Source organism: Mesorhizobium sp. WSM4823 (assembly GCF_055811195.1).
Genome location: NZ_JBVVQL010000004.1, coordinates 252,982 through 307,724, shown reverse-complemented (window position 1 = coordinate 307,724; position 54,743 = coordinate 252,982). Strand labels below are relative to the sequence as shown.

Below are 54,743 nucleotides of genomic sequence, written 5' to 3'. Positions count from 1 at the left end.
CGCCGTGCTTGCGGTCAGCCTCGAGCCGGCCGGCGGTTCGCCGACCGGTCAGCCGACCGGCCCCGTGGTCGCTGCGGGCGATTTGAAGAGCATCTGATCGCCCCTGTCGTCTGGCCTTCTCGAGAATGGTTTAAATCAAACTCCGTGGTGGTATTAGATTGGGAAGCATGAGCCCAAGAAGCCCATGCTCTGAGTCATCGTCATGAAAGTTAAAATTTTTCGATGATCGGGGAAACTCACGCACTGATCCCGCCGTATCTCCTTGCGCCCCCAAAGAGGGGAAAAATAAACTGAGGAGATTGAAATTATGCGTAAACTCGCCACCCTTTTGCTTGCCGGAACGATCGCCGTCTCAGCGCTCGGCACCGCCGCCTTTGCCGAAAATCCAATGGTCGGCGGCGCCGCCATGTATGCCACCAAGAATATCGTCGAGAACGCCGTCAACTCGAAGGATCACACGACACTGGTCACGGCCGTCAAGGCCGGTGGTCTCGTCGACACGCTGCAGAGTGACGGCCCCTTCACCGTGTTCGCGCCGACCAACGAGGCCTTTGCAGCACTTCCAGCCGGCACCGTCGACACGCTGCTCAAGCCGGAAAACAAGGACAAGCTGGTCAAGGTCCTGACCTGCCATGTCATCGGCGCCAAGGCGCTGGCTGCCGACGTCACCAAGATGGTCATTGACGATGGTGGCGCGCACAAGGCCAAGACAGCAGGTGGTTGCGAGCTGACGCTCAAGGCCGATGGCGGCAAGGTCACGGTGACCGACGAGAACGGCAATGTCGCCAACGTGACGATCGCCGATGTCGAGCAGTCGAACGGCGTCATCCACGTCATCGACAAGGTTCTCCTGCCGAAGATGTAACGAACGGCCTGCTGCCAGCGAAGATATGGCTGCGGCTCCATGCCGATGGCGCGGGTTTCCGCTCGCGTGACCCGCGCGATCGACAAGCGTATACTCCGCGCCGTCCGCCCCAGCTTGGGGCAGGTGCGGAGTGCCCGTTGTCAGGAGCTGGCCGTCACTGGCTTTTGATTTCCGTGTGACGGTCGAATTTGGCAAACGGACAACAGGAGGAATGGTGATGATCCGGCGCGACTTTCTTTGGAGCGGTGCCGCCGTGGCATTGCTGGCAGGCACGGCAGCGCTGTTGCGCATGGGCCGGCCGCAAGATGCACGCGCGGCCGAAACCTTCGAGGTCACCAAGACCGAGGCCGAGTGGCGCGCTATCCTGTCCGACGCGTCCTTCAATGTGCTGCGCAAGGAAGGCACCGAATATCCCGGCACCAGCCCGTTGCTCAACGAACATCGCAAGGGCATTTTTGCCTGCGCCGGCTGCGACCTGCCGCTCTATTCCTCCGAAACCAAGTTCGATTCCGGTACCGGCTGGCCGAGCTTCTGGCAGGAGATTCCCAACGCCGTCGGCGAGACGGTGGACAGGTCTCTGGGCATGACCCGAACCGAGGTCCACTGCCGCCGCTGCGGCGGTCATCTCGGCCATGTCTTCGACGACGGTCCGCCGCCGACCGGCTTGCGTCATTGCATCAACGGCGTGGCCTTGACCTTCAAGCCGGCCACGGCCTGAGATGGAAACAAAGAGATAGAGGGGCGGAGGGTCCGCCGCTCCCAGACATCCTAACAGTTGATTTGCGCATGACCCCGAAAATCGCCTTTCGGGGTCATGCGCGAGGGCGCCAGGCGGGGGATCCGGCGCTCCTCAGTGTCCGCCACCGCCGCCGCCCTGTGCGGCTGGCTTGCGGATCACCAGGGTGAAGAGCCCAAGCGTCGCGAACAGCACCGTTAGCATGACAAACACATCCATGAAGGACAGCAGCGACGCCTGTTGCTGGACCATGCCCGACAGTTTGGAGATCGCCGCCTTGGAGGCGTCGAGGCCTGCGGTCTGCTCGAAGTTGAGCGTCATGTTCTGCAGCTTCTCCTGCGCGGCGGCACTGCCCCATTGCACATGTTCGGAGAGCCTGGCGTAGTGGAAGGCATTGCGGTCGATCAGCACCGTGTTGATGACGGCGAGGCCGACCGCGCCGCCGAGATTGCGGGTCAGGTTGAACAGGCCCGACGCATTCTTCAACCGCTCGGGCGGCAACGTGCCCAGCGCGATGTTGTTGACCGGCACCATGCACAGCATCATCGAACAGCCGCGCAGGATCTGCGGGATCAGCAATTCATAGAAATCCCAGTCGGCGGTCAGATGCGTCATCCACCAGGTCCCCGTGGCGAAGCCGAAGAAGCCGATCATCATCATCAGACGCGGGTCCATCTTGTTCGACAGGATGCCGGAAATCGGGGCGGTGAAGAACATGGCCAGGCCGCTGACGAACAGCGCCTCGCCGATCATCAGGGAATCGTAGCCGCGGATGCGCCCGAGGAACACCGGATAAAGATAGGTCAGGCCGTAGAGGCCGATGCCGACGACGAAGGAGAACAGCGAGCCGAAGGCGAAGTTGACGTTGGTGAAGGCCTTCAGGTCGACAATCGGCTCCTCGGCTGTGAAAGCGCGCCAGAAGAACAGCACCGCGCCGACGGTCATGATGGTGGCGCAGATGAACACCGCCTGATCCTGCAGCCAGTCGTTGTTAGGACCTTCCTCCAGCACATATTCCATGCAGCCCAGGAAGGCCGCCATGCCGGCAAGGCCCCACCAGTCGAACTTGCTGAACAGCTTGAGATTGGGCTTGTCGAAGTCGATCAGCGACCATGCCGCAGCGGTGACCAGGATGCCGGGCACGACATTGATCAGGAACAGCCAGTGCCAGGACATGGCATGGCTGATATAGCCGCCGACGGTCGGGCCAATGGTCGGCGCCAGCGTCGCCACCAGACCGATCATCGGCGATACCATGGCGCGGCGCGACGGCGGGAAGATGGTGAAGGCGGCAGCGAAGACGCTCGGAATCATGCCGCCGCCGATGAAGCCCTGGATGGCCCGGTAGACGATCATCTGGTCGATATTGGTGGCGGTCGCCGCCAGCGCACTCGCGGCGGTGAAGCCAGCCGCGGAGACGGTGAACAGCACGCGCGTCGACAGCATCCGGCTGAGAAAACCCGACAGCGGGATCATGATGACTTCGGCGATCAGATAGGCGGTCTGCACCCACGGGATCTCGTCGGAACTGGCGCTCAAGCCCGCCTGGATCTCGGCCAGCGAGGCCGAGACGATCTGGATGTCGAGGATTGCCATGAACATCCCGAACACCATGGCCAGGAAAGCTATGACACGCCGCGTGGAAATGGTGTCAGGCGTAGCCGGCCTTGCCGACGGCGATCCTGCTGTCAAGGTCGCGGTTGCCATGGCATTGCTCCCAAGCGGCCGCTCAGTTCGACGCGGCCGGCGCCGTGCGGCTGTCGACGGCGACGACGACGCTTAAGCCCGCGCGCAGCTTGCCTGTCTTCAGCACATCCGCCGGCACGTCGATGCGAACCGGCACGCGCTGCACGACCTTGGTGAAGTTGCCGGTGGCGTTTTCCGGCGGCAGCAGCGAGAACACCGCGCCGGATGCCGGCGCCAGCGACGAGACGGTGCCCTCGAAATCCTCACCGTCGATCGCGTCGACCGAAATCCTGACCTTTTCGCCAGGCACCAGCCGCGCGAGCTGGGTCTCCTTGAAGTTGGCGACGATATAGAGCTTGTCCATCGGCACGATGACGGCGAGCTTCTGTCCCGGGCTGATCAGGTCGCCCTGCTCGACGGAGCGGTTGCCGACGACGCCGTCATAGGGCGCGCGCAGCACGGTGAAGGACAGGTCCCGCGCGGCCTTGTCACGGGCAAGCTGCAGCGACGCCAGCGTGCTTGCCGTCTCCGCACGCTGCGCCTGCAGCACACCGATATTGGCCTGCGCCGCCGCGATCTGGGCATCGGCGCCTACAAGGGCGGCATTGGCCTGCTCGACCGCGGTCTGGGCATCATCCAACTGGGCCTGGGTCCCGACATGTGTCTTGAGCAATTGGGCGGCGCGCGCTTGAACTCGCGCCGCATTGTCGGCAGCGGCCTGGTCGGCGGTCTTCTGCGCCTGCGCTTGCTCGAGCGACGCCCGCGCCGCCTCGGTCTGGGCGTCGATACGGTCGAGCGTCTTGGTCAAGGTGGCGATCTGCGCCTCGGCCTGGGCGACCGCTATTTTGTAGTCGCCATTGTCGACGACCAGCAGCGGATCGCCGGCCTTGACCTGCTGGTTCTCGGTCACCTTGACCTGATCGACATAGCCGGAAATTTTCGGCGAGATGAACGCCATGTCGGCCTGGACATAGGCGTCGTCGGTTGAGATCATGAAGCGCCCGTCGGTCCAGTAGTCATAGCCATACCAGGCGCTTGCGCCCAACAAGCCAAGTGCGATGATCGGCAACAGAAAGGAGCGCGCCGAACGTTTCTTTTTGGCCGGCGTGTCGGCCGGAGGACTTATGGCGGGCTCGGTCGGGGCATTCGGCGCCTCGATTGCTGGCGCGACCTTGGCGTTGGGGAATGGGCGGACGTCGGCGGTGGGGGTTGCGTTCGAGGACATGGAATCTCTCTTGGCATTTCTCTGGAAACGGGGCATCTCTCTGGAAAATCAGTCAGACTGAACCGTTCGGTTCGATGCAAACGTTGACTTAGCGCAGAGAGCGGCCCATATCAAGGTGATCGAACCGATCGGTTCGAATATTTTTCGAGGTGTGACGTTATGACCGAACCCGACAAGGACCAGTGCGATCTGCTGGATGGCCTGCGTCGCGGCCGCCCCGCGGCGGGACAGGACCCGGTCAAGCGCAGCCAGATCATCGACGGCGCCCGTCGTGTCTTCATCGACAAGGGCTTTGAGGCGGCGTCGATGAACGACATCACGCGCGAGGCCGGTGTTTCCAAGGGCACGATCTATGTCTATTTCGCCAACAAGGAAGAGCTGTTCGAAGCGCTGATCGAAGAAGAGCGCGGCACGATCTTCAAGAACATGTACGATCTGCTCGATCGCGCCGACGACCTTCGCGAGACGTTAGTGAAGTTCGGCAAGGTGCTGTCCCTCAAGATAACCTCGGCCAAGGTCGTCCAGGCGCAGCGCACGGTAATCGGCGCATCCGACAGGATTCCCGAACTTGGCGCGCGTTTTTATGAACGCGGCCCGAAACGCGGCCACGACAAGGTCGTTGCTTTTCTCAATGCCGCCATCGAGCGCGGCCTGCTGCGGATCGACGATGTCGATCTTGCCGCCTATCAGTTCACCGAGCTGTGCCTTGCAGGTCTTTTCCGTCAGTGCATATTCGCCTACCGCACCAAAGCCCCGAGCCAGGAAGAAATCGACCACATTGTCAGGTCGGGCGTCAGCATGTTCCTGAAGGCTTACGGCACCGAAAGGCTTGCCACGGAAGAACGCACCCAGACAATTGCGCTAGAGGCAAAGTCCTAGCCGCCATTGGCCGCCAGCACGATCGCCGCGCGCAAGTCCTCTAGGCCCTCGTTTTTTTCCGACGACGTGGCGAGAACGAACGGAAACGCGGCCGGCCGCTTCTTGATCTTCTGCAGTGTTTCTTCGATCAATCGCGGCACGCCGGCCGCTTTGATCTTGTCGGTCTTGGTCAGCACGACCTGGTAGGACACCGCCGCTTTGTCGAGCAGCGACAGCACCTCGTCGTCCTTGGCCTTGATGCCATGGCGGGCGTCGATCAGCACGTAGACGCGCTTCAGCGTGACGCGACCCTTGAGATAGTCGAAGACGAGTTTCGTCCAGTCGTCGACCTTTTCCTTGGGCGCGGTGGCATAGCCGTAGCCAGGCATGTCGACCAGCGCCATCGGCGGCAGGTCGGCGCCTTCGCCGGAAAATCCTCCCGGAACGAAATAGTTGAGTTCCTGCGTCCGCCCCGGCGTGTTGGACGTGCGCGCCAGCCCCTTCTGATTGACCAGCGCGTTGATCAGCGACGATTTGCCGACGTTCGAGCGGCCGGCAAAGGCAATCTCCGGCGGTCCTTCCGGCGGCAGGAATTTCATTGCCGGCACGCCGCGGATAAATATCCACGACCGCGTGAACAGCTCGGTGCCGATCACGGTCTTGTTCAACGCGTTCAAACCGCTGCCTCCAGAAGAGAAATATCGGCGCCTCTGATGGCATTGAGGTTGCGGCTGATCTTTTCCACCGGCCAATCCCACCACGCCGTTGCCAAAAGCCGCCGGATGGTCCTGTCGTCGAAGCGCATCTTCACCACCTTGGCCGCATTGCCGGCGACGATCGCATAGGGTGGCACGTCATGCGTCACCACCGATTTTGCCGCAACAATGGCGCCATGGCCGACCGTCACGCCGGGCAGGATTACTGCCTCCATGCCGATCCATACATCATTGCCGACCACTGTGTCGCCTCGATATTCCTTCGACCAGGTGGCTGGGTCGAAACCCTCTTCCCAGCCATGACCGAAGATGTTGAACGGATAGGTCGAAAAGCCGGACATGGCATGGTTGGCGCCGTTCATGATAAAGCGGGCACCCTCGGCGATGGCGCAGAACTTGCCGATGATCAGCCGGTCGCCGATGAATGGATAATGATGCAGCACGCATCGCTCGGCGAATTTGTCGGGCCCGTCCGGATCGTCATAATAGGTGAAGTCGCCGATCTCGATGTTCGGCGCAGTGACCAATCCCTTCAGGAAACCGACGCGCGTATGCATCGGGATCGGGTGCTTGATGTTGGGGTTGGGTCCGATCATGGTCTGGCTCCATCGGCGAAAAAACAGACAGGGTCAAAAATAGCGCGATCCGCCCGGCAACCAACCGCGTGCGCGCAGGATCATCCTTACCTGTTCATCGACGGAACGCTCCTGAAACGAGAGCGAGCTTATAGGGATGTGCCGCGGCGGCGTCTACCGCCGGGCCGATCGGTTCGCGTCCAGCGGCGGCTCGGCTTGTGCGAAAAAAGCCCCGGTCTGTGAACTGACCGGGGCTTTTCTGAATCCGCAAAAGGGGACGCCGGCTATTCCGCCGGCGACGGTTTCTTCCGGAAAAGCGCGACCAGATTGTCCCACAACTCGATCTTGGCGCCCTGCCGCTTCATGATCACGCCTTGCTGGATGATCGAAAGCAGATTGTTCCAGGCCCAATAGATGACGAGGCCGGCCGGAAAACCCGCCATCATGAACGTGAAGACCACCGGCATCCAGGTGAAGATCATGGCCTGCGTCGGGTCCGGCGGCGTCGGGTTCATGCGCATCTGCAGGAACATGGTCACACCCATGATCAGCGGCCAAACGCCGATCATCAACATATGCGGCAGGGTGATCGGGATGAGGCCGAACAGGTTGAAGATCGAGGTCGGATCGGGCGCTGCCAGATCCTGGATCCAGCCGAAGAACGGTGCGTGCCGCATCTCGATGGTGATGTAGAGCACCTTGTAGAGCGCGAAGAAGACCGGGATCTGCAGCGCCACCGGCCAGCAGCCGGCGAGCGGATTGATCTTCTCGGTCTTGTAGAGCTCCATCATCGCCTGCTGCTGTTTCATCTTGTCGTCCGCGTATTTCTCGCGGATTTCGAGCATCTTCGGCTGCACCTTCTTCATGTTCGCCATCGACGCGTAGGATTTGTTGGCAAGCGGGTAGAAAACGGCTTTGACCACGACGGTTGTGGCCAGGATGGCCAGACCGAAATTGCCGAAGAATTTGTACATCGTGTCGATCAGGTAGAACATCGGCTTGGTGATCCAGATGAACCACCCCCAGTCGATCAAACGGTCGAACAACCTGATATGGCGATCTTGCGCATAGGCGTTGACCTTGGCGACTTCCTTGGCGCCGGCGAAGATTTCGGTCTCTACCGTCGCCGATTGGCCGGCATCAATATTGATCGGGTCGGTGAGGAAGTCGGCCTGGTAGCGGGGGCGGCCGTCCTCGAAATAGGCGTAGCGCGGCTGGAACGGCTGCTTCTCTGTCGGCACCAGCGTCACCGCCCAGTATTTGTCGGTGATGCCCAGCCAGCCATCGGTCGACTTGCCCGGCGTGAACTGCTTGTCCTCCTCGACGGAAGCGTATTTGTGTTCCTGGAGGCCTTCCGTGCCGGTGACGCCGATCAGCCCTTCATGCAGCACATAGATGCTGGCGACGGCAGGCTTGTCGAAGCGGGTGACACGGCCGTAATTCGACAGGGTAACTGCGGTCGAACCGGAATTCTGCACCGTGTCCGAGACCGTGAACATATAGTCGCTGTCGACGGAGAAGGTGCGCTTGAAAGTCAGGCCCTTGTCGTTGGTGAAGGTCAGCGCAACCGGCGTCGCCGGGGTCAGCGTCGCATTGCCGTCGACGGTCCACACCGTTTCCGGCCCCGGCACCGCGCCGGTCTTGTCGCTGCCGACGAAGCCGATCTCGGCATAGTAGCCGGTAGGCAGCGCCGCCGGGTTGAGCAGCTCGATCTCGGGCGAGTTCTTGTCGACCGTCGTCGTGTAGTGCTTGAGCCTGAGATCGTCGAGACGGGCGCCGGTGAGATTGATCGAGCCCTCCAGGCTCGGCGTGTCGATCTTGACGCGCTGGGTCGACGCCAGCGCCTGCTCGCGGCCGGCCGGCGTCGTGCCGTCGGTTCCCGGTGCGTTCGGGCCCGCTGCATTGGGAATGGCTCCTTGCTGCGGCACCGGCGTTTCGCTACCGCCCGGACTGGTGCTTTGGGCCGCCTTCTTCTGCTCCGCTACCCGCTGTTCTTCGACGCGGGCCTTCTCGCGCTGTGCCTCGCTCTGCGGCAGCACGTAAAAATACTGCCAAAGCGACAGGATCAGCACCGACAGTGCGATGGTGATGAAGAAGTTCCGGTTGTTTTCCATCGAAAGCCTTGGCCTATCGTGTTACGCGCAATCGGCGGGAGAGTTCGGCCTTCAATTGGCCGAACGGAGTGGTAAGCACGTCTTCGCGCCCGACGATGACATAGTCATTGCCAGGCGCCATGTCACCCGCGGCATGGGTGCGCACGGCTTCTCTCAGCCGCCGCCGGATGCGGTTGCGCACGACTGCATTGCCGACCTTCTTGGTGACCGTGTAGCCGACGCGAGGCGCCTCTGTGTCGCTGCGGTCCAGAACCTCGACGAGAAAAAGCCGCCCGCGGCGCTTTTCGCCACGCCGGACGGCCAGGAAGTCCGCGCGCTTCAGAAGCCGCTTGGGATGGGCTCCCGCTGGCTTGCCGGTTGCGGACAACGATCTCGTCTTCCGGTCAGGCGCTGAGCCGCTTGCGACCGCGGTTACGGCGGGCTGCGACGACGCCACGACCACCCTTGGTGGCCATGCGGGCACGGAAACCGTGCCGGCGTTTGCGGACGAGTTTGGACGGTTGGTATGTACGCTTCATTTGTTTTAATACCGCGGGGTGCGGCCCTTCTTGATTCTGTCACTCTGTAACAGGAGCTTTGCCGGGTCGGTTTGGCGCGATCGAAACCGCGCCGGGACGAATGGCCCGAGCGTGAGCGGGCTTATAGAAAGAAGGGTTTTGGAAGTCAATCCGGCGCCGACATCAGGCGCCGTCAGGCTGATGGCCGAAGTGATCGTCGAACCTGGGCAGTCTCATCCCGTACTGGGACGAAGGACGAAATTGGCAAAAAAGCCGCAATGGCCTAATCTTGGCCGATCAAGCGATCGTGAAGAAAAGCAGCATGAGTGAAATCCCATCCGCGGATGACAGGACCGATCGGGCGACGACCGCCGCCCGTACCGTGCCCTTGTCGCGTGGATTGTCGACAAAGCTCCTGCTGCTCACCATCGTCTTCGTGCTCCTGGCCGAGGTCCTTATCTTTCTGCCCTGGATCGCCAGCTACCGGCTGAGTTGGCTGAAGGAGAGGCTGAACACCGCCGCCGCCGTTTCGATCGTGCTGGTGCAGGGAGAGCCCGCCTCGCTGTCCCGCTCCGCCCAGAACGACGTGCTCACGGCGATCGGCGCCAAGGCCATCGCCGTGCGCGACGGCGGCGTCTCGCGCCTTTTGGTGGTGGCTGAAATGCCGCCGCAGGTCGACGAGCATATCGACATCGCCAATGTCGGCCTGGTCGAGGGCATGACCAGTGCTTTGGACACGCTGTTTTTCGGCGGCGAGCGGATGCTGCGCGTGTTCGGGCCTGTCGGCGACAGCGACAAGGAATTCGAGCTGATCATGCCCGACTACAGCTTGCGCAATGCCATGCTCATCTATTCGCGCAACGTCGCCTTCGTCTCGCTGCTGATCTCGCTGTTCACCGCCATGCTGGTTTATGCCGCCATAGACCTGATCATGATCGGGCCGATCCGGACAATGACGCGTTCGATGCTGGCCTTCTCCGAGGCGCCGGACGACCCTGGGCGGATCATCCACCCAGCCGCCCGCGCCGACGAGATCGGCGTTGCAGAGCGCGAGCTCTCGCAGATGCAGGAGCGGCTGCAAAAGATGCTTGCCGAGCAGAAGCACCTCGCCGACCTTGGCCTCGCCGTGTCGAAGATCAACCACGACATGCGCAACATCCTGGCGTCGGCACAGCTGATGTCGGACCGTCTGCGCCAGGTCAAGGACCCGACCGTGCAGGCCTTTGCGCCGAAACTGCTGCGCGCGCTCGATCGCGCCGTATCCTATTCGGAAGGCGTGCTCGCCTATGGCCGCACCCAGGAGCCGCCGCCGTCGCGCCGCAGGCTCAGGCTGCGCCAACTGGTCGACGACGTCCACGGCCTGCTCGACACCGAAGGCGGTATCGAGTTCGTCAACGCCGTCGACCTGGCTTTCGAGGTGGATGCCGATTCCGATCAGCTCTTTCGCGTGCTCACCAATCTTTGCCGCAACGCCGTGCAGGCAATGGCGGCGGACGCGGAAAGCGCGGTGGTGCGCCGGTTGGCGGTGTCGGCAGAGCGCGTCGGCAGCGTCAGCCGCATCACCGTCACCGACACCGGCCCCGGCCTGCCGCCGAAGGCACGAGAGAACCTGTTCGCGGCGTTCCGCGGCTCGGCCCGCAGCGGCGGCACCGGCCTTGGCCTGGCGATCGCCTATGAATTGATCCGCGCCCATGGCGGCGCGGTGGAGCTTGTCGAAAGCAGGGGCGGCCGCACCACATTCGCGGTCACCATTCCCGACGAGCCGGTCCGGCTCGACCAGGCCCGCAACGGCCTGCGCCGCCCAGCCTGATCCGGGGCAATTCCAGGAAAACTGTGTAACGGTTTCCCGTCCGGAATTGCGCAGAACCCGGGGCAATTCCAGGAAAAGTGCGTAACGGTTTCCCGTCCGGAATTGCGCAGAACCCGGGGCAATTCCAGGAAAAGTGCGTAACGGTTTTCCGTCCGGAATTGCTCAAAACAACGAGCCGGCCAGCGCGAACAACAAAACTTTTGCCGGATCGGCTTGCTTTTCGGAAATTCAGTCGCTAGGGAACACGTCACATCGCGGCCGGTCGCCAGGATCGGATCGCGGGCCACGCAAAGCATGGCCTGTTGCGCGCCCGTAGCTCAGCTGGATAGAGCACCAGACTACGAATCTGGGGGTCAGGAGTTCGAATCTCTTCGGGCGCGCCAATCGGAATGCACATCCCTACTAGTTAATGGCACAGACCAAATTGCGATGAAGGGCGAAGCACAGCGCTGAACTGGTTTGTTGGCCCTGCCGGGCTATCATCGCCCGCTGGGCTTGGATACCAGAGATGATAGCCTAGAAAGGGCGGCACCAGCCCTCCAGCCCCGGCTGAAGCCGTCATTCAGCAAGGACGGGGTGCGGCGCGTGGTCGGGCAGGCAGGCAAGGGCCAGGCTGTTCAATACGGCGTCGCCCTCCGCCAGTGCGGCGACGGACGGCTCCGGACGAAGCAGATCACGGCTGACGAAGGTCAGAACGGTGTAGGCCACAATCGTCACGCATTTGTGAGCTGTGTATAAGTCTTTCCGGGATTATGGGTCTAATCTTGGGCCGTGCGTCGCCTTAAGTATCAGTAACAATAGTCCGTGCATGGCCCGCCGCTCAGGAATAATGCTGATGGAACGCAAGCTCGCGGCAATCATGGCCGCAGATATCGTCGGCTACAGCCTGCTGATGGCTGAAAACGAGGCTTCCACCTACGCGAAGCTGCGCGCTGTTTTCGATGAGCTCATTGATCCGACCATTGCCAGCCATGGCGGGCGCATCGTCAAGACAGCGGGAGACGGCTTTCTCGCTATGTTTCCCAGCGTCAACGAAGCGGTTGATGCGGCGCTGGCCATCCAGGAAGGCTTCGACAAGGGCCCGTTCGAGTTGCGCATCGGCATCAATCTTGGCGATGTCATTGAAGATGACGGCGACGTATACGGCGATGGCGTCAATGTGGCCGCCCGTCTTGAGGCCATGTGCGATCCGGGGCAGATATTCGTCAGCGGCGCCGTGGTGATGGCGGCCGACCGCAACAGCGCGGACAGGTACGTCCGCATCGGCCGCAGGCGGGCCAAGAACATTCCCGAGCTTCTCAATGTCTACCGCGTAAGGCGCGCGGGCTCTGCGTGGTCGCCATGGCGGCAGGTGCCGCAGGTGCTACGCAGCACCGCTGCCCGCTGGTCTTATGGCGCGGCCGCCATAGCCCTTATCCTCATCGGCACCCAAATCCAGCCGCTCCCCCTGGCAGCCATGGTCAGCCGCATCCCGGCGGTCTTGTCGATGGATCAGAGCCGCGCCGACCCCCGGCCGTCAGTGGCGGTCATGCCTTTTGCCGCGATGAGCGGCAGCGGCGAGCAATCATATTTCGCCGACGGACTGACCGAAGATGTGACGACAGCCCTTGCCCGCAATTCAGAGCTGCAGGTAATCGCGCGCGATTCCACCTACGCCGTTCACGGGCAGGGTACGGACGTGCGCAAGCTCGGGGCGAAGCTCGGCGTTGATTATGTGGTTGAAGGCAGCGCCCGCCGTGAAGGCGACCAGCTTCGCGTGTCGGCGCAGTTGATCGATGTAGAGACAGGCGCGCACCTGTGGTCGCGCAGTTTCGACCGGCAGGTCGCCGACGTGTTCACCGTCCAGAGCGAACTGACCACTGAAATCGTCGCGCAGATCGCGCCCTATATCGGCAGGAGCGAGGCGGCGGCGGCAGCGGAGCGCCCGACCGACAATCTGCAGGCCTATGACCTCGTGCTGCAGGCCCGCAACCGTTACCGGCACGGCACCAATGACGCGCAGGACATTCTGGAAGCGCGGGGCCTCTACCAGCGCGCCCTTGAAATGGACCCGTCCTATGCGGCCGCCCGCGCAGGCCTCGCGCTGACCTATATCGCCAACGTGGCGCAGAGCGGTGACGGCCGGGCAAACGCCCCGGAGCTAGATCTTGGGCTTAGCGAAGCCCGGCAGGCCGTCCGTCTCGATCCCAATCTTGGCCTTGGCTATCAAGTCATCAGCTTCGGGCTTGCCCTTCAGGGCGACTATTCAGGCGGCTTGCAGGCCGCCCGGCGCGCTGTGGAGCTCAACCCGAACGATCCCGACAGCATGATGGCGCTTGCAAAGGCGCAGGTTCGCTTCGGGGAATATGATGATGCCGTCGCCAACGCAGAGCGGGCCCGCCGCCTTCATCCTATGGCGCCCGAGTACTATGCCTATGTGCACGGGCAGGCGCTCTACGCGGCTGACCGCCGCGATGAGGCTTCCGCGGTCATAGGGGAATGCCTGATCCGAGCGCCGCGCGATGCAAACTGCCTTCTGATTCAGGCCGCTTTGCAGGCCGGGGGCGGAGAGGTCGAGGCAGCCCAGCAGACGATGGCAAAGCTGATCGAGGCGCATCCGGCATTCTCGCTGGAAGCAGAGCGCGCTTACCGCCGGTTCGGTGACAGGCCGCTGATGGAAGAGTTCCTGCAGGACCTCGCAAAGGCTAAGGCCCCTGAATCCGCCTGAAAGTTTTTACAGAGCGACTTCAATCATATAGCGGTGTCCGGTTTCATCCTCTCCGGCGCGCCAATTTTTGCCATTTCCACGGCGCCAACAGCGAAAATTGCCGCCAATTGCCGCTGGAACTACGTCCGCCGCTTACGGTGGTAGGAGTCGGTCGGAGCCGGTATGTTGGCGGGTGGAGGAAGTTACGCGCAGCCTATGGCCGACGCAGCACGTCCTGCCATTCGACATGACGGTCGATCTGCGCTTTTGCGAACGGACAAAGCGGAATGATGGCGACCCCTTCGCGCCGGGCATCCTCGACCGCCTGGCGTACCAGTCGCTCGCCGACCTTGCGGCCACGCAACGCCGCTGGAACTTCGGTATGGTCGATGATGATCAAACCTTCGCCGGCCCGGCTATAGGACATCTCAGCTTCGACGCCGTCGACGAGCATCCGGTAGCGTCCCTTCTATGCGGTATCCTCCCGTTCGACCTTTTCGACGGTCAAGGGAGAGGCAGGGCCCGGCTGCTCGGCGTCATGCGGCCGCGCCTGACCCTGCCGCCCTGGCATGCAGTCCAGTAGGTCGCGGTCCCATCTTCCGAGATCGGCCGCAGCGTCGTAGGTCGAGACAAGAAACTCCGTCAGCGCCGCGTCGGGATTTGCGGCCGACTGAACGGCATCGTACGGCAGGATGAATTCCGATAGGCCCTCATGCCAGAACGCGCCCTCGGGCCGGACTGACGCGCTCCTGAAGCCACTCGGCGCCGGATAGGCGTAGGCATAGAACGCCGGGTAATCGATGCCGCCACCGCCGGGCCAGAAACCTGCTGAGGAGACCTCGCGGTCGTAGGCTTCCTGTGCCACATCGTTGGGCAATGAAGGAATGCCGCCGGGATGGAGAGGCGCGCGCCGCCCGGAAAAGCGGGTGACGGCCAGGTCAAAACTGCCCCAGAACAGGTGAACGGGACTGGACTTACCAAGAAACGAGGTCCGGAACCGATTGAATACCCTGTCGACCGCCACCGATGCGTGATGGAAGCGCTGAACGGCTTCCCGGTCATAGGGCCGGTCGCGATGATCTTCGGTGAACGGCACGGGGTTGGGCACCTCGTTCGGATTGCCGTTAAAGGTCGGCGTGCCTCCAAGTTCGGAAATCAACTGCACGAAATTGGCGTGGAACGCCGCGACTGTGGATGGCCCGAGCGCAAACGATGCCTCGCGACCATTGCCGCTTGTGCCAACAACCATATGGTCCCGAAGGTCGAAGAGGATCTCAATGCCTGGGCCGTCGGGGATCGGCGAGGAGGTCAGGCCGAGCGGCGTGACATAGAAGGTCGCGTTCCAGGAATGGTTGAGCCACGGGGTATGAGCAAGGCGATATTTCCCGGCGATCTGCAAATAGAGATGCAGGGCCGAAGACGTTTCGCGCCAGCCGAGGTAGTCCAGGTGGGGCCACTTGTTGCTCATTCTGCTTTCTCCATTCAGAACACACCCGGCACGCGACGCGTCATCTCGTCTGAACCGCCCGCGTCCCTGCCCAGGCGACACCCTTCTTGGCGCCGGCCAGTCTTAGCACCGGCCAGTCTTAGCACCGGCCAGTCTTAGCACCGGTCAGTCCGGTAGGGGAATGTGCTCATCTCGGTCATCGATCGGGAGATCGAAACGTCCCTTGCCCCAGTCCTCGGCGCGCCATTCGGCCTTCGCTTCTTCGATGCGGTCCTTCGAGGAGGCGACGAAGTTCCACCAGATATAGCGCGGTCCGCTGAGCGTTGCGCCGCCAAGAATCATCAAGCGCGCGCCTCTGTCGCCGGCAGCGACAGTGATCCTGTCGCCGGGACGGAAGACCATCATCCGACCTGCCTCGAAATCCTGGCCGGCGATCGAGATCGAACCTTCGACGATGTAAATTCCACTGTCTTCGTGATCGTCCGGCATCGGCAGTCGGCATCCGGCTTCGAGCGTCACGTCGGCGTAGAACGTCTCCGAGAACATCGTCGCGGGTGCCTTCTCACCATAGGCGTCCCCGAGGATCAGCCGGACCGAGACGCCGCGATCCATGATCGCCGGCAGCGCCTCCTGGCCATAATGCTCGAACCTGGGCGCCATGTCCTCGTGGCGGTCGGGCAGCGCAACCCAGGTCTGTATTCCGAACAGGCTGTTCGGACCAGTTCGGGCGGCTGCGGAGGTCCGCTCCGAATGGGTCACGCCGCGCCCGGCGACCATCCAGTTCAACTCGCCGGGACGGATGATCTGGTCTGCCCCGGTGCTATCCCGGTGATGGAAGTCGCCGCGAAAGAGGTACGTGACAGTGCCAAGACCGATATGCGGATGCGGCCGGACGTCGACGCCCTGCCCGGTCAGCATTTCGGCCGGGCCGGCCTGATCGAAGAAAATGAACGGTCCGACCATCTGCCGCTTCGGCGCCGGCACGGCGCGCCGAACCTTGAAGCCGCCCAGGTCTCGAGCGCGCGGGACGATGAGCGTTTCGATCGCGTCGATGCCGACCTCATCAGGGCAGCCGGGGGCGATTGCCGGGTTCCAACTCATGAGCGTCATCCTCTCTTGGGCTTACGGGAGCCTCGCCCTTGCCGATGCGAATGCCCGATCGCGATTAATCCGGACCGCGCGAGCGGGAAGAGCGCTTTCGCCCCGAGGAATGCCTAAACTGACGAGCGACCGTCTGCCCAACTAGTCCTGTGATACGTCAAGCTGTGTCGCGGTAAGTGGAACGTGCGGGCAATGTCGTCGGGCTCAGCGGCTCGCAGTAGAGCAACCGTCGAACGCAATTCTTCAATAAGGCTTCGCCCCGTTCGTGTTTTAACGGTCGAGACCCCAAACGTTCGGATTTCGTGCGAAGTACTCGATCAGCATCTCGGTGAGGACCCGGACTTTCCGTGTGGGGTGCTTACCCGACGGTCGGACGACATACGCGCCTGCCGAAGGTGGGGGATAGCGTGTCATAATTGGAACGAGTGCTCCGGAGGTCATATAGTCATACGTGATGCAATCGGGGAGCCAAGCAATGCCGAGCCCTGCCACTGCGGCGGCGGCAAGCGCAGTAGCGTTATCAGCCTTGAACCTGCCCTGCGGCTGAACCGTGATGACCTTGTCGCCATCCATGAACTGCCAGGCTTCCGTCCCTTGCATGAGGGCCTGATGGGTGACGAGCTCATCTGGCGTCTGAGGTGAACCGCTTGCTTTGATATAATCCGGACTTGCGACGAGCTTTCCATAGATCGGTCCGATGCGCTTCGCAATCAGGTTCGAGTCCTGAAGGTACCCGACCCGGATCGCGCAGTCGAAACCCTCTGCGATCAGATCGACGAAGCGATCGCTGTAGGAGGTATGGATCTGGAGCTTCGGGTGCTGATGCGCCATTTCCGCAAGCACGGGGGCGAAGTGGGTTGGGCCGAAGGAAAGCGGCATCGCGACCCTCAGGCGGCCGCGCAGATCACCAGTTGGGAAGATCGCTTCCCTGGCCGTGTCGATCTCGGCGCTGGCTCGGGCCGCATGGTCCCTGAACGTGACTCCCGCTTCTGTGAGCGCGGCGCCGCGGGTCGTTCGTGCAAGAAGCTGGACACCAAGGTCCGCTTCAATCCGGAGGAGCCGCCGACTGACGATTGACTTGGAGACGCCGAGCCGGCGCGCGGCGGCCGATACGCCCCCGGCATCGGCCACTGCGACGAATGTCTGTAGATCTTCGATGTCCAATTCGGCGTTCCTCGTTTCGCGACACAGCTTGCCTGACTATGGCACTACCGCATCGCCAAAGGGAACGGCAAATTGCGTCCAGGCAACGTCGCCGCTGGCGCATGTCTCCCGTGAACCCATTGCCGTCCATAGCGGCAGAGAAAGGAAGTCTTGATGATCCCCCGTAACGGCCTTGATTCGCTTCTTCGTCCTGAAGACTCGGTCCTCGTTCTGATCGATCACCAACCTTATCAGCTCGCAAGCCTGAACAGCCACGATCCGCACATGGTGGTCAACAACACGACCGCGCTGGCGAAGCTAGCAAAAGCCTTCAATGTTCCGACCATTCTCACCAGCGTGATCGCGGCGCGCGGTGGACTTCTCTTTAAGCAGATCACCGACGTATTTCCGGACCAGGAAGTCATCGATCGCACCTGGGTGAACACCTGGCAGGACGAGAATGTGGTGAACGTCGTCAAGGCGACCGGCCGCAAGCAGCTGATCATCGCCGGCCTGTGGACCGAGGTCTGCGTCGCAATGCCTGTGATCCAGGCCGCCGGCGAAGGCTGGGACGTGACCGTGATCACCGACGCGTCGGGCGGGATTTCGACGGAGTCTCACGAAGTTGCCATACAGCGAATGATCGCGGCCGGCGCGAACGTCATGACCGTGATGGCACTCGCTGGCGAATGGCAACGCGATTGGGCGCGCACCGAGCATGTCGAGGAGCTGATCGAGATTCTCATCCAGCACTTCGGCGGCAGCGGCATCGCGTATCTTTGGGAACAGCAGCTGCTCAACACGCCAGTGCCAAGCGCCGCGGGCTGATCTGGGCGGGAGTAACGAAAATCCTGAGCGATCAGCGCCAACACGCTGACTGCTTATCGAGCTCAGTCATCCCGCTCCACAAGCCGGCCGCCCATGCCTGAATGCAGGGCGGCCTGCATGATCAACGGCTACTTCCTCCGGCCATTACCCGCGACTGATGACCGCCGGACGTATTTAGACTTACATCTCTTTTTCCCACCAGCCGCGCGTGTTCACATTAGCGGCGTCAGCGAGAGCTTCCAGCGCTGCAATGTCGTCGCTGGAGAGCGTCATATCGGTGGCCCGGACGAGACCATCGATGTAGTTGGGCATGGTGACGCCGATGATCGGCTTGGCAGTGGTCGCTTGAGTTCAGCTTACCGGCGTCTGCGCATTAACGTTTAGTCCAAATATCGTCCCTTGATTCCTAAATCATGATCGCCGAACTACGAAGCTGGGGGCAGGAGTTCGAATTTCTTTCTGCGCGCCAACTCCGCCGAATCTACGATTTCCTTCGACGCGCTTCACCAGACTAAACTGGACGAAATTCGTTATCGTAGCGTTGGGCGGGTTCGGTGGATACGGCGTTTACATCAGGACATTGCCCCTTCGGCGGACATCAGATGCATTTGTGACAGGCGCTCAAATCTTCGGCTTTCACCCGCCTGCATTTCCTGAGCGTACTCCTGGATACGCTCGTCGATCTCTATCTCGCGACCGCCGACGCGGAGAACGCGCCGGGGTTGCAGCTAGAAATACAGGCCCACATGATGCTGGCGCTGGATCGCGCCGTCAGCCCGCCGCCCGCTGCCTCTCGGGCTGCGGCCTAGTCCTGATCATCTCGACCAGGCTGGCCTGGTCGGCATCGCCATAGCCCAATGCGACAGCTTTTTTTAGGAGCTGGAACATCGGCGCGATCAGCTCGGTGCTGACACCCTGGCCCTCGCTGGCCGCGATAAAGTTGTCGAAGGCCGCCGCCTGCATCTCGAGATTCGAGACGACATCGCTGCGGTAGTCGCCGCTGTCAATGCGCTGTGCCATGTCGGGCAGCCATGTCATGACCGCCCCGAGCCAGTTGGTCAGCATCGGCAGGAATTTTTCCGCCGGCACCTTTTCCGATCCGGTCAGCGCGAAGGCATGCGTAACGCCTGAGAACAGGCCATACATGGCGGTGAGCAGGGCAATGTCGTGCAACGGTGCCAGCCCGGCGTCGTCGCCGAGATATTTCGCCGCCCCCAGCGCGCCGAGCGCTTTCCCATGGGCCTCGAACGCCGCGTGCGCACCGCTGTAGAGGATCAGCGCCTCGGCTTGGCCGATCATCGGCGGAACCGCCATAATGCCGCCGTCGAGGTAGTCGGCGCCCTGGGTGGCTGCCCATTGCGCCATCTCGCGCGCCTGCGCTGGCGTGCCGTTGGTGAGGTTGACCAGCGTGCGGCCGGCAAGTGCATTCTTCGCCGGCTCGAGCGCCTCATACACGGTATCGTAGACCAGCAGGCAGGCGACCACGAGTCTGCTCGCCTCGACGGCATCCTTGACGCCCGCGGCGGCGACAGCGCCTTTGGCCACGAGGGCCTCAGCCTTGGCCGGCGAGCGGTTCCACACGGTCACGCTGAGGCCGCTTTTCAGGAGCGCCTCGGCTAAGGCCGAGCCCATGTCGCCAAGGCCGATGACGGATACGTCGGACATCTGTTTTCCTTTCTTTTTCGGTTCGATTGTGAAGTTACGCAGCGGGCTCTGCTGCGGCGTTCCTATTCACCCCATGGCCGGCGACAAGTCCTGGCCGAGGCCGCCGTCGACCTTGATCCGCTCGCCGGTGGTGAAGGTGGCGTCGAAGGCGAGGAACAAAACGGCGCGCGCCACTTCCTCCGGTGCGCCGTGGCGCTTCATCGGCGTCACCTCATCGCCGATCTTCATGAAGGCGGCGCGCTCTTCCGCCGAGGCGCCGGCCACACCCATGGTCGGCGTGTCGATGAAGCCGGGGCTCACCACGTTGACGCGGATTTTTCGCGACAGGAGTTCCGATGCCAGCACCTTGCCGAAGGCGCGCAGCGCCGCCTTGCTGGCGGAATACACCGCCATGCCGGCGATGCCGGAATCCTCGGCGATCGACGAGGTAAAGACGATTGCGCCGCCCTCCTTGATCAGGGGAATGAGGCGCTGGGTGGTGAAAAAGGCGCCCCTGGTGTTGATGTCGAACTGGCGGTCATAGGACGCTTCAGTGACCTGGTCGAACGGTTCCAGCTCCGACACGCCGGCGTTCACGTGCAGGAAATCGATCTCGCCAAGCTTCTGCTCCACTTCCGCGTTGAGCATCGCGATGTCGCCCATGCTGGCGACATCGGACCGGACCGCATGGACGCTGCCGCCAAGCGCCTGACGGGCGTCCGCGAGGTTCTTTTCACTGCGCCCCGTGATCAGGACCTCGGCGTCGCCGTCGATCAACGCCTGCGCCACCGCCAGTCCCATTCATGCGTGCCGCCGATGACAACGGCCTTCTTGCCCTGAAATCTGCTCATGATTCGTCCTTATCCCGGCGCGAAGGGCGCCGCGGTCTGTCGGTTTGAAACTATCGGGAGCGGTCACTTTTTGCCGCGCGAAACTATCCCAGTGGAAGCCTTGCCGCTGGCCTTCTGCCCGCATGCTCCGCATCCTTAACCGAAGCTAGGCGGGTGCTTTCGATTGCACAAGTACAGACAAAAAAGTAAGGTACTTACCAAATCCTCAGAATTGGAGACTTCCTTGGCAAAAAAACAAAGAGAACTGCCGGACAGTTGCGGGTTGGGTCCCGCGCTCGCGGTGATCGGCGGCAAGTGGAAGGCACTTTTGCTCTGGCAGATCCACCAGGCGCAGCCCTGCCGCTTCGGCGAACTGAAAAGGCTGCAGCCGGAGATCAGCGAGAAGATGCTGATCCAGCACCTGCGCGAGATGGAGGCGGACGGCATCATCCACCGCGAGGTGTTTCACCAGGTGCCGCCGCGCGTGGAATATTCGGCCACGCCGGAAGGCGCCGAGCTCGACCTGGCGCTCGCTCCGCTGGCGGAATGGGGCAAAAAGCACCAGGAGCGGACGGAGAAGGCGAAGGTCGGAGCGGTGAGGGCAGTCCGAACCGCGACGGAAGCAGCCGCGCGAGGGTAGCGCCGGATGTGGATAAAATTTCCGCTCGCCGGATGAAAGCGAGCGGATTATGTCGCCGTTTAAACGAGTTGAGGCTCGATCGGCAAATTCGGATGCGCGGTCTTTGCAGGACCGCCGTGATGCAATCGAGTGAACGATCGTCGTGGTTTTGGGTAGGCTCCGGATAGGACGTGTTGCAGAGCGAGGTGCCGATAACGGCAGGCGTTGCGGATCTCTCGATGTTCGATCCGAGGAAAGACGCAACCGCGCTTCGAACGCTCTGAAATCACCGCGCGACCTTTAACTCGTCCAGCCACTCTGTAACTCGCTCTATGGTCTGCCGCTCCTGGGGAGCCTGCATGGAAAATCCTTCGACAAGATTGGCCCGTCGCGCCTTGCTGGCGACAACACTCAAGCTATCGCCCAGCCCGTAGCCGCCATGTGTGATGAGGGAGATGATGGTTTTGCCCGAAAGATCGTGGGCGGCGAGGAATGATCGGACCACGGGCGGCGCTGTCATTCCCCAGATCGGAAAGGCAAGAAATACCGTTCTGTATTGGGCGATGTCGGCGAGGTTCGTCTTCAACGGCGGTTCGTAGCCGCGGTCTGTTTCCTGTTTCGCCTGCTCGACCGTCTCGAAATAGTCGTCAGGATAAGGCCGCTCCGGCTCGATCTCGAACAGGTCGGCTCGCAAGGCGCGACTTACCTGACCGGCCACGACGTGCGTGTTTCCGCTTCGCGACAAATACGCAACGAGTATCTTGCCTGCCGGGAGCTGCGCCGCTGTGGCCGGCGCTGCTCCCGCTGCCGCAAGAGATAGGAGCAGCGAGGTCATGAGGAGCTCCCTTCGCGTTGGATTGTCAGTCATGGCCTTTCTCCGAAAGCCGATCAAAGGCCGGTCATCTTGAGCACCGCTTCGGGCAGGCGCTCGCCTTGAATCTCGATCTTCGAAAGCGCTGTCGCGATCTCTTCCAGATCTTCAGCGGTCAGTGTCACGTCGACCGCGCCGAGGTTTTCTTCCAAACGATGGAGCTTGGTGGTGCCGGGGATCGGCACGATCCACGGCTTCTGCGCCAACAGCCATGCGAGGGCGACCTGTGCAGGCGTCGCACCTTTGCGCTCAGCGACAGCCTTTACGATGGCGACCAGCGCCATATTGGCTTTGCGGGCCTCGGGAGAGAAGCGCGGCACGCTGTTGCGGAAGTCCGTGGGGTCGAATCGGGTGTTCTCATCGATCTTGCCGGTGAGGAAACCCGCGCCGAGCGGACTGAACGGCACGAAGCCGATGCCAAGTTCCTCCAGTGTCGGCAGAAGCTCGGCTTCGGGTCCGCGCCAGAACAGGGAATATTCGCTTTGCACCGCTGTCACCGGCTGCACCGCATGAGCGCGACGGATCGTCTGAATGCCTGCCTCGGAGAGGCCGAAATGCTTGACCTTGCCCTCCGCGATCAACTCCTTGACCGCACCCGCAACATCCTCGATCGGCACGTAGGGATCGACGCGATGCTGATAGAAAATGTCGATGCGATTGGTATTCAGCCTCTTGAGGCAGGCGTCGGCCACCGCCCTGATATGTTCGGGCCGGCTGTTGGTGCCGCCGCTGCGCGAGCCGGTATCAAGGTCGATATCGAAGCCAAATTTCGTGGCGATGACAACGTCGTTGCGGATCGGCGCAAGCGCCTCGCCGACCAATTCCTCGTTCACAAAGGGGCCATAGGCTTCGGCCGTGTCGAACAGGGTGACGCCGCGATCATGAGCAGCACGAATGAGTTTGATCATCTCCAGCTTGTCGGCAGCCGGACCATAAGCCGAACTCATGCTCATGCAGCCAAGGCCAAGGGCGGAAACGTTCAGGGTTCCAAGTTTTCGGGTTTGCATTGCGAACTCCAATCGACTGCTCGGAGGCACTTCACGCACGCGGGCTGGTCAGCTTCCAAGGGCCACGGCACTAATTTTAGCGCCTGCCGCAGCTTGCGATAAGATGCTATAATCTGCATGAGCCTTTTAGATGAGCTAACAAATCCAAATGGAAAACTTCAACGAGCTTGCTGCGTTCGCCATCGTCGCTAAGGAGCGCAGCTTTACGCGAGCCGCTGCAAAGCTCCGCGTTTCACCTTCGGCTCTCAGCCAGACCATTCGCAATCTGGAAGAGCGATTGGGATTGCGCCTCCTGACCCGCACCACGCGCAGCGTTGCCTCGACCGACGCCGGCGAACGCCTGCTGCGCACGATTGCGCCGCGTTTCGATGAGATCGAAGCTGAACTTGCTGCATTGAGCGAACTTCGAGATAAACCGGCCGGGACGGTCCGTATTACGGCCGGTGAGCATGCTGCCATCTCGGTTCTACAACCCGCGCTCAAGCAGTTCCTGCCGGATTATCCGGATATTCAGGTTGAGATCATCGTCGATTACGGTCTGACCGACATCGTTGCCGAGGGATACGACGCGGGAGTTCGTATGGGCGAGCAGCTTGCGAAAGACATGATCGCCGTGCGTATTGGACCAGAATTGCGAATGGCAGTGGTCGCATCGCCAGCCTATTTTGAACGGTATCCGCCGCCCCAGACGCCACAAGAGCTTGCAGCGCACAAGTGCATCAATTCACGGCTGCCAACCTATGGCGGATTGTTCGCCTGGGGCCTTGAAAAGGATGGGCGCGAGGTCAAGGTACGCGGCGAAGGACAACTCGTCTTCAATAGTCTCAGCATGCGCCTCAGTTCAGCACTCGATGGCTTGGGGATTGCCTACCTGCCCGAAGACCATGCGATGTCCTATGTCGCGGATGGCCGGCTGGTTCGGGTTCTGGAGGATTGGTGCCCCTCCTTTCCTGGCTATCACCTCTACTATCCGAGCCGGCGGCAACAATCGCCGGCGCTTGCCTTGTTAGTGGACGTTCTCCGGTATCGCGGCAACTGACCTGTGCCTTCTCGCCTGCAGCCATTTCATCGCGTAGTAGGCGAGAAACATATAGAGACCGGCTATCGCGATGTAGTGGACGAAGAAGCCTGCGACGGATTCTTCAAAGTTCCACCAGTCGAGCGTCATCTGCATGGAAAGCTTTGTACCGACAGCCAGTTCGAACGAACTCCACACGCCATGAATCGCGACCGCGACAGCCATTACCCGAAGCAAGAGCGTCCGGATGGCGTTGGGCTGTGAAATGCCTGTCAGCTTGCGTGCCACGCCCATGAGCATCGGCCAGCGCAGGCCGAGATGAACGGACACGATCAAGAGAACCCAATAGGCCGCTAGGGTGTGAATCTGCCGCACCGTGAAGCCGCCATACGCCGACATGAAGCCGGACAGGGCATTGGAAATGGACACGCTGGTGACGAGCAGGGCCAACATCGCCAGCATCAGTAAAAACGTCACCACGATGTTGAACAGGCCGCGCGCCTCGCGGCGGGCTTTTGGAATCGTGCCATACCAGCGGCGATTGAACAAATTGTGCACGATGAGCAGCAGGAACATTGCGGTACCGGCCAGCTCATGCGCGACATTGCCGAGCCACCAATAGGAGAAGCCGAACAGCAGAAGCCCGGCAGCGATAAGATCAAACGCCAGTCGAGCCAGGAAAACGGGGTTCAAACGCTCTGCCTCCCGCCTTACTCGACCGGCGTTCCGTTGAATCGGGGAATGCGATAAGCGGTGAATAGATAATCGCTGCCTTGCTGGCTGCCATGGCACGACTGACAGCGTGCGGTGTTTTCGTCCATGTTGATCGACTTGTCCGGCCAGAACCATTGGAACTGCCAGTCGGCAGTGCGGCGACTTTCGTCATAGTCCGCGCCCCAATTCTCGCCCTTCTGCATGACGAAGTAGCGGTAGAGTTCACCGTCGCGATGGTCGACCAGCACGAACTGCGTGCCCGCCGGGATCGGCTGCCCGTTCTTGGCCGCCTCCATGGCTGCGGGTGTGGTCATGATGTGCTCCATGACATTGCCGCGCCGGACGGTCGTGTAGTGAACCAACCCATCAAGGTTGGGAAACTCGACGCGGTTCGTTTCGGCCTGGACCTGCCATCCGATCAGGGAGACGGCGCAGGCGGCCAGCGCACTCAAGGCAATTGCAAATCTTTTCAAGAAGATGCCTCTCATGGCGGTTGGGGGTTTGGGCGGGCCGCGATGCGAGCGGGCTGCGATGGATTGAGAGGGTTGGAGGTCAGCGCCGGTATTGCTCGTCTGAAACCTTTTCCATCCAGGTGACGCCGTTGCCGTTTAGCGATTCCGATATGGCGATATGGCTCATCGCTACGGTCGGGCTCGCGCCATGACAGTGTTTGACGCCCGGCGGGATCCAGACAACATCGCCCGGCCTGATCTCCTGTACGGGACCGTCCCAATGCTGGACGCGGCCGACGCCCGCGGTGACAATCAGTGTCTGACCGAGAGGGTGGGTATGCCAGGCTGTTCGTGCCCCCGGCTCGAAGGTGACAATAGCACCGCCGACCCGAGCAGGATCAGTTCCCTTGAAGCGGGAATCGACACGAACGGATCCTGTGAAATTCTCGGCAGGGCCGACGGCGGATGGCGTTGAGCCGACACGCGTAACGACGACCTCTGAGTTTGCATGGGCTGGAACGGTCATTGCGAATACGGCTGCTGCGACAACAATAGATTTCATCATGGCCTCAACGGTCGAAGGGCGGGCGTTTTCCGGCACTCACTTCTTCCTATTTTCTTCGAACACTTCCCTTGCGACACCCACAGCTGACACCCCGTTTGGCCAGCCCGAATAGAATGAGAGATGGGTGATCGCCTCAACGATCTCCTCTTCCGTCACTCCATTCTGGAGTGCCCGGTTCATATGGGAGCGAAGCTGGTCAGGGCGGTTGAGTGCGATAAGCGCTGAGATTGTAACAAGGCTGCGGTCGCGTTTGGAGAGTTGCGGGCGCTCCCAGACGTCACCGAAGAGCACGCCGTCAGTCAGTTCTGCCAGTTTCGGGGCAATGTCGCCCATCAGCTGCTGCGCACGCGACTGCTGCTGGGCAGGAGCCGCATCGGAAGTCGCGGGGGTCTGGCTTTGGGCGTTAGCCAAGGTGGAAATTCCTCCAGATAGAAGCAGGCTGGTTGCGACAAACAGATTTCGGGTGAGTTTCTTCAAGGTGTGACTCCTCGGGGTTTTGGTGGGAGGACGGACATAGCGCCCAGGACATAAATCCGAGCGCCATGCTGCTATCGGCGGTTATGAGCGGTCGGAAGCAAGGGTTCGGGCGAAGAACGGCGTCAGCTTACCCAACGCGGCTTCGACATAGTCGGGAACCCAATAGGTCTCGATATGGGTCGCGCCCTCGATCTTGAACAGTTCCTTGTCCTTCGTTCCGGTGGCTTTGGGGAAGGCGTCCTCGGTCATGTACAGGCTGTCGGCCTTGCTGCCCGCGATCATCAGCAGCGGCTGGTCGATCAGTTCCAGTTCGTCGGCAGCATCCCAGCGCATCAGGTCCAACAAGCTGCTCATCGTGTACTTGAAAGTCGAGTTGGGGTGCGCGTGCGTCTTCCAGTAGTATTCGTATCCCTGCCGGTACATTTCAAACGGCAGCGCGGCGATCTGCTCGTCCGTCAGATTGGCGTCGCCCGCGTAGAGGATTTCTCCGCCGGCCATTTCCTGGGCGCGGGCTGCCGTAACCTGCCGCAGGCGCTCCTGAATGGTGTCAAGTTGTGAATCCGCGAAGCCATTGCGACGTACCCGCCCGGAATTGAACATGCTGAGCGTCGCAACCGACTTGAATCGCTTGTCGGCTTTCGCCGCAGACAACGAGTATCCGCCGCCGCCGCAGATGCCGAGCAGGCCAAGTCGTTCGGCATCTACGCCTGCGTAGCGGGTGATGAAATCCGCTGCGCCGTGAATGTCCTCGATGCGGAATTGGGGTTTGTCGACGCTGCGCGGTTCGCCGCCGCTTCCGCCCTGATACGCGGCGTCCATCGTAATCGTAATGTAGCCCCGTTCAGCGAGGCGCTGGGCATACAAGCCCGCAACCTGCTCCTTGATGCCACCGTTCGGGTGCGCCACGACGATGGCAGGATACTTCTGGCTCTCATCATAGTTCGCTGGGGTGTAAACGTTGGCGACGATGTCCAGGCCATGAAGCGCGTATTTGACCGGGTGAATATTGACCTTGCCCGGCTCGTTCATTGTGATCGCGCCGCGATAGACCAAGCCAAACCGGTTCTGCTTGTAATCGGCTGCGGTAGCGGTTGTGGTCGTCATTGCCGGAACTCCTAGTATTGCACCCGAGAGAACAAACGCGGAGGCTCCGAGGAACTCGCGCCTTCTCTTGTCGATAACGTCGTTGGTCATTTCGAACTCCAATCTTTGATCCGCGGGGACACGATGTTGCGCGCAGCGCCAAGCATCTGCGCAGGCGGATCAGTCCAGTTTCTTCTCGGCGAGGAACTGCGAGACCTGATCGGCGATCTGGAGGTTGTTCAGGTCGGACATCAGGAAGTGCGTGTTGCCCCGGATTCCGATCTCCGGAAGATGCACGAGCCGGGCGTCACCGCCGTGCTTGTTGACGGCATCAACCCAGAGCTTCGCCATCGCAAGACGCACACGCCAATTATCCTGCCCGCGCTCCGTGGTCGGCTCGGTCGGGAAGTTGTCGCCGTAATAGATGATGATCGGAATGCGGGTAAGCTTCTCGAAATCCGCCAGCGGCACGGCCTCGGGCTTCAGCGTGCCGGCCGCGCTCGGCATCGCCTCGGGAAGTTCGCTTTCGGGGAAGATGAAGCCGCTACCCGGCTCGAAAGCGACGATGCCGCGCACCTTGTCGTTCTTGATCGCCGTCAGCCAGCCAGGCCCGCCGCCTTGCGAATGAGTGAACAGGATTGCCGGGCCGGTCTTCGTAAACAGCGCGGACATGGCATCCGAGATCACGCCAGCATCATACGGCCCGGTGTTCGGGGTGACGGACCGAAAAAACTGGTCGAGCGTCTCGGGCTTGCGATCGAACTGGACGTTATCAAAGAATTTCGGCCACTTGCCGAGCCGGAACTGATCGAAGAAGAGCTGGTCGTATGGCGTGGTATCGACCGTCGTGGCCATAGTGCTGTTGCCGGCGCGACCACGACGCGGCTGATCGACCAGATAAACCGGAAAGCCGAGGCGCAGGAAAATGTTCTGGAAGCCCTCGCGACCGTCAGACGTGGTCTCCCAACTCCTTGCCGACTGGTAGGCGCCATGCAGCATGACGATGGGCAGCGGCTTGGGATTCTCCGGAATCTGATAGAAAGCGTAGAGATGGTCGCCATGGAAGGTCTGCCCTTCGGCAGCCGGCGCGTTGTTGTTGTAGGTGCCGGGGGTGTTCAGAACCGACCCGCCGACCGCGAAGCTCCCTTGCTCTTGGATCGTCAGCGGCTCTCGTGTTGCCTTTTGATCGGCCGTTGCGCTGGCAGGGGCGATCATGATCACCGCCGCCAACAAGAACGCAACGTATCGGTGCAGTGAGTTCATGGTCTTCCCTTCGTCTCAACTATCCGCCGTTGAAGAACGTAGGGTGGTCTCGATTGCTTGATTAGACGCTAATATCGAAATGCGTCTTTAAGGCGTGCTTCACAATCTCGCTTGCTTCATTTCTGAATGAGGTTTGATGCCGGCCAGCAGTCAACACCATAAATCAGCGGCGATCGGCGGAACTCATGGGACGCGCCAGCACATTTCCATGTCTGCCATGACCCTATTTCGCCGTCGCAACGCCTGGTAATTGTCTGATGGAATCCACCATTTGCTCAACTTATCCGCAAAGCGAGCTTGCCGACGTAGTGCGTGGTAAGCGCTCGGTGCGCATCAGCAACCTGGTCGAACGGGAATGTACGGGCGACATGGACGTCGAACGGGCCAGAGTCGATCAGGCGGTTAAGCCTGTCGGTCGCGTCCTGGCTGCGGGCGCCGTTGTAGCGAATGAGCTCCACGCCTGGCCGGACATTTGGCTCGGGCATCACGCCGTGGGGGCAGGCGACCCGACCGCCGTCGCGCACTGAGGTCAGCGCGTGGTCGGCCGCCTCACCGCCGACGCTGACAAGGGCAGCGTCGAGGCCGCCGGCGGCGAATTCACGAGCGGCCGCCACCACGTCGTCCTTGCGCCCGTTGACGATGGCGTCGGCGCCCAGCCGCTGCGATAGCGCCACGCCGTCGTCGCCCGAAGCCACCGCCAAGACGCGGGCGCCCAATCGTTTTGCGAGTTGGATGGCCATGTGCCCGATACCGCCGCTAGCGCCGAAGATCATTATCGTACCGCCCTGCTTTAGGCCGATCTCTTCCAGGCCGCTGAGCGCGGTCAACGCATCCCAGCCCATGACGCCCGCTTGCTCGATCGTGAGCTTGGCGGGGATGAGCGCCACGTTGTCCGCATCCGTTACTGCGTACGTGGCGTAGGTTCCACCCTTGGGAAGTGGCATGGATGCGGCGTACACCCGGTCGCCTTCCTTGAAGCGGTTGACTTGGCCGCCAACGATGACGACTGCGCCCGCGCAGTCCCAGCCGAGCACATAGGGGAATGTCGACGGCATTCCGAAAGCCCCTTCGTAGCGACCCTCACGCTCGACCGCGTCCCACGAGGCCACGCCCGCCACTTCGACCCGGATTAGGACCTCGCTCGGCCCGACCTCGGGCACTGACACGGCTCGCACAGTAATCAGCTCGGCTCCACCGAACCGGTCGATGGCAGCGGCCTGCATTGTATCCGGTTTTGTATTGGTCATGCTTGTTCTCCTAAGAATACTGTTGGTCATGAAACCGCTTGCAGCGGCGGTGGATCGAGCCTCGCCGACGAGCGCCGATCCCATACGTCCACTGTCTGGGGTACTGATTGTAGGCGTCATTCCGACACCCCATTTGATTGGCGCAACGCTCCGGCTCGCTTGTCGTTCGAGGGAGAGTTATGATTTGGGAAGCGCGATGCCAATACGCACGGAAGCGTAAGTGGTTACCTGCCGGTAAGGAGGGCAAGGTGAACAAACCCACCGAGAATGGTTTTGCAACCGCGATGAAGATGGTCTCCGGCAAGTGGAAGCTAGACATCATCTGCGAACTCGGCGAGACACCACGCAGGTTCGGCCGGCTTCGGCATTCAATTCCAGCGATCAGCGAAAAGATGCTGACGCAGCAGCTGCGAGAACTTGAGGCAGACGGGCTTGTGAACCGAAAAGTCCATCCGGGCTCTCCGGCGAAGGTCGTCTATTCGTTGACGGACAGCGGATCGACGCTCTGTGCTGAGGCCGAGGGCTTATGCCGCTGGGGCGAACAGCTCCGTTGCTCGGGTCAGCCGGAATGATCGCGGGCGATGCCCAGCTTGTTGATGCCGAGATTGCTGCGTGAGTGTGCAGGCTGCCTGCGACCACGCTTTGAGAAGTCCTGAGCTGGAGAGCTCCACCCGCCAAGTTTACATGCGACCGATATAGGGATATTTGATATCCATAATATGTGCTGATTTTCTCCATCTCGGAACGGATCAATGATTTTAAAGAGCCAAATCGAGTGGGTGCTGCATTGCTGCGCCATTCTCGCTGGCCTGCCCGATGGGCGCTATCTGTCGACCAAGGCGTTGGCGGAATTGCACGGGCTTCCGAAGGAATACCTATCCAAGGCACTGCAGAGCCTGTCTCAGGCAGGGCTCGTTCATTCGACCCTCGGCCCATCCGGTGGCTATCGCCTCGCAAGACCGCCGGCGGAATTGACCTTTCTCGATATCGTGGAGGCTGTGGAAGGCAAAGCGCGGACCTTTGTCTGCGCCGATATCCGCGCCAACAACCCTTGCCGCCCGAAGGGTTATTGCGACAGCAGCCCCTGCGCCGTGGCTCGCATCATGTGGGAAGCCGACGAAGCCTGGCGCCAGAAACTGCGCAGCGTCACGCTGGCGGATCTTGGAGAGATACTGTCGCGGGAAACGCCTCCAGCCATCTGGAACGATACTTTCGAGTGGGTCCTAAAGCGCGCGGGATGAGCGCGCTTCAGGACTCGGAGCGAAAGACTCGCCGCTGGTTGTCACCGGCACATACACGAGGCTTGCGGCAGGCATAGCCAGCGAAAGACCGCTTGCCCCGCATTGATCATGGATGAGGTCGATGATCTCGTTCCTGGCTGAGATCACCATGGCGAGACTGGGGACGCGGAACTGCAACTCCACTTCGATTGCAATCGCGTCGATGGTCTTCAGGGCGACGGCCGGTGGCGGATCCTTGACGATCCGGCTGCTGGCTTGCAGCACGGACCGCATGGCTTCCTCGACGAAGCATGGCCTCTGCCCAGCGGCAAAGCGCGCGGTCAACACGATCTGATGCGTCTCGTCGGGGCGGCTGAGGCTGGTCAGGCCTTGTCTCGCCAGCATACTGTTTGGCAGCACGACGATGTTGTTCGCGACGGTCAGCAAGTTGGTGGAGCGCCAGTTGGTCTCGGTGACACGACCCGCGGTGCCGTCGTTCAATTGGACCCAGTCGCCAATGGTATAGGCCTTGCCGAGCGTCAGTGCGATGCCGGAAAAGACGTCGCCGAGCGTATTCTGTAAAGCCAGGCCCAGGATGACGGCAACGACGCCCGAGGTCGTCACCAGGGTGGCGATCGGCATGCGGAAGACGAAACCCATGACCGACAGCGCCACGCCGAGATAAATGACGGCTACAGCCATATCCAAGATGAGGTGGGCTTCCCGCGGCTTACGATTGAGTCTGACATAGATATGGAGGAAGCCGATGATCGTCCACGCGAGATGGGTCCACCAGAGAATTCTGGCCGATTTGGAGAGCAGCGCGGCAGAACCCTCCGTGTAGACGTTATCGGGCCGATGCGGAGCGATGCCCCCCATGTAGAGTACGAGACTCATGCCGGTGAAGAACAGGAACTGGACGATCAGGCGGTCTGTCGGACGGTTCCTGCCTTGAACGTGCCATACGGCGATACCGGCAATCCCCAGGATGTTGATCAGAAGGAGCGGCAAGAAGTGGTCATCGCCAAACATAGCTAGGAATCACCGATAACGGTTGATCGCGTCGAAGCACGGCCGTGCACCGGATCGGGCGCCCGGCCTGTTCATCTATTTCTTGGTCGGAAACGTCAGTTCCTGCTGGGCGGTATCGACCACGAAGACCGCGAGCAGCGTCGCGGGCTCGGTCTTACTTGCATTCTCGCTGACGCCGTGCCGATCGCCCGGCAGCTCCGAAAAGCTTTCGCCGGCCTTGTAGACCTTCACAGGACCATCATTGACCTGACTGCGTATCGCTCCTTCGAGGACTGTCGCGTAGATGAAGGCGGACGATGGGTGTGTGTGGCCGTCTGAGAAACCGCCCGGACCGTATTCGACCAAAACACCTTTCATGCTTTTGCCGGGCACGTTCGGCAGCTCGTGCTCGTAGACAAGCGTGACCTTGGCATCCTTTTCGCCGGCATCACGGGCAGCGGCCGTCACGGACAAGAGAGCAGTCATGGCAAGGGCGAGAATTGGCTTGATCATGTCGAAATTCCTTTTCTTGAGTTGGACCGTGCGGAGCATGTGGCGGCGCACCGATATCGATCATTTGCGGGCAGAGGTTGCGAACCACTGCTCGAACGTGATGTGGCCGAGGCGCGGATTGTTGTCGGAAACGAGTGAGCCGTCCTCCAACCTGGCGCCGAAGTATCGCGCCTCCGTATCTGCCTCGACTTTGCGTCCATCGCCCAACGCCTTAAGATAGCGGGCAACGAGTTCATTGAGCCGGACACGTTCCGGACCGGAGATCTTGACGACGCCGTTGATCGGCGCTGCAGTCGCCACGGCGGCCATATTGGCGGCGACATCGTCAGAGGCGATCGGCTGCACATAGGCCGGCGATAGACGCACGGTGTTTCCGATCGTGCCGGACTGGGCGATACCGCCGAGGAATTCCATGAATTGCGTCGAATGGACGATTGTATAGGGAATACCGGCCCCCCGGATGATCTTTTCCTGGGCGACCTTGGCGCGCATATAGCCGCTCTCGGGCAGGCGATCGACGCCGATGATGGAAAGGGCGATATGGTGTTTCACGCCGGCCGCCTTTTCGGCAGCTATCAGGTTGCGACCCGATGTCTCAAAGAATTCGAGGACGGCCTTGTCCTCGAAGGACGGTGAGTTTGCGAGGTCGATGACGACAGAGGCGCCGGCGAGTGCTTCGGCGAGACCCTCGCCGGTAATCGTATTGACGCCAGTGTTCGGAGCGGCGGCAATGACTTCATGGCCTTGCTTACGCAGGCGGTCGGCTGTCTTTGAACCGATGAGGCCGGTTCCGCCGATGATGACAATCTTCATGAATTTCTCCATTCGCGAGCGCCCAACGCGTCGCATTGTTCATTCTTTCAGAGGGTGGTCGTGGGTCAGGCCTGTCTTATGAACCCGTGGATTTTGCCGGCCGAGCAGGCGTGGTTATGAAGGCTGCACGCCCGGCGCAGCCTTGACCCGACAAGCCATCAGTAGTCCCAGAAGACCGGGACCCAACGGAAGTGGTCGCCGTCGACCGCCACCCGGCCGACGGACGGGAACGGCAGGTGAGTGGCCACAAGCTGTTCGCCGGTCGCCGCGAGCTCCGTCAGGAGACGGACCCGAACGCGGGCTGCTTCCTCAGGGTCGTGTTCGAAGCCGTTGTACCAGCCGGGGTGTTCGAATCCGACGGTGAACACGGCGTCCCCGGCGAAGGTCAGCCGGTCGCCCCCGGATGCAAGGCGGACCACGCTGTGCCCGGGAGTATGGCCGCCGGTGCGAGAGATGACCACACCCGGCGCGACCTCGTGCTCGTCATCAAACAGCCGCAGGTGATCTCGGTACTCATTCGCGAACCGCTTGGCAGTCGACCGAAGCGCGTCCGGGAACCCCGGCGGCATGTCGACGTGGGTGAAATCGGGCGACTCCCAGAATTTGACCTCAGCCGCCGCCACGTGGATCCGCAGGTCCGGACGCAGCTGGTCTTTCACACCGTCGATGAGCAGCCCGCCAATGTGGTCCATGTGCATGTGGGTCAGCACCACGTCGGTCACAGACGCGAGATCGATGCCGGCGCCCTCCAATCGCTTGATCAACTGGCCGGCCCGCGGCAGATTCAGGTTCGGGTCCAACCCTAGCCCGGCGTCAACGAGTATAGTCTGTTCGCCGCTACGGACCACGACCACGTTCAGCGACCAGTCGAAAGCGTCCTGGGGCAAGAACATGTCGTTCAGCCAGGCCGTCCGCACGGCCGGGTCGGCGTTGTGTCCCAACATCCTGGTTGGGAGCGGCAGCACTCCGTCGCTGATCACCAGGACCTCGATCTCGCCGACCCTCACTGCATAGCGCGAGGGAACCAACTCTTCGGAGCCTGACCTGCCGGGGATTGGGGTGTTGTTCAGGTTCATGTCTGTCTCCTGTTTCACAAAATGCCTTTATTCGCGTCCGCCGTTGCGGCGTGCGCCGTTCGATGGGTCGTCAGGGGGAAGGGCCTAGCTGAGACCGGCTTGGCTGAGACCGGCCTAGTTAAGACCGGCCTTGTCGAGGCCATAGAGCTTGTCGGCCGAGCCAGGCACGGTCTTGAAGGCGATACTGGCGCGGTTCCAGGCGTTGATGACCATGATCGAAAAGGTCAGGTCTGAGATTTCCTTTTCGGAGAACTGCCCACGCACGCGCTCGTAGAGCTCATCCGGAATGCCGCCTTCCGGCAGTTTCGTCACCGCTTCGGTCCAGGCGAAGGCCGCGCGTTCACGCGGGATGAAAAGGTTCGATTCACGCCAGATGGCGACGTGATAGAGCCTGAGTTCGGTCTCGCCATGGATCTTGGCTTCCTTGACATGCATGTCTAGGCAGAAGGCGCAGCCGTTGATCTGCGATGCGCGGATTTGCACGAGATCTTCGATCTTCTGTTCGATGGCGCTGTCCTTCAGGGCCATGCTGAGGTCCGAAAGCTTCTTCAGGAGCTCCGGCGATTTCTGGGCATAGTTCAGGCGCTGGGTCATGGCTTTCCTCTAATTAAGGATATTTGACATCCTTGAGGATAAATAATATCTGTAATGTATGAGACGTAAAGACCTTTCGACCCAAGTGGCGAACATAAGGCTTATGTCGAGAACGAAGGGGACGGTTATGGACATCGTTTGCGCGTTGCGGGCATTCCTGCGGGTCGCCGAGGCGGGCTCGTTTTCAGCTGCCGCCATCGATCTCAAGCTGACGCAGCCCGCGGTTTCCCGACAGGTTTCGGCCCTGGAGGCCCAACTCGACACGCGTCTTCTGCATCGCTCGACCACGGCATTGGCGCTCACGTCCGAAGGCGAACGGATGATCCCGATGGCGCTCAGGGTTATCGAGGCGGTGGAAGCACTCGGCGAGTCTGCCGGCCCGGTGGGAACTGCATCTGGTAAGGTACGCCTCTCCCTGCCTGCACCGTTGGGGCTTTATATAAGTGACCGGTTCGCAGCCTTTCTCGATCGCCACCCGGAACTTTGCGTTGAACTGTTGTTTCGCGAAGAGCCGTCCGATCTGATTGGAGAAGGCATCGACCTCGAAGTGCGCCTCGGCCCTGTTGCCGACTCCAGCCTGATATGCCGCAGGATCGGCTGGACGACGGCCTTTCTCGTCGCATCCCCGAGCTATCTGGAAAAACGAAGCATGCCGAGAACCCTTGAGGATCTGGGCCGCCATGACTGTATCTGCTATAACCGCGGCGGCGGCGGTCGTTCCTGGCAGTTTTCCAACGGGGCCGATGAAGTCGCGGTGCGAATCGCTCCGCGACTCGTCGTGGACAATGCCGTTGCTGTTCACCGCGCCGTGCTTGCCGGGGCCGGCATCGCGATCCTCACCCATATCCTGGCGGCACCCGATATTGGCGCCGGGCGATTGATCAATCTCGTGCCCGACTTCCCGCCGGCCCGCCTGCCGATCAACCTGGTCTACTCTTCCCGGCGCAACATGCCGCTTCGCGTAAGAACCATCATCGACTATCTCGTTGCGGCGATGCGGGAAGATCCGTTCATGGCTTCTTCATCCGCTTCGGAACCAGATGAATCCCGCCTTGCGGGGAAAGCATAAGACGCCGACGATCGAGCGGATCGGCGGTGCATCACGCTGCGCTGCGACGGCGGTTCGCCAAAACAACAGGGTTAGCTTATGCCCTTTCCACCAGGCCGCTCATTGGGTGGTACGATTCGAGCAGGTGCGCGTGCTCAGAATGCTCTTGCGCGTCCATCCAGTGTGGATAACTTACGTAAACGGCCTCGGTATCGTCTTCGGCCGCTTCGTAGGCGAGCGCGGTACCTTTTGTGAGAAAGATGATTTCACCGGCCTTGGCGGTCCTTACATCGTCGGCGGTCCGGATCGTAAGGGCACCCTTGGTGACGATGAGGACTTCGTCATACGTGACGACCCACTCATTCTTTTCCCCTTTCCTCTTGTTGCGATAGTAACCCGCGCTCATGTGGCCGCTGTTGGATTGATCGAGGACGTCGCCTACGAAAATCTCTTTGTCGAGGTACTGGAAAAATTTGGCGTCTTCGTTCGTGTAGTGGCTGACAGTCATTTCTCTGCTCCTATGCCATGGATTCTTGAAACGAGGGCGGCGCTTACCCCGGATGGCTTTACGGCCTTGGCTGAGAGGGTCCGCCACGCCAGGGCGCCGCCGTTCCAAGGGCTGCTGCTAGCACATCCGCCAAACCGCGACCGGCGCTGCCGTCCTCGTCACGGCGCGGATTGTAGATCGTGACCTCAAGGCCGACGGCTTTTCCGCTCGTCAGGGCGATGCGGAGCGCAGCTTCAAGCTCGTCCCACGACAGGCCGTCCGGCACACGGAAATCGACTGCCGGCATGATGGCGTCGTCGAGACAATCGGCGTCGAGGTGGATGAAAAAGCCGTCCAGCTCCGCCCGCACCAGGTGGTCAAGTGCGGCACGGGCGGCGCTTTCCACACCCATGCTGCGTATAGCGTGGAGATCATAGGCGCGAAGCTCAGGCGGAAGCGGCTGGCTGCCGAATTTGGCTTGGTCTTCGTGATCGCGAAAGGCGAACGCCACGGCATCCTGGGGTCGCACCAGCGGAGAACGGCATTCGATATTGGTCAGCAGCGCCGGCCCGTATCCGGTGAGGAAGGCAAGGTCCATGGACGCGCCCTCGCCGTTCGGCTCCGCCTCAGGCTGGAAGAAGTCAGCATTGCCGTCGATGAAGAGCAGGCCATAGCGGCCGCGCCGCTTGAGGGCGAGCATCGAGCCCAGCACGATCGTGCAGTCGCCACCCAGTACCACCGGAAATTCGCCCGCTTCCAACACCGCTTCTACAGCATTCGCCAGCTTGGGAGACCAATCCGCGATGGCTTTGGCGTTCAGCGTCCGCGTGTCGGGATCGGGCGTTGGGTCCTTCTGCGGGACCTGAAGCCGGCCGGCGCGCCGCGCGCCGATGCGCTCGGCCAGGCCGAATCCAAGAAGCCTGTCGGGGAGGCCTTCGACACCGTCGGTCGCCAGACCCAGCGTGGAAGGTGCCTCGATGATGGCATAAGGATGCATGGACATCGAATCCTCCTTTTTCTCATCCCATCAGGACCGGTGCCTGACGGCTGCGGCATCGGTCGTCGGGCCTTGTTACAACAGCTGAATGCTCAGGCCCTCAGCCAGGTTCCATTGAATATGTATTCGGAACGAATATAATGGATAAATGACACGTGACATAACGCCAAACCTGCTCGGCGCCTTCGCGCTCTCTCTCACCGACGAAATCCTGGCCGCCGGCAGAAAAGCCTCTGGGCTCAGTCCCAGCGGATGCGCGGCCGTTGTGACGCTTGGCCCTTATCCCGGCACAACCATCAAACTGCTGGCCCGCGCCCTCGGACTGACTCATTCGGTCGCCGTTCGCCTTATCGAGGACCTCGTCTCGGACGGGCTGGTCAAGCGCAAGCCGGGCAAGGACCGCCGGGAAGTCGAGCTGCGGCTCACCGCCAAAGGCCGCGCCTTGCGTGCGAGGATTGTCACGGCGCGCGAGCAGGTGCTGGCCGACGCGCTTGCCACCCTCGATGCTCGTTCGACGCAAGTGCTTGGTAAAGTCCTGGCAACAATGCTGACCCGGCTGACACGGAGCCGCGACCGCGCCGACCACATCTGCAGGCTTTGCGACGAAGACATCTGCGCGTCCGACATCTGCCCGGTGGAACGCGAAGCTGTGCGCCTGACCGAGGAGGCGTTATGAACAACAAGGCGTCCGAACGACGCCACGCGTGGCGCCCGAAACTCTGGCAGGCGATCCTGGCTGTGGTTCTGTCCGCCGCCTGCTGGGGGCTGGCGACCGTCATGACCAAGGACGCTCTGTCGGCCGTGCCGCCGTTTCTGATGCTGACCATGCAGCTCAGCGCGAGCATCGCATTTCTATGGCTTGCCGTCGGCGTCACGCAGCAGACGGTCCAACTCGACAAAGGCGCGATGAGGCTCGCGCTCTCCGGTGTGCTGGAACCGGGACTTTCTTATGGCGCCGGCGTACCAGGGCTTGCGCTCACCAGTGCCGCGTCCGCCTCGGTCATCGGCGCGACGGAAACTGCGCTGGTTACGCTGTTTGCCTGGCTGATGCTCAAGGAGCGGCTGAAACTCCACCTTCTTGTCATGATCGTCGTGGCAATGGGCGGCGTGGTGCTGATCACGGCAAGCGCTGCGGAAGGCGTGGGTAGAGGAAGCGCCGCCGGCAACCTGCTGGTCCTGCTCGGCACGGTTTTTGCGGCGCTCTATGTCATCAACTCGCGTGTGCTGATTGCGGACGTCGCACCGCTGCCGCTTGCCGCCCTGCAGCAGAGCGTCGGCTTCGTTTTCGCTCTACTGCTGCTGATAGGCAGTTGGCTGTTTGGGCTGGAGCATTTGCCGGAATCGATTCCGGCATGGCTGATTTTCCTCGCGCTTGCCTCGGGCGTCGTCCAATACGCGCTGGCCTTCTGGTTCTATCTGATAGGGCTTCAGGTGCTGCCGGCGGGAACGGCCGCTGCGATCCTGACCTTGATTCCGGTCTTCGGCGTTGGTGGTGCGATGGCTTTCCTTGGCGAGGAGCTGACGCCGCCGCAGTGGCTGGGCTGCACGATTGTGATCGCCGCAACGGCAGCCATGACCTTGCTGGTCAAGAAAGAGAAAGACGAAGGCGCGGCGGAATGTGACATGCATGACCGGTCCCGAGGCGGGCGCCAAATACTGCCGTAAGCCGCCGCTTTTTCAACTCCGCTTTTTTGGCCGGAGCCGATAATGAGTGGGACGCTAACTGAGCGCTTCGATTCCTGTGGTCACGGAATTGCCTGGGGTGCGATCGGGGAAGGTTGCCCGCTGTTCTGCTGCACGGCACACCCTTCTCCGCGGTGGAGTGGCGCCGGGTCGCTCCCGCGGCGGACGCCGGTTAATGTCACAAGGAGCTGCCCCCAGCGCCGACGTCCGGGGGTTCTTCCCCAAGTGTTTTGGATACGGGATCAGCCCTGCGGCTTCCAGTCAGCCGACGGAATGACGTTGACCATCCACGGGACGCCGAACCTGTCGATCAGGGAGCCGAAGCCAGGCGACCAGAAAGTCTCGCCGAACGGCATGATCGCCTTGCCGCCTTCAGACAGTTGGTCGAACCAGCGCTGGGCCTCGGCCTTGTCTTCGGTGTGCAGGGTGACGTCGAAGCCGTTCTTGGGCTTGTCGATGTTGGGAGCCCATTCGACGTCCATGTCGGCGCCCATCAGCGCTTGGTTGCCGACGTCGAGCCAGCAATGCATCAGCCAGGTCTTGTGCTTCTCATCGGAGATCGGCATGCCCGGAGGCGCATCGCCGTAGGGCATGGCAGCGGTGATCTTCCCGCCAAGAACTTTGGCATAGAACTCGAAAGCCTCGCGGCATTGGCCCCGAAAGCTCAAACTGGTCACGATTTTCATTGTCGTCTCCTTTCTGATCGGGCGTTTGACACTCAGGCGAGATTGAGCTGCCAGGACACGCCGAAGCGGTCGGCGACCCAGGCGAAGCGCTTGCTGAAACCGTAATCGTCCAACGGCATCAGCACCTTGCCGCCCTCCGACAGTTCGGCGCAGAGCCGCTCCTGCTCCTCGCCCGACGTGCAGTCGACGAAGAAGGACCAGGAGGGGGTGAAATCGAACGCGTGCTTTACCGGGCTGTCGCTGGCAAGCACGCTCTGCCCGGCAACCCTGAAGCGGGCCAGCTTGATGCTGCCCTCCGCGCCTTGCTCGCCCTTCTGCCAGCGCGTGACATCGAGAATCTCACCATCGTCGAACAGCGAGACATAGAGGTCCATAGCCGTTTCGGCATGGCCGCCCTGGAACATGAGGAATGGTTGCATCGTGGACATGGTTGCTTCCTGCGTCAGATCCTCAAGGAGAGCGTCATCGACGCCGATTGACGCTTCCTCATCTACGTGATCTCAACGTAGGAAGCCCCTGTATGTCAATCTTTCCAAATGCACGCTCCTGCCAACCCTTGCCTTCGAGACCACGCTTCTGGTGCGTACACATGTCTGTGCCGGCATGCTTCAACACGGGAATCCTCTCGGGCTTTCGACCGCGCATCCCGTCATGACAGGAAACAGGAAAATGCTTCGCCGATCTGTCCTCGCAGGTATCGCTTCCCTACTGCTGCCGACGGCCCCTCTCATCGCGACAGGAGAAACCATGAGCGAAACTTCATTGCATGCAGCGGCCGGAAACAACGATGTCGCCACGATCGCCAGGCTTCTGGCCAAAGGTGCGGAAATTGACGCGCGCGACGATGCCGGCGCCACCGCGCTGCTGGTCGCCACGCACGCCAACCGGATCGACGCTGCCAGGACGTTGATCGAGGCCGGCGCTGACGTCAACGCCAAGGACAACATCCAGGACAGCCCCTACCTCTATGCCGGTGCCCACGGGCATCTTGAAATCCTCAAGATGACGCTGATGCACGGGGCCGACCTGAAAAGCGTTAACCGCTATGGCGGCACGGCCCTCATACCTGCCTCAGAGCGTGGCCACGTCGAGACGGTGCACACGCTGATCGAGGCCGGCGTCGCCGTCGACCATATCAATAAGCTCGGCTGGACCGCGCTTCTGGAGGCGATCATCCTCGGCGATGGCGGCGAGCGGCACCAACAGATCGTCGACCTGCTGGTTAAAGCCGGCGCCGACGTCAACCTCGCCGACGGCAAGGGGATGACGCCGCTCCAGCACGCCCGCGCGGGCGGCTACAAGGAGATCGAGGCAACCCTCTTGGCAGCCGGCGCGCCTGAAGATCCGGCACATCGATGAAGGGCAATCGACGAACCCGCTTTCTCGACGAAGCCATCGAACTCGCCCGCGCCAGTATAGGCAAGGGCGGCCGTCCCTTTGGCGCGGTGCTGGTGCGGGACGGCGCGATGGTCGCCACCGGCGTCAACGAGATCCTCGCTACCGCCCATCGTTGCGTCATAAGGCGGGCCGACCCGGCGGCTCTTTCGCCACCGCGGTTTCTTCTGGGCTGAGGGCGCCCGGCCGCAGCTTGAACAGGATCAGCAGCGGGCCGGCGACGAAGATGGAGGAATAGGTCCCGGCGAGGATGCCGAAGATCATCGCGATCGTGAAGGACTGGATGACTTCGCCGCCCCAGATCGAAAGCGCCGCCAGCGCAAACAGCGTGGTCACGCCGGTCAGGACAGTTCGCGCCAGCGTCTGGTTCATCGACAGGTCGAGCAACTCGGCGATCGGCATCCTTTTATAGCGGCGTAGGTTTTCGCGGACCCGATCATAGACCACAACCGTATCGTTGATCGAATAGCCAACGATAGTCAGGATCGCGGCTATCGAGGTCAAATTGAACTCTATGCCCGCGACGACGTAGAAGCCGACCATCAGGATCACGTCGTGGAACGTCGAAATGATGGCGCCGAGCCCGAACTGCCACTCGAACCTGACCCAGATGTAGACGAGCATCGCCAGCAGCGAGGCGAGCACGCCCATTGTGCCGTTGAAGGCGAGTTCCGAGGAGACAGTCGGACCGACGACCTCGATGCGGCGGAACTCGTAGTCGGCTTCGAGCGCGCTTCTTACTTTCTGGACGGCGGACTGTTCGGCAACGTCGCCGCCCCCCTGGGTGCCGATGCGGATCAGCACATCCCGGGTCGACCCGAACTCCTGCACCTGAACTTCGCCCAGTTCGAGACCCGTCAGCCGCTCGCGGATGTCGCCGATGTCGGCCTGCTGACCCTTCGCCTGCACCTCGATGCTCGACCCGCCGCGGAAGTCGATGCCGTAGTTCATGCCGACAGTGAAGAACGCCGCAACCGAAGCGATCGACAATAGCAGGGACAGGGTGAAGGCGTACTTTCGGAATGCCATGAAAGGCACGCGCGTATCGTCGGGCACCAGGCGCATGACGCCGCTGGGCATGGCTTTCGGGCGCTGCCGGCGAAGCCAGAAGGCGACCAGCCAACGCGTCAGCGTGAACGCCGTGAACACGGTGGTGACGATGCCGATGGCGAGGGTGACGGCAAACCCCTTGATCGGTCCTGAGCCGAGAAAGAACAGGATGACGGCGGCAATCAGCGTCGTCACATTGGCGTCGACGACGGTCGCCAGCGCTTGTTTAAACCCGGAATCCATCGACTGCACGATCGAGCGCCCTTGGCGGCTCTCTTCGCGGACGCGCTCGAAGATGATGACGTTGGAATCCACCGCCATGCCCATCGTCAGCACGATGCCGGCGATGCCAGGCAGCGTCAGCGTCGCGCCGAGAATGGACAGCACGGCGATGATCAATGCGACGTTGGCCAGGAGCGCGATGTTGGCGATCAGTCCCAGCCGGCCATAGGCGAACAGCATGAAGCCGACGACCAGGAACCCGGCGACGATGGCCGCGAACTGGCCCGCGTCGATCGAATCGCTACCGAGGCTCGGGCCAACGGTGCGTTCCTCGACGATGGTGAGATCGGCAGGCAGTGCGCCGGCGCGCAGCAGGACCGCAAGGTCGTTCGCGCCTTCCACCGTGAAACTGCCGGATATCTGCCCGGTGCCGCCCAGGATCGGTTCGCGGATCTGAGGCGCGGAGATCACCTCATTGTCGAGGATGATCGCGAACAGGCGCCCGACATTGGTCTGGGTAGCCTGACCGAAGCGGCCGGCGCCGCGGCTGTCGAAGCGAAACGAGACCACCGGCTCGTTGGTGCGCTGGTCGAAGGTTGCCTGCGCATCGACGAGGTTTTCGCCGGAGACGATGATCCGGTTCTCGATCAGATGGGGAACCCGCGGCTCGTCCGTCGAATACATGACCGTCGAGCCCGCCGGCGGCCGGCCGGAGATCGCCTCCTCGACCGGAATCGAGTGGTCGACCATCTGGAAAGTCAGCTTCGCGGTCTGTCCCAGGATATCCTTCAGCCGCTGCGGATCCTGCAGGCCCGGCACCTGGACCATGATGCGGTCCGATCCCTGGCGCTGGATGATCGGCTCGGTCGTGCCAAGCTCGTTCACGCGCCGGCCCACCACCTCGATCGATTGAGTCAGCGCCGCGGCGATCCGGTAGTCGATCCCGGCTTCGGTCAGCGTAAAACGCAGCAGGCCCGGCTCCGGCTCGGTCATCTCCATCTCGGTCACGGAGCCGCTCATGAAAAGGCCGGTCGAGATCGGCTGCGTCAACTTCTCGAGCGTGCTCTTCGCGGCTTCGATCTGAGCTTGGTCGCGAATGCGGACCTGGATGGAATTGGCGGTGCCGGTAAGCCCGGTATAGCCGATCTGGGCGTCGCGCAACGATGTGCGGACCTCGTCGCGGGCCGATTCGAGGCGTTCGTTGGCGAGGTCCTGCCGATCGATCTGGAGCAGGATATGCGAGCCGCCCTGCAGGTCGAGCCCCAGCGTCAGCCGCTGCTTTGGCAGCCAATTCGGCAGCGATGCCAGAGTGGAGGCGGGAACCAGATTGGGCGCTGCGTAGAGGACACCGGCCAGGACCGTCAGCCAGATGAGAATGGTCTTCCAGCGCGAAAAGTGCAGCATATCTTTATCCGTTCAGCCCATATCGGGCGGAAAACCGCCTCCGACAAGTGCTTTGGCGTTCCGATCGGCGAGCCACCCGATGAGAGCCCGGGAACGCGATGTGAAAGTTTTGGAAGTCGGGGGCCGCGGTCGCGCGGCCAAACGTCATGCCGTGAGAAGCGGAGGTGCGCGCGCATCGAAGGCGCGGATCGGCGACAGGTTCGGCCCGTCCTCAGACCATACAGCAAACGGTGCGGCTGACGCGGTTTCGAGCGGCAGGCGCAGATCCGGGATAATGCAAAAGGGCTTGCCGTTTCCCGCAATGGCCGGCGCTCCCGTCTTGAAACGGGAAGTCTCGGCAGCAACACGGCGCGCAATGTCGCGGACATGGAAAGTCGGGTTTGTGGCTGGCTCGGTTGCGCCGAGCCGCATTTGCTCTTTGGCAAGGTCCTGTCCGACGTGATCGGCTGTTGCCGCAGGGATGGTCCAGATCAAAAAGAGCAATGAAGCGAGCAGCCGCAGACCGGCACCCATGCTGAGCAGAATGCCGGGCCTTAGGCTACCCTGTCTTCGACCGCTTTGTCTCATCTCACCGCTACGGTTCGTCATACACTGCGGCAAAATACGCTTTCGCCGTCGTTGTCTCAGTAAGCGGCAAGCCGCCTCATCGTCTAACTACAGCACTTGCATCGCGAATTGAAGCGCACCTTTCACGTACTCGAAGAGGCCGTCCTCCCGGCATCGTCAGATGCGCATCCTGTTACGGCCGCTCACAGGAGAAGACCGCCCCAAACACCCCTTTTCTCGGATAGGCTCGGTTAGGTATTGAACGGACAGATCGAACTTCGTATACCGGTATACGAATACCATCCCGTTTAATTTTCGCCACCTTCGTCAGGGAATATTCAGGCTGCGCGCCAAGACGGGGCGTGACGTGACGCTGACGGAATCCCTGCCAGACCATTTGGAGAGCCCATGGCCGACACCTCGAACAGGCTCCGTATTGCAGTCCTCTTTGGCGGACGCTCCGCCGAACATGACGTTTCGGTTCTGTCGGCAACCAATATCATGCGTGCGCTGGAACCCGCGAAATACGATGCCGTTCCCATCTTCGTCACCCGCCAGGGACAATGGCTGCTGAGCAGCTTCGCGCACGGCACGCTGGCGAAACCTTCGAGCGGTACGGAAGTCTGTCTGGTGCCGGGCGGGAAAGGACGGGTGTTGGCGATCCCGACGAATAGTGCGCCCCATGAACTGCCTGCCATCGACATCCTGTTTCCCGCCCTGCATGGCCTCCACGGCGAGGACGGCTCCGTGCAGGGGCTCGCGGAGGTGGCGCGCGTTCCGCTTGCCGGCTGCGGCATTCTCGGTTCGGCCACAGCCCTCGACAAGGACATTGCCAAGCGGCTGCTGAACGAGGCCGGCTTGCCCACCGCGCGGTCCATGACAATTGACCGCGGCGCCGCACCGGCCTTTGCGGAACTGCAGAGCGCGCTTGGGCTTCCGCTTTTCATCAAACCGGCCCGGCAGGGCTCCTCTGTCGGCGTCAATAAGGTGTCGGCTGAAAAAGACTACGAGGCAGCACTGACGGAAGGTTTTAGCCACGACCGCAAGCTGCTGGCCGAAGAATTCATTCGAGGCCGTGAGATCGAGTGCAGCGTGCTGGAGGATACGCAAGGCGGCCTTTTCGTTTCCCGTCCCGGCGAGATCGTGCCGGCACAGAGCCACGGTTTCTACAGCTACGACGCCAAATATATCGACGCGGACGGCGCGGTGCTGAAAGTCCCTGCCGAACTGCCGCAGGAGATCGAAGGCAATATCCGCGCGATAGCGGCAAAGGCCTTCCGGGCGGTCGGCTGCGACGGCATGGCCCGCGTCGATTTCTTTGTGACGCCGGACATGCGCGTCCTCATCAACGAGCTCAACACCATTCCCGGTTTCACCGATATCAGCATGTATTCCAAGGCGATGGCGGCAAGCGGCGTCAGCTACCCCGAGATTATCGATCGGCTGGTGGCGCACGGGCTGGCACGCGCCGGTCGATCAGCGTGAATGCGAAGGCCCGGTCGCAAAATTCCTAAGTGCTGTTTGGCACTATTAATCGCAGGAGAGCACTAAAGGCGTGGTTCTTGACGATCTCACGCGAATTTTGCATTTTGAAAATAGCGCTACGTAGGGTGCACCGGCTTTGGGCCGACTGGGCAATGCCCGCCTGCGAACTCTAGAGGTAGCGCCTATGCCGAATCTCGAAAACCTTAAGAAGCAAGCCAAGCAGTATTTGCGGTGGCATCGCGAGCGGTATTATCCGGTCGCGGCCCAGATCCGGGCTGCTTTGCCACGATTTCAGCACCTGGACGATACTCAGATACTGGAATCCAGCTTCAAGCTAAATGACGCGCAAGAACTTGTGGCGCGTCAATTGGGATTCGAGGGATGGCAGGCGCTCAAGTCAGGAGCCCATGCCATGACCACTCAAACCAGACAGAACACCTCCCGCCCCATTCTGAGTTCCGCCTCTGCGCAACTGTTCGTCTCCGACATCAAAGCGTCGTGTGACTTTTTCGTGGACAAACTCGGCTTTGCAATCGACTTCGTTTACGGGGATCCACCGTTCTACGGGCAGATTATACGTGACAAAGCGCAGCTCGCACTGCGGCTGGTCTGCGAGCCTGTGTTTGTTGACGATATACGACAACGCGAACATCTGCTCTCCGCCTCAATCACGGTCGATACCGCAAGCGAGATCAAGCGCCTCTTTCTGGATTTCCAAGCCGCCGGAGTGGATTTTCACCAAACGCTCAAGAAAGAGCCGTGGGGTGCTCGAAATTTCATTATTCTGGACCCGGACGGAAATCTCATACTGTTTGCTGGTCCGGCCGACTGAACATATTCCTTGAATCTCCGGGCGCCGCCTGGATCGACGCGACGATTTTGCGACCGGGACGAGATGCGGTAGCCGCTCGGTCTCTTAAGAGGTGCAGGGGATGTGATTACCGAAGATGATCGATGGGGTTGAATAACTTGCTGTGGCCTATGACGCCGAAGACCTTACCAACGGCCCAAAAAAGCCGATGATCCGCGTTATCCGCTTCTGGCTGGAGTCGAGGAAGGCGATGTCCAAACCCTCAGGGAAGGACGATCCATCCGGCATCACAAACTTCCACGCAAAGCGTGCGATCCCGTGATGAACATCCACGTCACTTGTCCGTAAGATGCGGGCACGGGGATGCTTGGCCAGAACTCCTGCGATATGCGCGAGCAGTTCTTCCGCGCCAGCCGCATGGACCGTAGGGTCCGTGTACGTTGCGCCCTCGCTCCAGATCGGCAACAGCAACGCCCGTCGCTTCTCGGCGTTCTCATCCGACCAGGCAGCACAATATGAATCGATGAGAAGCGTCAAAGGCATCCTATTTTCCCCTAATGCAGACCGCGCCTGGCGGTTGCGATCCGCATGTTCAGGTCAGCGAAGAGCTCGGCTCGAAAGCCGGCGCGGACGGTGAGCGGAATCAAATCCACTGTATCCTTGAGTACAAGATTTCGCCACAACCGGACTGCGCCGCAACCAGAGTGCGGCAATCATATATCAGTGCGGCGTTTTGCATTTGCCCGAAGTCGGGAGGTCCTCAGCCGGTTGCCGGACCGTATTAGCGTGCAGGCGCCACAGCACCGACCGATTCCCGTTCGACCAGCGGGCATTCGAGCTTGGTGATCGGGTGCCGTCCGCGGCCGGGCGGTGCGGGAAGCTCAAGCTGCTCGATCGCCCATTGCCCCATCGCCATATGCGGCAGGATCGACGTCGTCAAAGGCGGGAACAGATGGCGGGCGATTTCCTCGTCGTCATAGCCGACGACCGAGATATCCCGAGGGATGTGCAGGCCGGCTTCCTTGAGCGCCTCGTAGCAGCCGATCGCGGTGCGATCGTTCTGGCAGAAGATGGCGGTCGGGCGGTCCTTGAGCGCCAGCAGCTTGACTGTCGCGGCGTAGCCGGCGCTCGCCGACCAGTCGCCCTCGACCACCAGCTCTGCATCGAACGGGATGTCGGCCGTCGCCAACGCCCGGCGGTAGCCCTTCAGCCGGTCCTGCGCCGCCTGCATCCAGGGCTCGCCGGTGATGGTGGCGATGCGGCGGTGGCCATGGCTGATCAGGTGGCGGGTGGAGCTCTGCCCGCCGGCGATTTCGCTCGGCACCACGGCTGGGAAAGCGTAGTCGGCGGTATAGCAGTTGAGCAGGATGACCGGGATGTCGAGGCCATAGAGATAATCGGGCGCGACGATCTCGCGCGTGAAGATCGTCATATAGATCAGCGCCGAAATGCCCCGCTTGGTCAGTGCTGCAATGGCGCGCGGCTCCATGACGGAATCGCCCAGAGTCTGCGCGACCAGCACGACATTGCCGGCATTCCACGAGACCTGGCGCGCACCTTCGATGGCAACGACCGCTTCGGGGCTGGTCGCCAGTTGGTCGACCGCGAAGCCGATCACCCCGTCCAGCCCCTCGAACGAGGCGACAGGACCGCGAAGAGCAGAAAAGGCAGGTGGGGCATAGCCGAGACCCCGCGCGGCCTCGATCACCCGATCGCGGGTCTGCTGCGAGAGCCTGATGCCCGGCGTGTTGTTGAGGACGAACGAAACCGTCGCCTGCGAGCAGCCTGCGGCCCTTGCGATATCGGTCATGGTCACGCGGCCCTTGGGTTTCTTGCCCGATGGCTTTCGGCGTCTGGAGGCTTCAAGAGGTGGATCGCGCAGATCCGTCGGGTCGCTCATAGCATTGTGTTCCAAATTACGGGCATTGTGTTCCAAATTTCCGGCTTGCTAACCCAGAGGCCGTTCTAGGCGCCGTTAAAGGCTGCAGGACGGCGCGCCGCGTATATAAGAGAGCAATTGACTAATCATTATTATCATCCTGGCAGTCGAATGACCATCAGCACGAAGAGATCAATATGAGACAAGGTGCGGTCCCGAAAGGCAGGGTTCCTCCCTTCTCGCATCCCTGCGGCAGCAGCAATGGGAAGACGGCAGCAAGGTTCGCCCAGAAGACTAATACTATTTACTAATAGCCGTAAGCATTCTAAAGTCAATTTGTCATGTCGGCCCGGGATCGAAAGGGCGGTGACGGGAAGAGGTGTGGCGCGGCGTTCGCGGCTCTTGGGCCGGCAAACGTAAAGCCACGCAATTACGGAAATGTCGGACAAATCGGACTATACGAGCAGCCAATGAGTCTCTAGAGTTCAGATCGCGGCTGGAATGGCGCCGTTCTTTCGCTGCCAGCACCCCTTGAGGAGGAGGGCGTCCAAGCCGCATTCGACAATTCAGATCAGCGAAAATGACTGAATCAAACGGGAGGTTGAACATGAAATCTGCGATACGAAGTGCGTCCGTCGCCGCCGTGGCCCTGGCTCTTGGCCTGTCCATCACGGCAATTGCCCGCGCCCAGGACAAACCGACGCTGGCCTTCGTCGTCAACGGCGCTTCCGACTTCTGGAAGGCGGCCGAAGCCGGCGTCAAGAAGGCGCAGGGCGAATTGCCCGATTACAATCTCGAGCTCAAATATCCGGAGCAGTCGTCGGTCGCCATCCAGCAGCGGCTGATGGACGATCTGGTGACGGCCGGCGTCAAGGCAATCATGGTTTCGGCCGTCGATCCCAAGACCTCGACCGACGGACTGAACAAGATCGCTTCGGAGACGGCACTGTTTACCACCGACAGCGACGCGCCGCAGACCAAGCGGGTCGCCTATATCGGCTCGTCCAATATAGACGCCGGCAAGCAAGCGGCCGAGATCGCCAAGAAGGCGATGCCTGACGGCGGCAAATGCCTCGGCTTCGTCGGCCTGCTCGGCGCCGACAATGCCAAGGAGCGTATCGAGGGCATGAAGGAAGGGCTCGCCGGCACCAAGATCGAGCTGATCGACGTTCGTGGCGACGACATCGACCAGGCTCGCGCCAAGAAAAACGTCGAGGACGCGCTGGTCGCCAGCCCCGACGTCACCTGCATGGTCGGCTTCTATTCCTACAACACGCCGCGCATCTATGAAGCGCTGCGCGACGCCGGCAAGCTCGGCTCGGTCACCGTCGTCGGCTTCGACGACGATCCGATCACGCTGGGCGGCGTCAAGGAAGGTACCATCGCCGGCACGGTCGTGCAGCAGCCCTTCGAATGGGCTTACCAGGGCATGAAGCTGATGGCCGCCTATCTCAAGGGCGACAAGTCAGGCGTTCCCGCCGACGGGCTGATCATCGTGCCGACCAAGATCATCGGCAAGGACGACGTCGACGCCTATGCCGCCAGTCTGAAGGCGATGGCGGGTAAATAATCGGCGTTGGCGCTGCCCCTCATCCGCCTGCCGGCACCTTCTCCCCGTGAAGAACGGGGAGAAGCGACAAGCTCCAGCGCTGGCGACCCCCTCGTTCTTTACGGGGAGAGGGTAAGGGTGAGGGGCGGCGCGACGCTGTTATTGACGGGCCTCGCCAGGCCCGTCAGTCTGTAGCCCACCGGCTGCTGTCAGGCATGATGAATTATTCCGACGCATCCATCGCTTCCACGATTGCCCCGTTCCTCGGTCTTGAGGGCGTGCGCAAGACCTATCCCGGCGTGGTCGCGCTGGACGGATTTTCGATGGAGGTCAGGCCCGGCGAGGTCATCGGTCTCGTCGGCGAAAACGGCGCCGGCAAGTCGACGCTGATGAAAATCCTCGGCGGCGTGACCACCCCCGACACCGGCACGATCACCGTCGACGGCGTCGCGCATGACGGGCTGACCGTCGAGGCCAGCATCCGGTCCGGCATCGCCTTCGTCCACCAGGAACTCAACCTGTTCGAAAACCTTGACGTCGCCGCCAATATCTTCTTCGGCCGCGAGCCGCTGCGTGCTGGCCCGCTTAGGCTTGTCGACCGCGCCAGGCTGCGCGCGCTGGCGGCGCCGCTGCTCAAACGCGTGGGTGCCAATTTTTCCGCCGACATGCCGGTATCGGCGCTGTCGCTTGCCCAGCAGCAGATGGTCGAAATCGCCAAGGCGCTGTCGATCGAGGCGCGGCTGGTCATCCTCGACGAGCCGACATCGAGCCTGCCCCTTGCCGAAACCGACAAGCTGCTCGACGTCATCAAGGCGCTGAAGGCGGAGGGCATCAGCGTCATCTTCATCTCGCACCGCCTTCACGAGGTCGAGCGGGTCGCCGATCGCGTCGTCGTGCTCAGGGACGGCATGCTCGCCGGTACTCTGCCGAAGAACGCCATCAATCACGACCAGATGGTCAAGCTGATGATCGGCCGCATGCTGAAGGAGAGGGAGAAGGCCGCGGAATCGGCGCGCCCGCCCGGCGCCGTCGCCCTATCGGCCAAGGCCGTTCGCACCAGTGCCTATCCCGACCGGCCGGTCGATCTCGGCGTCAGGCATGGCGAAATCCTCGGCCTGGCGGGTCTTGTCGGCTCCGGCCGCACCGAACTGGCGCGCGTGCTTTTCGGCATCGACAAGGGCTTTGGCGGTACGCTCCGGCTTGATGGAAAGGACCTGGTTCTCGGCTCGGCCGCCGACGCGGTCGCCAACGGGATCTTCCTCGTCCCGGAAGACCGCAAGCTCACCGGCATCCTGCTCGACCTGTCGATTGCCCAGAATATTTCGCTCCCCAATCTGCCGGCGCATGCCCGGCGGTTCCTGGTCTCTGCTGGCGCCGAAGCCGTCACCGCCGAGAAGCAGAAGCGCAATCTCGGCATCAAGGCGCCCTCGGTGGCGACGCGCACCGGCACGCTGTCAGGCGGCAACCAGCAAAAGGTGGTGCTGGCCAAGTGGCTTGCCATGAACCCGAAGGTGATGATCCTCGATGAACCGACACGCGGCATCGACATCGGCGCCAAGGCCGAAATCTACGGGTTGATGCGCGCGCTGGCCGATGCCGGCGTCGCCGTGCTGATGATCTCGAGCGACATGGAGGAGGTGATCGGCGTCTCCGACCGCATCGCCGTCATGCATGAGGGCCAGATCTCAGGCATTCTCGACAAGGAACAGTTCAGCCAGGAAAACGTGTTGCTGCTGGCGGTTGGCAAACAGCCGAAATAGTTCGCAGGCAACGGGGAGAACACGATGAGCAAGAAAGATCTCGGCCTGCTGATCCTGATCCTTGTGGTGGGGGCCGTGGTGGCGATCATCAATCCGCGCTTCCTGCTGCCGATCAACCTCGCCAACACATCGAACCTGATCGGGTTGTTCGGCATCCTGGCGATCGGCCAGGCCTTCGTCATCATCACCGGCGGCATCGAACTGTCGGTCGGCTCGGTGGTCGCGCTGCTCGGCGTCCTGTTCGTCGATTTCATCGCCACCCGCGGTATGGCATGGCCGGTGGCGCTGCCGCTGATCCTCGTGCTCGGCGGCCTGATCGGGCTGGCGCATGGCTGGCTGATCACGCGGCTCAAATTGCAGCCTTTCGTGGTGACGCTATGCGGCCTTTTGATCTATCGCGGCGTCGCGCGTTTTTACACTGCCGACGGCACGGCGGGCTTCGCCTTCGGACAGAACTTTCCGGAGCTCGAATTCCTGACCGCGGGACGATCCTGGGGCGTGCCGAACAGCTTCATCGCGCTGATCGTCATCGCCATCGTGATGTGGGTGGTGCTGCACCGTTCGGTGTTCGGCCGCTATCTCTACGCCATCGGCAAAAATGAGGAGGCGGCGAAATATTCCGGCATCCGCACCGGGCGCGTCGTCATAGCGGCCTATGTCATCTGCGGTGTGCTGACGGCGCTGTCGGCGATCTATTTCGCCATGTACACGCGCTCGATCTCGCCGGCGAGCCACGGCCAGTTCTACGAACTCTATGCCATTGCCGCAGCCGTGCTCGGCGGCTTCTCGCTGCGCGGCGGCGAAGGCTCGCTGGTCGGCGTCATCCTCGGAACGGTTCTCCTGCAGGAGCTGCAAAATCTCGTCAACCTGCTCGGCATCCCGTCCTCGCTCAACTTCGCGGTGATGGGCGGGGTGATCCTCATCGGCGTGCTGGTCGACCAGCAATGGGGCGTGTTCCGGGAGCGGCGGCTGATGCTGGGGGCAGCCCGCAAGAGCGCGGCTGGTGCGGCGGCGGAATAGTGGCTCCGCCTCTCCCTTCTCCTCTTGTGGGAGAAGGTAAGGGGCAGCCTAGATCAGGCCCGACATATCCGAGAACGCCATCGCCTTACGCAGCACATCGGCAAAGCGCTCGCCGGCTGCTTCGCGGGGGCCGCTATTGTCGATCGAGGTGACGCCTGGCCCTGATAACGCCAGATTGGCGCTGCGCGAAAGCCGCGCCAGCACTTCGCCGCGCGACTCGCGGCCGCGCATGGCCAGCCGTTCGGCCAGGATTTCCGGTGAAGCGGTAATCTCGACGATCGCTAGATTGGCGTAACGCTCGCGTAGAACGGGGATGATGGCGCGGGAGACGTTGGCAATGGCGACGCGGCCATTGGCGACCGACCAGTCGACGTCAGCCGGGATGCCGTAGCGCAAGCCATGCGCCTCCCAGGAGATGGCGAAGGCGCCGTCCGCTTCGGCCTCGATAAAGGCTGCGTCGGCCAGCGTGTCGTGATCCTCGCTTGCCGTGTCGCTCGGCCGGGTGATGACCCGGCGGACGAACTCCAGCCGGCTCTCGTCGGCAAACAGGGTGCGGGCATAGCCGATCACCGTGTCCTTGCCGGCGCCGCTCGGCCCGACAACGGCGATGAAGACGCCGTCGCGGATTGGAAACGCCTCGGCCGACAATTCACGCTCGATCAACCCCGACGCCATCATGCGACCCGTCGTCCCTGCCGCCAGACCGTGCGGACCACCGGGACATGGTCGTCGAGACGTACACGAACCAGATCGGCGCGACGGCCCTGTTCGATGACGCCGCGATCGGCGAGGCCGACCGCCTCGGCCGGGTTCTTCGAAACCATCGCCACCGCCTGAGGCAGGGAAATGCCGTCGACCACTTCGCCTAGGAAAAACGCCGACTGGATCAGGCTGAACGGAATGTAGTCGGACGACAGTATGTCGAGCAGGCCTTCGCCGGCAAGCGTGCGGGCCGAGACATTGCCCGAATGCGAGGCGCCGCGCATGACGTTGGGCGCGCCCATCAGCACGCCGAGGCCCGCCTCTTTCGAGGCCCTGGCGGCTTCTTGCGTCGTTGGGAACTCGGCAACGCGAACACCTTGTTCGGTCGCTTCGTCGACATGGGCTAATGTCGCGTCGTCATGGCTGGCCAGCACGATGCCGCGCTGATGGCAGGCGGCGGCGATGAAGGCGCGGTTCGGCGCAGAATTCGTCGCCGACTCCGCCATCCGCTTCTCGCAAAATTGCTGGAATTCGCGATCCGTCAGCTTCAGCTTGCGCTGGTAGTAATAGGCATAGGTTTCCAAGTCGACGAACTGGCGCTGCCCCGGCGCATGGTCCATCAGCGACGCCAGCTTGATCCTGTCATCGCCGTCGAAATGGGTGAAACCTGCAAGGCAGTCCGGCGCCGAAACCTCGCAGCGCAGATGGATGAAAT

General features: G+C 61.6%; 59 protein-coding genes, 1 tRNA gene and 1 pseudogene (2 of these 61 only partly in view). 22 read left to right on the top strand and 39 right to left on the bottom strand.

The window, feature by feature from the left end; genetic code table 11:
• The 3 genes from AC0L26_RS13470 to msrB form a co-directional block, all read left to right on the top strand.
• Nucleotides 1-97, top strand: partial view of an anti-sigma factor gene (locus AC0L26_RS13470; protein WP_473632962.1) — the 3' portion only. Its footprint begins 602 nt before the window's first position; 97 of the gene's 699 nt are visible here — the last part of the coding sequence; its start codon lies beyond the left edge, outside the window; the stop codon is at nt 95-97.
• A gap of 210 nt (nt 98-307) precedes the next feature.
• Nucleotides 308-865: a fasciclin domain-containing protein gene (locus AC0L26_RS13465; RefSeq protein ID WP_473632961.1), complete on the top strand. Its 558-nt coding sequence runs from the start codon at nt 308-310 to the stop codon at nt 863-865.
• Between the two features lie 217 nt (nt 866-1,082).
• A complete protein-coding gene (gene msrB / locus AC0L26_RS13460) occupies nt 1,083-1,583 on the top strand; it encodes a peptide-methionine (R)-S-oxide reductase MsrB (RefSeq protein ID WP_473632960.1) in 501 nt (166 codons plus the stop codon).
• A gap of 132 nt (nt 1,584-1,715) precedes the next feature.
• Here msrB and AC0L26_RS13455 read toward each other — a convergent pair whose 3' ends face one another.
• Both AC0L26_RS13455 and AC0L26_RS13450 read right to left on the bottom strand, forming a co-directional pair.
• The gene (locus tag AC0L26_RS13455; RefSeq protein WP_473632959.1) at nt 1,716-3,308 is read right to left on the bottom strand and encodes a DHA2 family efflux MFS transporter permease subunit; all 1,593 of its coding nucleotides are present in this window, start codon (nt 3,306-3,308) and stop codon (nt 1,716-1,718) included.
• 22 nt (nt 3,309-3,330) lie between these two features.
• A complete protein-coding gene (locus tag AC0L26_RS13450) occupies nt 3,331-4,512 on the bottom strand; it encodes an HlyD family secretion protein (protein ID WP_473632958.1) in 1,182 nt (393 codons plus the stop codon).
• A gap of 159 nt (nt 4,513-4,671) precedes the next feature.
• Between AC0L26_RS13450 and AC0L26_RS13445 the strand changes: the two genes are divergently transcribed.
• Nucleotides 4,672-5,391, top strand: coding sequence for a TetR/AcrR family transcriptional regulator (locus AC0L26_RS13445; RefSeq protein ID WP_473632957.1), 720 nt, complete (start codon nt 4,672-4,674; stop codon nt 5,389-5,391).
• Here the strand turns inward: AC0L26_RS13445 and yihA are convergent.
• From yihA to rpmH, 5 genes are all read right to left on the bottom strand, one after another.
• A complete protein-coding gene (yihA, locus tag AC0L26_RS13440; RefSeq protein WP_473632956.1) occupies nt 5,388-6,047 on the bottom strand; it encodes a ribosome biogenesis GTP-binding protein YihA/YsxC in 660 nt (219 codons plus the stop codon). The genes AC0L26_RS13445 and yihA overlap by 4 nt on opposite strands.
• A complete protein-coding gene (locus AC0L26_RS13435) occupies nt 6,044-6,682 on the bottom strand; it encodes a CatB-related O-acetyltransferase (protein ID WP_473632955.1) in 639 nt (212 codons plus the stop codon). Before AC0L26_RS13435 ends, yihA begins: the two co-directional genes overlap by 4 nt.
• Nucleotides 6,683-6,945: 263 nt before the next feature.
• A complete protein-coding gene (gene yidC, locus AC0L26_RS13430) occupies nt 6,946-8,775 on the bottom strand; it encodes a membrane protein insertase YidC (RefSeq protein ID WP_473632954.1) in 1,830 nt (609 codons plus the stop codon).
• 13 nt (nt 8,776-8,788) lie between these two features.
• Nucleotides 8,789-9,142 (bottom strand): ribonuclease P protein component, encoded by a 354-nt coding sequence (rnpA, locus tag AC0L26_RS13425; protein ID WP_473632953.1) that lies wholly within the window; start codon nt 9,140-9,142, stop codon nt 8,789-8,791.
• 16 nt (nt 9,143-9,158) lie between these two features.
• Nucleotides 9,159-9,293, bottom strand: a complete 135-nt coding sequence (gene rpmH, locus AC0L26_RS13420) for a 50S ribosomal protein L34 (protein ID WP_008833937.1) — start codon at nt 9,291-9,293, stop codon at nt 9,159-9,161.
• Between the two features lie 301 nt (nt 9,294-9,594).
• On the opposite strand from rpmH, the gene AC0L26_RS13415 reads away from it, so the two are divergent.
• Both AC0L26_RS13415 and AC0L26_RS13410 read left to right on the top strand, forming a co-directional pair.
• A complete protein-coding gene (locus AC0L26_RS13415; RefSeq protein ID WP_473632952.1) occupies nt 9,595-11,082 on the top strand; it encodes an ATP-binding protein in 1,488 nt (495 codons plus the stop codon).
• 306 nt (nt 11,083-11,388) lie between these two features.
• Nucleotides 11,389-11,465: transfer RNA gene (locus tag AC0L26_RS13410), tRNA-Arg, on the top strand.
• 175 nt (nt 11,466-11,640) lie between these two features.
• Here AC0L26_RS13410 and AC0L26_RS13405 read toward each other — a convergent pair.
• The gene (locus tag AC0L26_RS13405; protein ID WP_473632951.1) at nt 11,641-11,790 is read right to left on the bottom strand and encodes a hypothetical protein; all 150 of its coding nucleotides are present in this window, start codon (nt 11,788-11,790) and stop codon (nt 11,641-11,643) included.
• Between the two features lie 127 nt (nt 11,791-11,917).
• Here AC0L26_RS13405 and AC0L26_RS13400 point away from each other — a divergent pair, with 127 nt between their 5' ends.
• Nucleotides 11,918-13,789, top strand: a complete 1,872-nt coding sequence (locus tag AC0L26_RS13400; protein ID WP_473632950.1) for a tetratricopeptide repeat protein — start codon at nt 11,918-11,920, stop codon at nt 13,787-13,789.
• Nucleotides 13,790-13,982: 193 nt separating this feature from the next.
• Here the strand turns inward: AC0L26_RS13400 and AC0L26_RS13395 are convergent, their stop codons facing one another.
• The 4 genes from AC0L26_RS13395 to AC0L26_RS13380 form a co-directional block, all read right to left on the bottom strand.
• Nucleotides 13,983-14,222: a GNAT family N-acetyltransferase gene (locus AC0L26_RS13395; protein WP_473632949.1), complete on the bottom strand. Its 240-nt coding sequence runs from the start codon at nt 14,220-14,222 to the stop codon at nt 13,983-13,985.
• A 15-nt stretch (nt 14,223-14,237) separates the two neighbouring features.
• On the bottom strand, nt 14,238-15,236 hold the full coding sequence (locus tag AC0L26_RS13390; RefSeq protein ID WP_473632948.1) for a DUF5996 family protein: 999 nt from the start codon (nt 15,234-15,236) through the stop codon (nt 14,238-14,240).
• Between the two features lie 144 nt (nt 15,237-15,380).
• A complete protein-coding gene (locus AC0L26_RS13385) occupies nt 15,381-16,316 on the bottom strand; it encodes a pirin family protein (protein WP_473632947.1) in 936 nt (311 codons plus the stop codon).
• Nucleotides 16,317-16,586: 270 nt separating this feature from the next.
• Nucleotides 16,587-17,480, bottom strand: a complete 894-nt coding sequence (locus AC0L26_RS13380; protein ID WP_473632946.1) for a LysR family transcriptional regulator — start codon at nt 17,478-17,480, stop codon at nt 16,587-16,589.
• Between the two features lie 153 nt (nt 17,481-17,633).
• Here AC0L26_RS13380 and AC0L26_RS13375 point away from each other — a divergent pair, with 153 nt between their 5' ends.
• Entirely contained in the window at nt 17,634-18,287 is a 654-nt protein-coding gene (locus AC0L26_RS13375) for a hydrolase (protein ID WP_473632945.1), read from the top strand.
• Between the two features lie 180 nt (nt 18,288-18,467).
• Here the strand turns inward: AC0L26_RS13375 and AC0L26_RS13370 are convergent, their stop codons facing one another.
• From AC0L26_RS13370 to AC0L26_RS13360, 3 genes and pseudogenes are all read right to left on the bottom strand, one after another.
• Entirely contained in the window at nt 18,468-18,599 is a 132-nt protein-coding gene (locus AC0L26_RS13370) for a hypothetical protein (protein WP_473632944.1), read from the bottom strand.
• Between the two features lie 459 nt (nt 18,600-19,058).
• Nucleotides 19,059-19,952 (bottom strand): NAD(P)-dependent oxidoreductase, encoded by an 894-nt coding sequence (locus AC0L26_RS13365; RefSeq protein ID WP_473632943.1) that lies wholly within the window; start codon nt 19,950-19,952, stop codon nt 19,059-19,061.
• A 66-nt stretch (nt 19,953-20,018) separates the two neighbouring features.
• A pseudogene (locus AC0L26_RS13360) lies at nt 20,019-20,782 on the bottom strand (SDR family oxidoreductase).
• A 223-nt stretch (nt 20,783-21,005) separates the two neighbouring features.
• Here AC0L26_RS13360 and AC0L26_RS13355 point away from each other — a divergent pair.
• Entirely contained in the window at nt 21,006-21,401 is a 396-nt protein-coding gene (locus tag AC0L26_RS13355) for a winged helix-turn-helix transcriptional regulator (protein WP_473632942.1), read from the top strand.
• Between the two features lie 265 nt (nt 21,402-21,666).
• On the opposite strand, the gene AC0L26_RS13350 is transcribed toward AC0L26_RS13355, so the two are convergent.
• Together AC0L26_RS13350 and AC0L26_RS13345 are read right to left on the bottom strand one after the other, a co-directional pair.
• Complete coding sequence (locus tag AC0L26_RS13350) at nt 21,667-22,215, bottom strand: flavodoxin (protein ID WP_473632941.1); 549 nt, start codon at nt 22,213-22,215, stop codon at nt 21,667-21,669.
• Between the two features lie 53 nt (nt 22,216-22,268).
• A complete protein-coding gene (locus AC0L26_RS13345) occupies nt 22,269-23,258 on the bottom strand; it encodes an aldo/keto reductase (RefSeq protein ID WP_473632940.1) in 990 nt (329 codons plus the stop codon).
• Nucleotides 23,259-23,406: 148 nt separating this feature from the next.
• On the opposite strand from AC0L26_RS13345, the gene AC0L26_RS13340 reads away from it, so the two are divergent.
• Complete coding sequence (locus tag AC0L26_RS13340) at nt 23,407-24,297, top strand: LysR family transcriptional regulator (protein WP_473632939.1); 891 nt, start codon at nt 23,407-23,409, stop codon at nt 24,295-24,297.
• Here AC0L26_RS13340 and AC0L26_RS13335 read toward each other — a convergent pair.
• From AC0L26_RS13335 to AC0L26_RS13305, 7 genes are all read right to left on the bottom strand, one after another.
• The gene (locus tag AC0L26_RS13335; protein ID WP_473632938.1) at nt 24,265-24,969 is read right to left on the bottom strand and encodes a DUF4405 domain-containing protein; all 705 of its coding nucleotides are present in this window, start codon (nt 24,967-24,969) and stop codon (nt 24,265-24,267) included. The two genes, AC0L26_RS13340 and AC0L26_RS13335, sit on opposite strands and share 33 nt — an antisense overlap.
• Before the next feature lie 17 nt (nt 24,970-24,986).
• A complete protein-coding gene (locus tag AC0L26_RS13330; protein ID WP_473632937.1) occupies nt 24,987-25,478 on the bottom strand; it encodes a cytochrome P460 family protein in 492 nt (163 codons plus the stop codon).
• Between the two features lie 64 nt (nt 25,479-25,542).
• The gene (locus tag AC0L26_RS13325) at nt 25,543-25,968 is read right to left on the bottom strand and encodes a (R)-mandelonitrile lyase (protein ID WP_473633208.1); all 426 of its coding nucleotides are present in this window, start codon (nt 25,966-25,968) and stop codon (nt 25,543-25,545) included.
• Between the two features lie 75 nt (nt 25,969-26,043).
• Nucleotides 26,044-26,484 carry a carboxymuconolactone decarboxylase family protein gene (locus tag AC0L26_RS13320; protein ID WP_473632936.1) on the bottom strand — a complete coding sequence of 147 codons (441 nt, stop codon included), beginning with the start codon at nt 26,482-26,484 and terminating at the stop codon, nt 26,044-26,046.
• An 81-nt stretch (nt 26,485-26,565) separates the two neighbouring features.
• Nucleotides 26,566-27,588: an alpha/beta hydrolase gene (locus AC0L26_RS13315; protein ID WP_473633207.1), complete on the bottom strand. Its 1,023-nt coding sequence runs from the start codon at nt 27,586-27,588 to the stop codon at nt 26,566-26,568.
• 159 nt (nt 27,589-27,747) lie between these two features.
• Nucleotides 27,748-28,782, bottom strand: coding sequence for an alpha/beta hydrolase (locus tag AC0L26_RS13310; RefSeq protein ID WP_473633206.1), 1,035 nt, complete (start codon nt 28,780-28,782; stop codon nt 27,748-27,750).
• Nucleotides 28,783-29,105: 323 nt separating this feature from the next.
• Nucleotides 29,106-30,077, bottom strand: coding sequence for a quinone oxidoreductase family protein (locus tag AC0L26_RS13305; RefSeq protein ID WP_473632935.1), 972 nt, complete (start codon nt 30,075-30,077; stop codon nt 29,106-29,108).
• Between the two features lie 179 nt (nt 30,078-30,256).
• Between AC0L26_RS13305 and AC0L26_RS13300 the strand changes: the two genes are divergently transcribed.
• Nucleotides 30,257-30,649: a winged helix-turn-helix transcriptional regulator gene (locus tag AC0L26_RS13300; RefSeq protein WP_473632934.1), complete on the top strand. Its 393-nt coding sequence runs from the start codon at nt 30,257-30,259 to the stop codon at nt 30,647-30,649.
• Nucleotides 30,650-30,829: 180 nt separating this feature from the next.
• Complete coding sequence (locus tag AC0L26_RS13295; protein ID WP_352926963.1) at nt 30,830-31,318, top strand: RrF2 family transcriptional regulator; 489 nt, start codon at nt 30,830-30,832, stop codon at nt 31,316-31,318.
• Here the strand turns inward: AC0L26_RS13295 and AC0L26_RS13290 are convergent.
• The 5 genes from AC0L26_RS13290 to AC0L26_RS13270 form a co-directional block, all read right to left on the bottom strand.
• Nucleotides 31,301-32,329, bottom strand: a complete 1,029-nt coding sequence (locus AC0L26_RS13290; RefSeq protein WP_473632933.1) for a mechanosensitive ion channel family protein — start codon at nt 32,327-32,329, stop codon at nt 31,301-31,303. The genes AC0L26_RS13295 and AC0L26_RS13290 overlap by 18 nt on opposite strands.
• A gap of 75 nt (nt 32,330-32,404) precedes the next feature.
• The gene (locus AC0L26_RS13285) at nt 32,405-32,821 is read right to left on the bottom strand and encodes a cupin domain-containing protein (RefSeq protein WP_473632932.1); all 417 of its coding nucleotides are present in this window, start codon (nt 32,819-32,821) and stop codon (nt 32,405-32,407) included.
• Between the two features lie 60 nt (nt 32,822-32,881).
• Nucleotides 32,882-33,634: an SDR family oxidoreductase gene (locus AC0L26_RS13280; protein ID WP_473632931.1), complete on the bottom strand. Its 753-nt coding sequence runs from the start codon at nt 33,632-33,634 to the stop codon at nt 32,882-32,884.
• 158 nt (nt 33,635-33,792) lie between these two features.
• Nucleotides 33,793-34,728, bottom strand: coding sequence for an MBL fold metallo-hydrolase (locus AC0L26_RS13275; protein WP_473632930.1), 936 nt, complete (start codon nt 34,726-34,728; stop codon nt 33,793-33,795).
• Nucleotides 34,729-34,824: 96 nt separating this feature from the next.
• The gene (locus tag AC0L26_RS13270) at nt 34,825-35,304 is read right to left on the bottom strand and encodes a carboxymuconolactone decarboxylase family protein (RefSeq protein WP_473632929.1); all 480 of its coding nucleotides are present in this window, start codon (nt 35,302-35,304) and stop codon (nt 34,825-34,827) included.
• Between the two features lie 127 nt (nt 35,305-35,431).
• On the opposite strand from AC0L26_RS13270, the gene AC0L26_RS13265 reads away from it, so the two are divergent.
• Nucleotides 35,432-36,373 (top strand): LysR family transcriptional regulator, encoded by a 942-nt coding sequence (locus AC0L26_RS13265; RefSeq protein WP_473632928.1) that lies wholly within the window; start codon nt 35,432-35,434, stop codon nt 36,371-36,373.
• Nucleotides 36,374-36,449: 76 nt separating this feature from the next.
• Here the strand turns inward: AC0L26_RS13265 and AC0L26_RS13260 are convergent, their stop codons facing one another.
• Entirely contained in the window at nt 36,450-36,860 is a 411-nt protein-coding gene (locus AC0L26_RS13260; RefSeq protein ID WP_473632927.1) for a hypothetical protein, read from the bottom strand.
• A gap of 58 nt (nt 36,861-36,918) precedes the next feature.
• Nucleotides 36,919-37,842, bottom strand: a complete 924-nt coding sequence (locus tag AC0L26_RS13255; RefSeq protein ID WP_473632926.1) for an arginase family protein — start codon at nt 37,840-37,842, stop codon at nt 36,919-36,921.
• A 142-nt stretch (nt 37,843-37,984) separates the two neighbouring features.
• On the opposite strand from AC0L26_RS13255, the gene AC0L26_RS13250 reads away from it, so the two are divergent.
• Nucleotides 37,985-38,512 carry a MarR family winged helix-turn-helix transcriptional regulator gene (locus tag AC0L26_RS13250; RefSeq protein WP_473632925.1) on the top strand — a complete coding sequence of 176 codons (528 nt, stop codon included), beginning with the start codon at nt 37,985-37,987 and terminating at the stop codon, nt 38,510-38,512.
• Nucleotides 38,509-39,501: a DMT family transporter gene (locus AC0L26_RS13245; RefSeq protein WP_473632924.1), complete on the top strand. Its 993-nt coding sequence runs from the start codon at nt 38,509-38,511 to the stop codon at nt 39,499-39,501. Before AC0L26_RS13250 ends, AC0L26_RS13245 begins: the two co-directional genes overlap by 4 nt.
• A 260-nt stretch (nt 39,502-39,761) precedes the next feature.
• Here AC0L26_RS13245 and AC0L26_RS13240 read toward each other — a convergent pair whose 3' ends face one another.
• Together AC0L26_RS13240 and AC0L26_RS13235 are read right to left on the bottom strand one after the other, a co-directional pair.
• Nucleotides 39,762-40,205 carry a VOC family protein gene (locus AC0L26_RS13240; RefSeq protein ID WP_352926932.1) on the bottom strand — a complete coding sequence of 148 codons (444 nt, stop codon included), beginning with the start codon at nt 40,203-40,205 and terminating at the stop codon, nt 39,762-39,764.
• Nucleotides 40,206-40,237: 32 nt separating this feature from the next.
• The gene (locus AC0L26_RS13235; protein ID WP_473632923.1) at nt 40,238-40,633 is read right to left on the bottom strand and encodes a VOC family protein; all 396 of its coding nucleotides are present in this window, start codon (nt 40,631-40,633) and stop codon (nt 40,238-40,240) included.
• 319 nt (nt 40,634-40,952) lie between these two features.
• Between AC0L26_RS13235 and AC0L26_RS13230 the strand changes: the two genes are divergently transcribed.
• Nucleotides 40,953-41,564: an ankyrin repeat domain-containing protein gene (locus AC0L26_RS13230; protein ID WP_473632922.1), complete on the top strand. Its 612-nt coding sequence runs from the start codon at nt 40,953-40,955 to the stop codon at nt 41,562-41,564.
• A complete protein-coding gene (locus AC0L26_RS13225; RefSeq protein WP_473633222.1) occupies nt 41,561-41,776 on the top strand; it encodes a hypothetical protein in 216 nt (71 codons plus the stop codon). Before AC0L26_RS13230 ends, AC0L26_RS13225 begins: the two co-directional genes overlap by 4 nt.
• On the opposite strand, the gene secDF is transcribed toward AC0L26_RS13225, so the two are convergent.
• Complete coding sequence (gene secDF, locus AC0L26_RS13220) at nt 41,721-44,276, bottom strand: protein translocase subunit SecDF (RefSeq protein ID WP_473632921.1); 2,556 nt, start codon at nt 44,274-44,276, stop codon at nt 41,721-41,723. The genes AC0L26_RS13225 and secDF overlap by 56 nt on opposite strands.
• Before the next feature lie 144 nt (nt 44,277-44,420).
• Nucleotides 44,421-44,789: a hypothetical protein gene (locus tag AC0L26_RS13215; protein ID WP_473632920.1), complete on the bottom strand. Its 369-nt coding sequence runs from the start codon at nt 44,787-44,789 to the stop codon at nt 44,421-44,423.
• A 441-nt stretch (nt 44,790-45,230) separates the two neighbouring features.
• On the opposite strand from AC0L26_RS13215, the gene AC0L26_RS13210 reads away from it, so the two are divergent.
• The gene (locus tag AC0L26_RS13210; protein ID WP_473632919.1) at nt 45,231-46,307 is read left to right on the top strand and encodes a D-alanine--D-alanine ligase family protein; all 1,077 of its coding nucleotides are present in this window, start codon (nt 45,231-45,233) and stop codon (nt 46,305-46,307) included.
• A 184-nt stretch (nt 46,308-46,491) separates the two neighbouring features.
• A complete protein-coding gene (locus AC0L26_RS13205) occupies nt 46,492-47,139 on the top strand; it encodes a VOC family protein (protein ID WP_473632918.1) in 648 nt (215 codons plus the stop codon).
• Between the two features lie 147 nt (nt 47,140-47,286).
• On the opposite strand, the gene AC0L26_RS13200 is transcribed toward AC0L26_RS13205, so the two are convergent.
• Together AC0L26_RS13200 and AC0L26_RS13195 are read right to left on the bottom strand one after the other, a co-directional pair.
• Nucleotides 47,287-47,661 (bottom strand): hypothetical protein, encoded by a 375-nt coding sequence (locus tag AC0L26_RS13200; protein WP_473632917.1) that lies wholly within the window; start codon nt 47,659-47,661, stop codon nt 47,287-47,289.
• Nucleotides 47,662-47,899: 238 nt separating this feature from the next.
• On the bottom strand, nt 47,900-49,018 hold the full coding sequence (locus AC0L26_RS13195; protein ID WP_473632916.1) for a LacI family DNA-binding transcriptional regulator: 1,119 nt from the start codon (nt 49,016-49,018) through the stop codon (nt 47,900-47,902).
• A 586-nt stretch (nt 49,019-49,604) separates the two neighbouring features.
• Here AC0L26_RS13195 and AC0L26_RS13190 point away from each other — a divergent pair.
• The 3 genes from AC0L26_RS13190 to AC0L26_RS13180 all read left to right on the top strand — a co-directional run bounded on the left by AC0L26_RS13190 (nt 49,605) and on the right by AC0L26_RS13180 (nt 53,326).
• Nucleotides 49,605-50,567: a sugar-binding protein gene (locus AC0L26_RS13190; protein ID WP_473632915.1), complete on the top strand. Its 963-nt coding sequence runs from the start codon at nt 49,605-49,607 to the stop codon at nt 50,565-50,567.
• A 197-nt stretch (nt 50,568-50,764) separates the two neighbouring features.
• Nucleotides 50,765-52,306, top strand: coding sequence for a sugar ABC transporter ATP-binding protein (locus AC0L26_RS13185; RefSeq protein ID WP_473633205.1), 1,542 nt, complete (start codon nt 50,765-50,767; stop codon nt 52,304-52,306).
• 24 nt (nt 52,307-52,330) lie between these two features.
• Complete coding sequence (locus AC0L26_RS13180; protein ID WP_473632914.1) at nt 52,331-53,326, top strand: ABC transporter permease; 996 nt, start codon at nt 52,331-52,333, stop codon at nt 53,324-53,326.
• Between the two features lie 48 nt (nt 53,327-53,374).
• Here AC0L26_RS13180 and phnN read toward each other — a convergent pair whose 3' ends face one another.
• Together phnN and AC0L26_RS13170 are read right to left on the bottom strand one after the other, a co-directional pair.
• A complete protein-coding gene (phnN, locus tag AC0L26_RS13175; protein ID WP_473632913.1) occupies nt 53,375-54,004 on the bottom strand; it encodes a phosphonate metabolism protein/1,5-bisphosphokinase (PRPP-forming) PhnN in 630 nt (209 codons plus the stop codon).
• Nucleotides 54,001-54,743, bottom strand: the 3' portion of a protein-coding gene (locus AC0L26_RS13170) for an alpha-D-ribose 1-methylphosphonate 5-triphosphate diphosphatase (protein ID WP_473632912.1). Its footprint extends 397 nt past the window's final position; 743 of the gene's 1,140 nt are visible here — the last part of the coding sequence; the start codon falls outside the window, past its right edge — the gene reads right to left on this strand; its stop codon occupies nt 54,001-54,003. The genes phnN and AC0L26_RS13170 overlap by 4 nt, the downstream gene beginning before the upstream one ends.

Excerpts from the sequence above, each read along its gene's own strand:
- AC0L26_RS13465 (WP_473632961.1), top strand. The coding sequence starts at position 308 with ATGCGTAAACTCGCCACCCTTTTGCTTGCCGGAACGATCGCCGTCTCA.
- msrB (WP_473632960.1), top strand. The coding sequence starts at position 1,083 with ATGATCCGGCGCGACTTTCTTTGGAGCGGTGCCGCCGTGGCATTGCTG.
- AC0L26_RS13455 (WP_473632959.1), bottom strand. The coding sequence starts at position 3,308 with ATGGCAACCGCGACCTTGACAGCAGGATCGCCGTCGGCAAGGCCGGCT.
- AC0L26_RS13450 (WP_473632958.1), bottom strand. The coding sequence starts at position 4,512 with ATGTCCTCGAACGCAACCCCCACCGCCGACGTCCGCCCATTCCCCAAC.
- AC0L26_RS13445 (WP_473632957.1), top strand. The coding sequence starts at position 4,672 with ATGACCGAACCCGACAAGGACCAGTGCGATCTGCTGGATGGCCTGCGT.
- AC0L26_RS13435 (WP_473632955.1), bottom strand. The coding sequence starts at position 6,682 with ATGATCGGACCCAACCCCAACATCAAGCACCCGATCCCGATGCATACG.
- yidC (WP_473632954.1), bottom strand. The coding sequence starts at position 8,775 with ATGGAAAACAACCGGAACTTCTTCATCACCATCGCACTGTCGGTGCTG.
- rpmH (WP_008833937.1), bottom strand. The coding sequence starts at position 9,293 with ATGAAGCGTACATACCAACCGTCCAAACTCGTCCGCAAACGCCGGCAC.
- AC0L26_RS13415 (WP_473632952.1), top strand. The coding sequence starts at position 9,595 with ATGAGTGAAATCCCATCCGCGGATGACAGGACCGATCGGGCGACGACC.
- AC0L26_RS13400 (WP_473632950.1), top strand. The coding sequence starts at position 11,918 with ATGGAACGCAAGCTCGCGGCAATCATGGCCGCAGATATCGTCGGCTAC.
- AC0L26_RS13395 (WP_473632949.1), bottom strand. The coding sequence starts at position 14,222 with ATGCTCGTCGACGGCGTCGAAGCTGAGATGTCCTATAGCCGGGCCGGC.
- AC0L26_RS13390 (WP_473632948.1), bottom strand. The coding sequence starts at position 15,236 with ATGAGCAACAAGTGGCCCCACCTGGACTACCTCGGCTGGCGCGAAACG.
- AC0L26_RS13385 (WP_473632947.1), bottom strand. The coding sequence starts at position 16,316 with ATGAGTTGGAACCCGGCAATCGCCCCCGGCTGCCCTGATGAGGTCGGC.
- AC0L26_RS13375 (WP_473632945.1), top strand. The coding sequence starts at position 17,634 with ATGATCCCCCGTAACGGCCTTGATTCGCTTCTTCGTCCTGAAGACTCG.
- AC0L26_RS13370 (WP_473632944.1), bottom strand. The coding sequence starts at position 18,599 with ATGCCCAACTACATCGATGGTCTCGTCCGGGCCACCGATATGACGCTC.
- AC0L26_RS13365 (WP_473632943.1), bottom strand. The coding sequence starts at position 19,952 with ATGTCCGACGTATCCGTCATCGGCCTTGGCGACATGGGCTCGGCCTTA.
- AC0L26_RS13350 (WP_473632941.1), bottom strand. The coding sequence starts at position 22,215 with ATGACCTCGCTGCTCCTATCTCTTGCGGCAGCGGGAGCAGCGCCGGCC.
- AC0L26_RS13345 (WP_473632940.1), bottom strand. The coding sequence starts at position 23,258 with ATGCAAACCCGAAAACTTGGAACCCTGAACGTTTCCGCCCTTGGCCTT.
- AC0L26_RS13340 (WP_473632939.1), top strand. The coding sequence starts at position 23,407 with ATGGAAAACTTCAACGAGCTTGCTGCGTTCGCCATCGTCGCTAAGGAG.
- AC0L26_RS13330 (WP_473632937.1), bottom strand. The coding sequence starts at position 25,478 with ATGAGAGGCATCTTCTTGAAAAGATTTGCAATTGCCTTGAGTGCGCTG.
- AC0L26_RS13325 (WP_473633208.1), bottom strand. The coding sequence starts at position 25,968 with ATGACCGTTCCAGCCCATGCAAACTCAGAGGTCGTCGTTACGCGTGTC.
- AC0L26_RS13315 (WP_473633207.1), bottom strand. The coding sequence starts at position 27,588 with ATGACGACCACAACCGCTACCGCAGCCGATTACAAGCAGAACCGGTTT.
- AC0L26_RS13310 (WP_473633206.1), bottom strand. The coding sequence starts at position 28,782 with ATGATCGCCCCTGCCAGCGCAACGGCCGATCAAAAGGCAACACGAGAG.
- AC0L26_RS13305 (WP_473632935.1), bottom strand. The coding sequence starts at position 30,077 with ATGACCAATACAAAACCGGATACAATGCAGGCCGCTGCCATCGACCGG.
- AC0L26_RS13300 (WP_473632934.1), top strand. The coding sequence starts at position 30,257 with ATGATTTGGGAAGCGCGATGCCAATACGCACGGAAGCGTAAGTGGTTA.
- AC0L26_RS13295 (WP_352926963.1), top strand. The coding sequence starts at position 30,830 with ATGATTTTAAAGAGCCAAATCGAGTGGGTGCTGCATTGCTGCGCCATT.
- AC0L26_RS13290 (WP_473632933.1), bottom strand. The coding sequence starts at position 32,329 with ATGTTTGGCGATGACCACTTCTTGCCGCTCCTTCTGATCAACATCCTG.
- AC0L26_RS13285 (WP_473632932.1), bottom strand. The coding sequence starts at position 32,821 with ATGATCAAGCCAATTCTCGCCCTTGCCATGACTGCTCTCTTGTCCGTG.
- AC0L26_RS13280 (WP_473632931.1), bottom strand. The coding sequence starts at position 33,634 with ATGAAGATTGTCATCATCGGCGGAACCGGCCTCATCGGTTCAAAGACA.
- AC0L26_RS13270 (WP_473632929.1), bottom strand. The coding sequence starts at position 35,304 with ATGACCCAGCGCCTGAACTATGCCCAGAAATCGCCGGAGCTCCTGAAG.
- AC0L26_RS13265 (WP_473632928.1), top strand. The coding sequence starts at position 35,432 with ATGGACATCGTTTGCGCGTTGCGGGCATTCCTGCGGGTCGCCGAGGCG.
- AC0L26_RS13260 (WP_473632927.1), bottom strand. The coding sequence starts at position 36,860 with ATGACTGTCAGCCACTACACGAACGAAGACGCCAAATTTTTCCAGTAC.
- AC0L26_RS13255 (WP_473632926.1), bottom strand. The coding sequence starts at position 37,842 with ATGTCCATGCATCCTTATGCCATCATCGAGGCACCTTCCACGCTGGGT.
- AC0L26_RS13250 (WP_473632925.1), top strand. The coding sequence starts at position 37,985 with ATGACACGTGACATAACGCCAAACCTGCTCGGCGCCTTCGCGCTCTCT.
- AC0L26_RS13245 (WP_473632924.1), top strand. The coding sequence starts at position 38,509 with ATGAACAACAAGGCGTCCGAACGACGCCACGCGTGGCGCCCGAAACTC.
- AC0L26_RS13240 (WP_352926932.1), bottom strand. The coding sequence starts at position 40,205 with ATGAAAATCGTGACCAGTTTGAGCTTTCGGGGCCAATGCCGCGAGGCT.
- AC0L26_RS13235 (WP_473632923.1), bottom strand. The coding sequence starts at position 40,633 with ATGTCCACGATGCAACCATTCCTCATGTTCCAGGGCGGCCATGCCGAA.
- AC0L26_RS13230 (WP_473632922.1), top strand. The coding sequence starts at position 40,953 with ATGAGCGAAACTTCATTGCATGCAGCGGCCGGAAACAACGATGTCGCC.
- AC0L26_RS13225 (WP_473633222.1), top strand. The coding sequence starts at position 41,561 with ATGAAGGGCAATCGACGAACCCGCTTTCTCGACGAAGCCATCGAACTC.
- secDF (WP_473632921.1), bottom strand. The coding sequence starts at position 44,276 with ATGCTGCACTTTTCGCGCTGGAAGACCATTCTCATCTGGCTGACGGTC.
- AC0L26_RS13215 (WP_473632920.1), bottom strand. The coding sequence starts at position 44,789 with ATGGGTGCCGGTCTGCGGCTGCTCGCTTCATTGCTCTTTTTGATCTGG.
- AC0L26_RS13210 (WP_473632919.1), top strand. The coding sequence starts at position 45,231 with ATGGCCGACACCTCGAACAGGCTCCGTATTGCAGTCCTCTTTGGCGGA.
- AC0L26_RS13205 (WP_473632918.1), top strand. The coding sequence starts at position 46,492 with ATGCCGAATCTCGAAAACCTTAAGAAGCAAGCCAAGCAGTATTTGCGG.
- AC0L26_RS13200 (WP_473632917.1), bottom strand. The coding sequence starts at position 47,661 with ATGCCTTTGACGCTTCTCATCGATTCATATTGTGCTGCCTGGTCGGAT.
- AC0L26_RS13195 (WP_473632916.1), bottom strand. The coding sequence starts at position 49,018 with ATGAGCGACCCGACGGATCTGCGCGATCCACCTCTTGAAGCCTCCAGA.
- AC0L26_RS13190 (WP_473632915.1), top strand. The coding sequence starts at position 49,605 with ATGAAATCTGCGATACGAAGTGCGTCCGTCGCCGCCGTGGCCCTGGCT.
- AC0L26_RS13185 (WP_473633205.1), top strand. The coding sequence starts at position 50,765 with ATGAATTATTCCGACGCATCCATCGCTTCCACGATTGCCCCGTTCCTC.
- AC0L26_RS13180 (WP_473632914.1), top strand. The coding sequence starts at position 52,331 with ATGAGCAAGAAAGATCTCGGCCTGCTGATCCTGATCCTTGTGGTGGGG.
- phnN (WP_473632913.1), bottom strand. The coding sequence starts at position 54,004 with ATGATGGCGTCGGGGTTGATCGAGCGTGAATTGTCGGCCGAGGCGTTT.